Consider the following 56417-nt stretch of genomic DNA (forward strand, 5'->3'; position numbering starts at 1 on the left):
CCCAACCTCCCCAGGCCGCCCCTCCGGCCGCCCGGCGCACAGCTCCGCCCCGCCCGTCCCCACCGACCGGCCGTCCCGCGCTCCCACCGGCCGCGGGGCGCACAGCCCCCCCCCCACCCCCACCTCGTCCACCCCGTCCACGCCCACACCCACCGGGAAATCGACGCCCAACGTTCGCTGACCGGCCCTTGCCCCTCACATCTCCCCCTGCCCGAGAATCGTGTCCATGCCCTTCCGGCCCGCACCTCCGCCCCCGACCCCGCCCCGGTGCACCGCCGCCCGCCGCGCCCGGACCCTCGCCGCCGTCGCCCTGGCCGCCGCGACCGCCCTCCCGCTCGCCGCCTGCCACGACGGCACCGGCTACCGGGCCGACGCCGCCACCCGCGCCGTCCCCCCGGGCCCGCCCCCCTCGGCCGACCCCCGCGAGGAGGGCGGCTGCACGCCCGACATGCTGCGCTTCCACGCCGCCGCAGAGCCGCACCGGACCCGCCGCATGCTGCTCACCGTCACCAACATCTCCGACCGGACCTGCACCTTCACCACCCAGCCCTACCCCCTGCTGCACTTCGGCGACCACCACCCCGGCCCCCTCCCGCCCTTCCCGGACAGCCGCCCGCGCACCCCCGTCGCGCTGCCGCCCGACGGCACCGCCCACGCCGAAGTGATCACCGCCGCCACGCCCGGCGGATCGGGCGGCCGGAGCGCTCCGGGCAGCACGGCCGAAAAGGCGTCCCAATTCGGCGTCGCCCTGGCCGCGCGCACCACCCCCGCGCAGGTCGGTGTGGACGGCCCGGCTCCGGTCCGCGTGGACCCGGACACCGCCGCGGTCACGTACTGGCAGCCGGGCCCGGCGGCCATCGGGGCGTGGTGATCCGGCCAACCTCAGGGCGCCGTGCGTCCGCCGCGGCGGACGGGCGAGCGATAGCCCGTTCGTGCCGTATCAGCCAGCTCATCACCCACCAATGATCCAATTTTGCCGCTATTGATCGTGTTTGCTCCACCGCTTCCTGGCTGCGCCCGGTGCCCCCGGCCCGGTAGGCTTTCCGTGTGATCTTCAAGCGCATCGGAAATGGGCGGCCGTACCCCGACCACGGCCGGGAGAGCACCCGCCAGTGGGCGGACGTCGCCCCGCGCCCGGTACGCCTCGACCAGTTGGTGACCACCAAGCAGCAGCTCGACCTCGAAACGCTGCTCGCCGAGGACTCCACGTTCTACGGCGACCTGTTCGCCCACGTCGTCAAGTGGGAGGGCGACCTCTATCTGGAGGACGGCCTGCACCGCGCGGTCCGCGCGGCCCTCCAGCAGCGCCAGGTGCTCCACGCCCGCGTGCTCGAACTCGACGGCTGGCGCCCGGAAACCGCCTGAACCACCGGCGCGCCAGGACGCCACCGGATTGGCCCACTCGGGTTTCCCTCACACAACGCACTGATCATCTAGTAGGCACGGCACACGCCCGGCACTACGCTGCGGCCATGAGCATGCTGACGCCTCCAGGAATGGGCGGTAAGTACCGCGTCACAGGCGACAGGTACCCGCGGATGCGCCGCCCCCGCCACCGTCGCCGCATCCTCCTCGGCATCGTGGCCGGCGCCTGTGTCCTCGGGCTGGTCGGCTGGGGAACCCTGCAGCTCATCGACGTCTTCGGCGGCCGGGGCAGTACGGCCCAGGCCGCGCAGGACAAGAGACATTGCCCGGACGGCGCCGCGGCCGGCCATGCCAAGGCCACCCCGCCGGCCGCCAAGCCGCCCGCCCCGGCGGCCCTGACCGTCAACGTCTACAACGCCACCCCGCGCTCCGGCCTCGCCAAGCGCACCGCCGACGAACTCCAGAAGCGCGGCTTCAAGATCGGGAAGGTCGGCAACGCCCCGGCCGCCTACGACAAGAAGGTGCCCGGGGCCGGGATACTGCTCGGCCCCAAGGCCGCCACCGACGGCCCGCTGAAGGTCCTGGCCACCCAGCTCGCCGGCGCCCAGCTGAAGACCGACGACCGCACGGGCGCCGACCTCGACCTGATCATCGGCGGCGGCTTCCAGCAGCTCACCGCCCCGCAGGCCGCCGCCGAGGCCCTGGCCCTGCTGTCCCGCCCGGCCAAGGAGCCGGTCGCCGCGACCTGCTGAACACCGCGGGGCCCCGCACCACGCCGTGGTGCGGGGCCCCGCGGTGCACCGGGGCGCTCCCGCCCCGGCACCTCCGACTCAGCCGGCCGTGCCGTACATCCGGTCGCCCGCGTCGCCCAGGCCCGGCACGATGTACCGGTCCTCGTTCAGCCGCTCGTCGACGGCGGCGGTGACCACCGTCACCGGCGTACCGGCCAGCTCGCGCTCCATGACCTCGACGCCCTCGGGCGCGGCCAGCAGGCAGATCGCGGTGACGTCGTCCGCACCGCGCTTGATCAGTTCCCTGATCGCCGCGACCAGCGTGCCGCCGGTGGCCAGCATCGGGTCGACGACGTACACCTGCCGCCCCGAAAGGTCGTCGGGCATCCGCGTGGCGTACGTGTGCGCCTCGTACGTCTCCTCGTTGCGCACCATGCCCATGAAGCCGACCTCGGCGGTGGGCAGCAGCCGCACCATGCCGTCCAGCATGCCCAGCCCGGCCCGCAGGATCGGCACGACCATGGGACGGGGGTGCGACAGCCGCACGCCGGTGGTCGCCGTCACCGGCGTCTCGATGTCGACCTGCTCGGTGCGCACATCACGGGTGGCCTCGTAGGCGAGCAGGGTGACCAGCTCGTCGGCGAGCCGCCGGAAAGTCGGGGAGTCGGTGCGCTTGTCGCGCAGAGTGGTGAGTTTGTGCGCCACCAGCGGGTGGTCGACGACATGCAAGCGCACAATTTCCTCCAGGGGGTCTGATCTGCAACAACGGCCGCAGGAGCGACCCAACCACTCAAGGCTACCGGCGTCGGCGCAAGGTGGCTTCCGTGGTGGCCGCACATCGGGTCAGGCTGTCCGCCCCAGCGGGGGAGGTCCTTGCGGTCGTTCCCATCGAAGTCTGAGCGGCGCCAGGGTCCTCTACCGTGTCGCGTCATGACAGTACTGATCGTCGGCGGCAGCGGGTTCCTGGGCACTGAGCTGGTCCGCCAGGCTGGAGCAGCGGGGCACGCGACGGCCGCGACCTTCGCAACCAGGCCCGGCAAGGCTTCGCACGTCACCTGGCACGCCCTCGACCTGCGGGACCCTGATCACGTCGGAGCAGCCCTGGCTGAGGTGAAGCCGCGCGTCGTCGTCAACGCGACGAGCGGCAACGCCGATTGGGCGGTCACGGCTGAGGGCCCTGTCCGCCTGGCGATGGCTGCGGCACAGTACGGCAGCCGCTTGATCCATGTGTCCAGCGACGCGGTGTTCTCCGGCGCCCGCGTCCACTACGACGAATCCTGCCTTCCCGACCCGCTCACGCCCTACGGTGCGGCGAAGGCCGCAGCGGAGACAGGCATCCGCCTCGTGTATCCGGATGCCGTCATCGCCCGCACCTCGCTGATCATCGGCGACCAGCGGTCTGCGCATGTCCGCGCGGTGCACGACCTCGCGGCGGGCACTCGGAGCGGCGTCCTGTTCACCGACGACATCCGCTGCCCGGTGCATGTCGGCGACCTGGCTGCCGCGCTGCTGGAACTTGCGTTCTGCGACGCGCGTGGCGTTCACCATCTGGCAGGAGCCGACGCCGTGAGCCGCCATGAACTCGGCACCCTCATCGCCCAGCGCGACGGGCTGGACGCCTCCCGGCTGCCCGGGGGTCTGCGGGCCGGCAGCGCGCTTCCCGGGGCACTCGACGTTCGCCTCGACAGCCACGCGACGCAACAAAGGCTCCGCACCGTGTTGCGTGGTGCCCGCCAGTTCCTTGCTCTGGGAGCTTGAGCACACCACCCAAAGTCACCAAGGAGAGGGGGTAATGTCAGCGATCCGAGCCACGGGCCGCGTGATGGGGTGTACGTCTCGATGCTGCCGTGATCATCGTCCCAGGGTGCGGCCTCGAGGTTCCAGGGCCTCGCCCCCACTGCGATCAGAAGGGCAGCTCTGCGCCGTCCGGCATCGCTTCCTTGATCAAGCGCTGCGCTGCCTCCTCTTGCTGCTCCGTGACGTTCCACCGTCTGAAGCCCCACTCGGTGTCCGTCGCCGTGGAAGCGACCAGACCCATAGCCCGAGCCGCCTCCACGAAGTCACCGAGCCAGACGAACGCGGATCGGTCCTTATGGACGGCCCCCAACCGCCACGCCCCGATGACCACGTTGTGAGCAAGCAGGTACTCCCGCTGCTCCTCGATGGTCATGCCCTCCCACCTCTGTCTGAAGGTGCGTCCCGTGGGCTCATACGTCACGGTCGCCGGGATCACCGGCTTTGCCTCAAGCTCCTTGACACGGGCGAGGATGTTGCGCCGCTTCATCAGGTAGGACTCGCGGTCGTCGTCGTACCAGCCCTGCTCGTCCTCCTTCTCCACCCGGGCAAGCCGGCTCCGGTACTGCTCCAGCTCTGCCGTGTGGTCCTCCCCCTTGGTCCTGATCGTGCGGACCTCTTCCTTGTCTCCCAGCTCGGCCAAGAGGAAGTCGTCAACGATGTCGTCGAGGGTGCTCTTCTCGATGTACGCGGGCTCGGCGCACTGCCGTGCCGTAGTGGTCGATGCGCAGCGGTATCGCTCGTACGTGGTGGGGCCGCTCTTCAGGTTGTGCGTGACCCGGTTGATGGTCATGCGCTGTCCGCAGGGGCCGCACCTGGCGATGCCGCTGAGACGGGCCACGGAGCGGCGGGCGCGCTGAGGCTTGCTGGCGCGTTCATCGATCTTCCCCAATACGGCCTCACGCTCCGCGAGGGTCAGAATCGGCCCGTCGGTGAACATGACCGGATCTCCGTTGTCCAACTCCGCGACCCGCGTCTTCCCCGTCGCCTTGTCCACGTACTCGATCTGCCCGACGCACGACAGCTTCCGGAACTGTCGGCCAATCGTGGAGGGGTGCCACTTCAGGCCCTTGGCACCCTTGGGCTCTCGTCCTTCAGGACCCGGCAGCGTTCGCAAGTAGTCCTGCCACGTCATGACCTTCCGGTCATTCAGGTCTCGGGCGATGTTCGCCAGGCTCTCGCCGCCCTCGATCCGCTGCGCCACCTCTCGTAGGAGCTGCGCATACTCGCGGTCCTGCGTCAGCTTGTAGTGGACCTTGCCGTCAATGACGACCGAGAGGGGCTTGTACCCGAAGGGCAGGTTCCCGCCTGCCCACAGCCCCTTTCGGCGCAGGTAGTCACGAGAGTCCAGGGCACGCTTCCGGATGCGGGTCAGCTCCGCAGCGGCCTGCGTGGCCTTCGCGTAGGCGATCAGGCGGCCCGTCTCCGTGCTCACCTCGAACGACGGGTCGTCGTAGACGTAGATGCCCTTCTGCCAGTCGAGCAGGTCTTTGACGAACGCCATGAAGTGAAGGTCATCGCGGCCGAGGCGGTCTTGCGTGCTGACCCATACGACGTCCCACTCGTCGCGCTTGTCGTCGGCGAGCCACGGTCCAAGCTCCGGACGGTCCTTCAGGTCGATGGCACCGGACACCGAGCGATCCTCGGTCACGCGAACGAGGGTGCAGTGGGGGTTGGCGTGCAGCCAGTCCTTCAGCTTCTCGCGCTGCCGCTCGATCGATGAGCTGCTGTCGTCGTCATTCGAGATCCGGCACGCGGCCAGCACCCTGAGCGTGCGGCCCTCGTCGGCTGTCGCAGTGCGCTTCATATCACCACTCTAGCGCTTTGTGTCTTATAGAGTTATTGACCGGTCGACGACGTGGATCTGCATGCCACGGACATTAACCGAGCCGTCGGGCCCCGGCGCCCGCCGTGCGCCGCCCACGCTCCGGCACGTGAGCGACATCTCTCACAACGTCCTCACGACGCAGCGTCGAAGACGCCGCGCGGACGCGATGTTTCTGCCACGATTCCGGAGGGGCGGGAAGCAGCGGCGTGCAGCCCCGCCCCACCCGGCCCGGCACGCCCCTGACCAGTGGGAGAGTCACGGTGTACTTCGCCGCACTGCTCGCGCGCACCGAAGACGGGTGGGAAGCGAGCGATACGGAGCTCGACAATGTGGAAAGGCTGACCGATCTGGCCGACCTGGCCCGAGAGGCAGCGACCGACGACACGGTAGTGATCCTCATCGAGCAGGAGGACGCCTGGTTCGGCGTCGTCCGGATCGACGGTGAGGACGACCCGAGGATCTTCGTCTCCAACGCCGCGCTGGCCGCCAGGAGCTCGTACGGCGCGATGCTGACCGACGAACTCCTCGGGCGCGACGACAGCGACGAGGACGACCTCGACCTGCTCGACCTGGACGGCACCGAGGACGGCGAACCGGAAAGGGAGGACGAGGACCCCGAGAGCGCGGAGGCCGCCGAGACACCCGTGGCCCGCGGCCCGCTCGGCGACCCCAGGCTCCTGGAGGACGTCGGCGTCGGCGAGCGGGAACTGCTGAGCCTCGACGGCGACGCCCTCGGCGAGATCGCCGAGGCCCTGGGCTGCTCCGACCTCCTGGAAGCCGTCCGCTGACCCCGCCGGGCCCACACACCCCGGGCCCGGCCCCACCTCACCGCCCCGTCCCCGACACTGGGGGCATGACCGTCCCTCCGTCCGCCCCCCTCCCCTCCCCCACGCCCGACCCGCTGCGCGACCCCTGGACCGGGCCGATGCGCCGGGCACTGGCGGAGGCCGCCCGCGCCCCCGGGACCGGTGACGTCCCGGTGGGCGCCGTCGTGCTGTCCGCCGACGGCACGGTCCTGGGCACCGGCCACAACGAACGCGAGGCCACCGGCGACCCCACCGCACACGCCGAAGTCCTCGCCCTGCGCGCCGCGGCCCGCGCCGTCGGGGAATGGCGGCTCAGCGGCTGCACCCTGCTCGTCACCCTCGAACCCTGCACGATGTGCGCCGGCGCGATCGTCCTCTCCCGCGTCGACCGGGTCGTCTACGGCGCCCGCGACACCAAGGCCGGCGCCGTCGGCTCCCTCTGGGACGTGGTCCGCGACCGCCGCCTCAACCACCGCCCCGAGGTCGTCACCGGCGTCCTGGAAGCGGACTGCGCGGCCCTCCTCACCGCCTTCTTCCGCGACCGCTGACCGCCGCGCGCCCCGCACCCGGCAATCCGATTTCGACGCACGGGGCCTTTGGGCTAAGCTCTCTCTCGGTAGCGTGTCCGAGCGGCCGAAGGAGCTCGCCTCGAAAGCGAGTGTGGCGCAAGTCACCGAGGGTTCAAATCCCTCCGCTACCGCCAGAGACACCCCCCTGAACTGCGGAAACGCGGATCAGGGGGGTGTTTTGCATGGCACTGCGCGGTGTTCCCCGGTGTTCCCCGGTGTTCCCCGGCGCTGCGCGGTGCTGCGCGGTGCTGCGTGGTGACGCGTCGATGCGGTGGCCGTCCCGGCTCCCCCCATCTCCTTCGAAGCCCAACGAAGTTGGTGCCGCCCGTCGTCCGCGGGAATCTCCGTCGGCGGAGCCGGGTTAGCTGGCATGACAGCGATGACGGCGGGGGGCCGTGATCCGCGCAGGGAGGGGACCGGAGTCGATGAGCCTTCGTCAGTTCGAGTACGCCCTGGCCGTTGCCGAACAGGGCTCGGTGACGGCCGCGGCGGAGCTGCTGCGCGTCGCTCAGCCGTCGGTTTCCCAGCAGATCCGCGGCCTGGAGCGGGAGCTGGGCGTGGAGCTGTTCGCCCGTACGCCGACCGGGCTGGTGCCCACCGTGGTGGGCCGCGCGTTCCTTCAGGAGGCGGAGGCCGCGGTGAGCGCGGCGCGGCGGGCCCGGGCGACGGCGCGGGCCGGTGCCGAGGAGTTGGTGGGCGAGCTGGTCGTTGCGGTGCAGATGGGCTTCGGCACGCGGCAGCTGCCGGGCGCGCTGGGCGCGCTGCGCCGCCGCTTCCCGCGGCTTGAGGTCACCGTCTTCGAGGAGCCGAGCTCCGCCGAGCTGGACCGGCTGGCGCGCCGGGGCGCGCTGGACCTCGCGCTGATGGCGGCGTGCGAGCGGACCCCCGCCGACGCCCACCGCCTCGGCTACGAGGAGTTCGTCGTGGTGCTGGGCGCCGGGCACCGGCAGCTCGCCGCGGACCGGGTCGAGCTGGGCGAGCTGGCGGGGGAGCCGTGGGTGAGGTTCGACCGCGACAGCGCGCTGGACGGCGTGCTGCTGGACGTCCTGCGGAACAACGACCTGCCCCCGACCACGGCCGCCCGTGTGTCCCAGACGGCGACGGCCGTGCGCTGGGCCGCCCACGGGCTGGGGGTGACGCTCGTCCCGGCCTCCGCGGTGCCCCCCGGCTACGAGCACCTCGTGCGCCCGGTGTTCCCGGCCGTGTCCCAGCCCGTCATCGCCGTGGTCCGGCACAGCGCGGGCCCGGCGGAGACGGCCCTGCTCGAACTCCTGCGTCAGGAGAACTGGTCCGAGTCCGCTGCCCTCTCGCCGGTGACCTGAGGGCGGGAGGGGGCGGGCGCCGCTGAACTCCTGCTGCCGAAGGGGGCGTTCCGCGGGCCGTACGAGCCCGCGGCGGAGCGGCGGGGCACGCTCAGAGCTGGGTGGTGCCGCCGTCCACGACGAGCTCGGCGCCGGCGGTGTACGTGGCTTCGAAGGCAAGGAACGCGGCCGCCCCGGCGATCTCGTCGGGCGTGCCGAAACGCCGCATGGGATTGTCCGCGACCATCTGCGCCTTGAACTCCTCGGCGGCCTCCTTGGTCATCGCGTTCTCCAGTACTCCCGTGTCGATGGGGCCGGGGCTGACCGCGTTGACCCGGATCTCGCGCGAAAGCAGCTCGCGGGAGAAGCTGCGGGCCATCGAGCGCAGCGCCGCTTTCCCGGCCGCGTAGACACTGGTCTCCGGCAGGCCGACGACGTTCGCGACCGAGGTGGTGAGGACGACCCCGGCGCCCGTGCTCAGCAGCGGGGCGAGCTTCTGCACGGTGAAGTAGGCGCCCTTGACGTTGATCGCGAACAGCTCGTCGTACGCCTCCTCGGTCGTCGTCTCGAAGGGCGTGAGGGTGGCGATGCCGGCGTTGACGAACAGGGCGTCGACCGTGCCGAGTTCGCCCTTCACGCGGTCGGCCAGCGCGTCCAGGTCGGACAGTGCGGCCACATCGCCCCGGACGGCCACCGCGTTCTTGCCGAGCCGCTCCCGCGCGGCGTCGAGCGTGGTCTGGGAACGGCCGGTGATCATCACCCGGGCCCCGCCGTCCACCAGCAGTTCCGCGATCGCGAGCCCTATGCCGCTGCCGCCGCCGGTGATCACTGCGTTCTTGCCGCTGTACCTGCCCATGCCAGGACTCCTTCTTCTTTTCTTTCAAAAATCGGTGATGCGCCGCGACGCAAGTCGATTAATTCGTTGCGATGAGGTGTTTGTGAGAGGTCTTCGTGATGAGGTCCGTGTAAGAATTCTTTTCTTCGAAAGCGGTTTTCCGGAATGCGGTCGGCGTCAGCCCCTGGGGAATTCGCCGCCGTCCACGACGAGATTGCTCCCGGTCAGCCAGCCGGCCCGGCCGGAGACGAGGAACAGCACCGCGTCGGCGATGTCGTCGGGCCGGCCTTCGCGCCCCAGCGGTGGGGTGTCGGCGGCGTTGGTCTGGCCGGGTGCCGCGGCCAGGTCCGCCCACTGCTCCCGCGTCGCCTCGCCGCCGGGGGTGGCGGTCCGGCCGGGGGACACGGTGTTGACCCGGATCCCGAACGGGGCCAGTTCCAGGGACAGTCCCCGGCTGTAGTTCTCCAGTGCCGCCTTCGCCGTGGTGTAGTGCAGGAACGGCCCTACCGGGGTGAGGACCGCGGCCGAGGAGACGTGCACGACCGCCCCCGATCGCCGTTCCCGCATGCCCGGCACCAGCAGCGAGTCCAGCCGCACCGACGACAGGAAGTTCAGGTCCAGCGCCGCCTGCCACTCCTCGTCGGGAATGGCCGAGGCGCCCTTGTGCGGCCGCGCCCCGCCCACGTTGTGGACGACGATGTCCACCCCGCCGAGCGTCTCCTGCGCGGCGGCGGCGAGCGCCTCCGCACCGGCCCGCGTCCGCACGTCGGCCGCCACGAAGGCGGCCCCCTCCGGCACGGTGCCCGACGCCGACCTGGCGGTCGTGAGCACCTCGGCGCCCGCGTCCAGGAGTTGGCGCACGACGGCCGCGCCGATTCCGCGAGTGCCGCCCGTGACCAGCGCCCGCTTTCCCGCGAGTTCCCGCGCTGCCGTTCCGTTCTCGATTGCGGTCATGCCGCCGGCCCTTTCGATCGCGTGATTTTCCGCTCGACGGGAAAGGAATAGGTGTGCGCGGCGCGCGAATCTCCGGAGAAATTGCGGCGCCCGCCTCGTCGAGCTGTTTCACGGTAGATCCGGGAAAGGATGCGGGGCAAAGACGAAATTCCAGCAGGCGCCATAGGGGATTCCTATGGCGCCTGGCAGCTCACTGGGCGTCAGGGGGCGAGGGGCGTGACCTCCGGGGCCGCCAGAGGGCTCGTGGGGAGGCCGAGGGCCATGTTGCCCACGTGGCTGAGGTGGGCGCGGAGGGACGGGTGGAGGAAGGGGGCGGTGAGGGGCGCCTCCATGGAGCCGGTGAGGCAGGAGGCCAGGCCCAGGTCGGCGGCGGTCAGGGAGAGGGTCTGCATCAGGCAGCCGGTGTCGCGGTAGATGAGGCTGAGGGCCATGCCCTCGTACTTCCAGGTGGTGCGGGCCGCCACGGAGACCAGGCAGAGGCTGGCCGGGGGCGCGGAGTCCAGCAGCGCGGGGTCGGTGACGGTGCGCCGCTGGAAGGCGGCCAGTTCGTCGGTCCAGGGGGCGAGCCGGTGCAGGGTGTGGCCGAACGGGTCGTAGTGGTGGGCACCGGCGGTCAGGCCCTCGACGGACCGGGCCAGCAGGTAGATCTCCAGGCTGTGGCGGGCGCCGCCGGAGGGCGCCGGGCGCTGGGTCTGCTGGTACGCCCGTGGCGCCAGGTGGCCGCGGACCCGGGCGGCGCGGGCCAGCAGGGCGCCGAGCAGCGGCAGCGGCACGGGGCCGGGGGCGTAGCCGCGGACGCTGCGGCGCGCGGCCAGGACGTCGGCCAGCGGGCGGCTGGGGGTGTCGGCCCCGTCCGGGAGGGCGGTGACCGCGTCGGCCTCGGGGTGGCGGAGGCGGGCCGGCGGCGGGGTGCCCCGGCCGGCACCGGCGTCCGGGCCGAGGGCCGACCGGGCGTGCACGGCGCGCTCGTACGGGGTCCAGCCGGCGCCGGGGTCCCTCGTGTCGCCCTCCGCGGTGTCCGGCGGGTGCGGGCCGCAGCGCTGGACGATGCCGGCCGCGGCGAGCCGGGCAAGCAGCTTGCGGACGTCGCGGCCGGGGGCGGACTCCCGCCAGCGGTCCTGGAGTTGGTCCGTGGTGTGCGGGCGGTCGAGCTGGTTGAGGAGGTCGACGAGGACCGGCTTGGCGGCGAACTTCCGCCGGCTGCCGCAGTCGACGAGGACCGGGCCGCCGCCGTCCGCCCACTCCAGCAGCAGGTCGGGGTTGCGGCGGTAGTGGCAGGTGTCGCGGTCGGGGGCGCCGTTCGGCGGGCTCGGGGCGCCGCGGGCCGTGGTGCCGGTGTCGGTGCCGGTGCCGGTGTCGGTGTCGGTGTCGTCCATGGGGTGGTTCGCGCCCTCCGGCAGGTCGTCGGTGGTCGAGGGGTGGCGGTCGGCGGGCGTCACAGGAACGGCAGCGGCCACGGGTTGAGTTGGTCCTCCGTCAGGGCGGTGGCGCGGACGCCCATCGCGACCGGGGCGTGGCGGACCCGGGGGCCGCCGCGCCGGTGGAAGTCGCTGCGGAGGGTGAGCGGGCACAGGCCCGGGACCACCGTGCGGACCACGCTGACACCGCATTCGGCCACGTCGATGGGGGTGAGGTCGACGGCGATCGCCTCGTGGCCGCGGGCGGCGAGCCGGCGGACCGCCTCGGCGACGTCGTCCTGGAGGCTGCCGGCCGGCCGGGGCGCGGGCAGCGGGTGCCGTGGGCCGTCCGCCCAGAAGGCGAGGTGCTGCTGCCGCTCCGGCGCGCAGTAGTAGAGGCAGAACTCGCTGAGGCTGCTCAACGCGGCGTCGGCGGGCGGGACTTCACCTTCTTCGAGCCAGATGCCGGCGCCGGTCCGGCACAGGCACGCCTCCTCCAGCGCGCCCAGCAGCGCGGTGTGCGGGTCGAGGTCGGCGCGGGCGGCGTGGACCACGACCGGCCGTTCGGCGGTGCCCTCGGCGAAGCGCACGGCGACGGCCGGGATGCCCAGGTCGGTGGTGAGGTCCTTGCAGGTGACGGTCGCGCCCTCGGCGGTGATCCGGTCGACGATGCGCCGCGCGGGCCCGTCGGGGAGTCCGGTCAGGTCGAGGCTGGGCAGGGTGAGCCGGTTCTCCCAGAAGACCAGGGTGGCGTCGCGTTCGACGCTCTCCATCAGGCCGCCGAGGACGGCGTGGTGGTAGGAGCCGCCGGCCGCCAGCCCGGTGGAGATCGGGTCGAACCACGGCTTGTGGGCGGGCGGGAAGCGGTAGGGCAGGTGGACCGCGCAGGCGGGGACGTACCGCGGGCGGCCGGTGGTCAGGGAGGTCCCCGCGACCCAGTCGATCGCCACGTCGGGGTCGAAGGGCGCGTAACGGCGCTGTGCGGCGTACTCCCCGGCGGAGCCCAGCGGGAGGTCGCGCGGGTCGATCGCGGTGTCGCCGAGTTCGGCGAGGGTGGCGCGGACGAACCGGTCGGGGTCGTACACCCCGGCCGCGTACCGCTCCAGGGTCTCGCCCACCGCGCAGACCCGGGCGTTGACCGGGTCGCTCTTCACCGCCCCGCCGCGGGCCTCGGCCGCCACCGGGGAGAACCACGTGGTGGTGATCATCCCGGCGGTCCGCGCGTAGGTGGTGCCGCCCTCCGGGCCGGCCGCCGCGTCCACCCGCAGTTCGGGCACCAGCCCGGTCAGCGGGTCGACCGCGCCGCGCATCAGCCGCCAGCTCTCCCCGGCGTCCACGGCGGCCGTCTCGTCGCGTTCGGGCGGTACGGCGGCGGTGCCGCACGCGGGGCAGCCAGGGGTGTGGAACAGGGTGTGCCCGGTGCGTTCCCAGGTGGCGTGGTCGAGTTCGGTCAGTTCCGCGGGTCCGGTGGGCGCCTCGGGGGCGGCGAGTGCGGTGAGCACCGCGTGGGCCACCGCCCCGGCCGCGACGGCGGTGGTCGGCCACGCCTCGCTCTCCGCCGCGCCCAGCAGCCGGTCCAGCGGCAGCCCGGCCACCGGCTGCCAGGTGTGGTTGGCCCGGATCCGCCGCACGAGGCAGACCGGGCAGGGTGTGCGCGGCGGGGCGAGGGTGGCGAGCAGCAGCCGCGTCGGGGTGCTCAGGTACGTCACGAGGGGCGTCCCCCGGTCGAGGACCAGGCCGGTCCAGCGCCGGAGTTGGTCCTCGGGCAGGCTCAACGGTAGTACCGCGGCGCCGGGTTGGTCGGCGTCGTCGGCCGGTACGGTCCGCATCCCGGCCCGGGTGAGGAGGTCGGCCACCTCGGTGGCCAGCGGGCCGTCCCCGGCGACCGCGACCGGCCGGCGGCCGCGGTCCGCGCCGTCCCCGTAGAGCGGGTGCGGCAGCCGCCCGTCCCCGGGGTGGGCCAGGCCGCGGGCGCGCAGCCCCTCGGCCACCCGCTCGGGCACCGCGTCGAGGGCGACCGTTCCGTGGTCCGCGTCGTCGCCGGGCAGGCGGACGGGGACCCGGAGGGTGCCGGTGCTCGCGCAGACGTAGAGGTGCGCGTCGCGGGCGACGAGCCGGACGTCGCGGCGGAGGGTGAGCGGGGAGGGGGGCCGGGGAGCGGGCCGGGGGGTGTCCAATGCTGTCCGCCTTCGGGGAGCCGTGGGGTGGGGCGCGGACGTGCCTCCCGGCCGGTCGGTCGCACCGGCCGGGAGGCACGTTTTCTCGTTACTCCGCCGACTCCGAGTCGTCGTATTCGGTGACGAAACAAAGGCAGCTGTGGCCGGCGAAAGCCGTCTCCGACTCCGGAATGGCCATCTCCTCGAACAGTTCGTCTTCCTCGGCCATGCGGATTCCCCTTTCCGTGGATTTCTCAATTGCCCCATGAGTCACACCCGCCATCGCTCGGGGTGAGCACTCGACAACCATTGCCGCGGACCACGGCAATCCCCGTCAAGAAAAACCTATGAAATGACTCGATTCCCCATTAGTACGATGATGTGATGGATTTGATGACGCTTTATTTACGCCGCTGACCTGCACCTTCCTCAAACCTTCGGGGTGTGCACAGAAGCCCTCGCCGCCACAAGCGCGCGAACCGGCCGCGGGCCGCCGACAAGCCCTTTCCGGTCACCCGGGAATTCTCGAAAACGCCCGAACGGAAAACGAAAACGGGGGCGACCGGAGCCCGTTACGGACTCCGGCCGCCCCCGCGGTGCGCGGTCGGCGCGGAAGGACTGACGCGATCGTTCAGTCCCGGCGGCGGAAAGCCTTCCGGATGAAGTGCACGATCAGCCAGATCAGCAGGATCACGATGACGATGATGACCACGATGATCACGATCAGGAAGACGCCGAGCTTCTTGAAGAAGCCCATCTTCTTTTTCTTCGGCTTGTCGTGGGACGTGAAGGACGCCTGGTGCGCGACATGGTGGTAGCTGCTGTGCGTGCTGTGCCGCCACTTCATGGCGGCCGCGGGGGCCGCCTCGACGCGCTCGGCGGCGTCGGCCGTCCGCGCGCCCGGCCCGGCCTGCGGGGCGGCCACGGCGGCCGGGTGGGCCGCGGCGGCGTCGGCCGACCCGGCGGCGACCGCCGGACCGGCCGCGACGGCCAGCAGGCCGAACAGCAGCGCCAGCACGGCCATCGGGCGGCGCGCCGCGGTCCGGCGGGCGGGTGTGTGCGGCGAACCGGACTGCCGGCGCGCGGAGTTGGTGAGCTTGGGTCGCATGGGTTGCTTTCCCCCTCGTACGGTGCGTTCAGCCATTATGGGCAGGTGCGGGCATCCCGGCGGACGTCTCGACCTCCAGCAGGGAGGCGCTGTGCCGCTCCTCCTCGAAGGCCGCGCGGCCGCCCCGCAGGCCGAACAGCCGCTTGCCGAAGGCGATGTAGAGGACTGCGAGGATGTTGATGACCAGGGTGGCGATCTTGATCCAGCTGACCTTCTCGGTCAGTTCGTAGATCTCCAGCGGCAGGAACGCGGAGGTGGCCACCACCGCCAGGTACTCCGCCCAGCGCTTGCCCCACCACAGGCCAACGCCCTCGACGATCTCCACCAGGGCGTACGTCAGCAGGAGCCCGGCCACCAGCATCAGGGTGGAGTGCTTGTAGCCGAAGGTCTTCCTGATGGTGTCGACGACCGGGGAGTGGTCCAGGTCGTAGTGGAAGTGGACCGCGATCGGGCGGACCACGTCCAGGTTCTTGTCGAAGAACTGGCGGACCGCGTCCTGCTGGTTGCTGAACTGCCACACCGCGAGCGCCGCCAGCACGACGAACAGCCCGCGCAGCGCCCGTTCCACGGCCAGGAACCGCAGGATGAACACATCCCGCAGCGCCTTGCCGCGCGGCACCAGGGGGGCGTCGCAGGCCGGCCCGGAGCCGTGCGGCTCGCCCAGCACGAAGTCCCCGCAGCGCAGGCAGCGCCAGGCCGTGCCCAGGGCGGTGCCGGCGTGCAGTCTCGCCTGGAGGTGCTCCTCGTGCGGGAGATAGGTGATGTGCCCGCGCCGCGCGCAGGTGCGCCGGTCCCAGTCGATCTTCATCGTCGGAGCCCCGTTTTCCTCTCGTCGTCCCGCGCGGGCCCGTCCACGGCGGTGGGCCGCCGCGGGCGCCCCGCGCTCCGTACCGGCGATTGTCGCGTACATGACGGAATGGCCGGCGTACGGGGATGCCTTACGGGGAGAGGGACGAGAAGAACGGTCCTGAGGTTGCCGGAGGACGGCCCGGACCGGTGCGCGCGCCCGGCGCGCGGAGCGGGGCGAGGGGGGCGTTGGCCGGGGGAGGCGGGCCAGGGGGTTGAACCGCCTCCCCCGATGAGGACCGGGCCCCGATGTCCGCGCCGCGCCGTGAGGGACCGCGCGACCCGGACCCCGCAGTGGGGCACTGGTCCCGGGGCCCGCGGATTCCTGCCAGATCCGCCGCGGCCCGTGCCTCCATACTGCCGCCCGCGGACCGCCCCAACAGCCGGACAAAGGGCCCTCCTTGGCGGGCCTTTGGTCCATAAGGCCCGCGTGAAGGGCAGGGTCGGACGGCCCGGTCCGCCTGCCCCGGTCGAACACCTGTGGTTACACTCGCCCGACCGCACCGGCAACCGGGGCGGCCACGGGGACCAGGGGTCCGCGGGGGACGCCGCAGAGGCGTAGGGATCTGCCGTAGGGGAGCGGAACTGATGGCGACGGCGAAGAGAGTCGCGTTGTACCTGATCGCCATCTTCGTGCTCTGGACGATCATCGCCACCCCCAAGCGGGCAGCCGGGCTGGTCCAGATAGGCTTCGAGGGCATCTCGACCGCCGCTCAGAGCGTCGGCCAGTTCATGACCCAGCTGGTCAGCTAGGTCCCAGTCGGCCCGCCGGACCGGCTGCGCATCGTCCCGCCGCACGGAGGCCGCCGTGATCCGCCACCTGGTCCTGTTCAAGCTCAACGAGGGCGTCTCGCGCGACGAGGAGCGGGTACAGGAAGGCGCCCGCGCCTTCGCCGCGCTGGAGACGGAGATCCCGGAGCTGACGTTCTGGGAGTGCGCCTGGAACATCACCGACCGCCCGATCGCCTACGACTTCGCGATCAACTCGGCCGTCGCCGACACCGACGCCCTCAAGCGGTACATCGAGCACCCGGCCCACCAGGCGGCTGCCGCCCAGTGGCGCGAATTCGCCACCTGGGTGATCGCCGACTACGAGTTCTGACCCACCTCGGCGCCGTCCGCGCCGCCCCGCCCGCACCGGCCCCTCGCCCCCGTAGGCGAGGGGCTTCGCCGTGTACCCGGGCCGACCACCGCATCCCCCTCGCCCGCAACCCGCTCGCGACGCCAACTCTCTCTTCAACACGGCGTTATGGGGTGCTTGCACACAGTGCACATGTCTTGTGATGCTATGACCGCTTTTGCCGGATACATGCGATACGCGATACATGCTGCGATATATGCACTGTGAAGGGTGGCGTGACCGTGACGGCCCGTACTGTGCCCAAGGCTCCGGCCCGCGAGAGCCGTAGCGCGGACACCCGGGCGCTGACGCAGGTGCTCTTCGCCGAGCTGGTGGACCTGGAACCCGGCACCCCCGAGCACGCCCGCGTCCGTGCCGCACTGATCGAGGCCAACCTCCCGCTGGTCCGCTACGCAGCGGCCCGCTTCCGCAGCCGCAACGAGCCGATGGAGGACGTGATCCAGGTCGGCACCATCGGCCTGATCAACGCCATCGACCGGTTCGACCCGGACCGCGGCGTGCAGTTCCCCACCTTCGCGATGCCGACCGTGGTCGGCGAGATCAAGCGCTACTTCCGCGACAACGTCCGCACCGTCCACGTCCCGCGCCGCCTCCACGAGCTGTGGGTGCAGGTCAACGGCGCCACCGAGGACCTCACCGTGCTGCACGGCCGCTCCCCCACCACCGCGGAGATCGCCGAGCGGCTGAAGATCGGCGAGGACGAGGTGCTGGCCTGCCTGGAGGCGGGCCGTTCGTATCACGCCACATCCCTGGAGGCCGCCCAGGAGGGCGACGGCCTGCCGGGCCTGCTGGACCGCCTCGGCTACGAGGATCCCGAACTGGCCGGCGTCGAGCACCGGGACCTCGTACGGCACCTCCTCGTCCAGCTTCCGGAGCGTGAGCAGCGCATCCTTCTGCTGCGTTACTACAGCAATCTGACGCAGTCCCAGATCAGTGCGGAGCTCGGGGTTTCGCAGATGCACGTGTCCCGGCTACTGTCGCGGAGCTTCGCCCGCCTGCGATCCGCAAACAGGATCGACGCCTAACCGGCACGGGCGACCCGTTCCTGCACAGATATGTCGACAAGACGCTACAGCGTGTTGCCGACATGTGACATTCTGCAGGAACCGCGTTTGCCGTGGTGCTGCCTCCGGTATTCAGGTGGAGGCACAACTCCTCGGTCCGCCCTGGGCCGGGGATGCCGCAGCGACCCGTCCGCGACCTCAAGGGGGTGGCATGTCCGTAGAACTGGGCAGCTCAAAGGTGCTTTCCGCAGTTCCCGCGCCGGCACCACACGTGCATGACGACGTCGACGCCATCAACACCCGCTCGCTCTCCCGGTCCCTGTTCCTGCGGCTCGCCACGCTCGACAAGGACTCCGCCGAGCGCGCGTACGTGCGCGACACGCTCATCGAACTCAACCTCCCGCTCGTGCGTTACGCGGCCGCGCGCTTCCGCAGCCGCAACGAGCCGATGGAGGACATCGTCCAGGTCGGCACCATCGGCCTGATCAAGGCGATCGACCGTTTCGACTGCGAACGCGGGGTGGAATTCCCGACGTTCGCGATGCCGACCGTGGTCGGCGAGATCAAGCGCTTCTTCCGTGACACGTCCTGGTCCGTGCGCGTCCCGCGGCGCCTCCAGGAGCTCCGTCTCGCCCTCACCAAGGCCAGCGACGAGCTCTCCCAGAAGCTGGACCGCTCGCCGACCGTTCCCGAACTCGCCCTGTGCCTCGGGGTGTCGGAGGAGGACGTCGTCGACGGCCTGGCGGTGGGCAACGCCTACACCGCCTCCTCGCTCGACTCCCCCTCCCCGGAGGACGACGGCGGCGAGGGCTCCCTCGCGGACCGCCTCGGCTACGAGGACACCGCGCTGGAGGGCGTCGAGTACCGCGAGTCCCTCAAGCCGCTGCTGGCCAAACTCCCGCCCCGGGAGCGCCAGATCATCATGCTGCGGTTCTTCGCGAACATGACGCAGTCGCAGATCGGCGAAGAGGTCGGCATCTCCCAGATGCACGTCTCCCGGCTGCTCACCCGCACGCTGGCACAACTCCGGGAAGGGCTGATCTCGGACTGAGGAACGGTCCGCCGAGGGGCAACGGCGACAGCCCATCGGGGTCGCTCGGCGGACAGCAAGAGGAGACGGCACCGCACTTCCGCGCACCCCTCTCCCCTCTCTTCCCCCTTTCCCCTTCACACCTGACGCTTCGTCAGCGACACTGTCGCCCAGCCACCGCTGGGAGGTGTCCGCACGATGCGACGCACCACGTCTGCCGCCCACGTCGCCGCCGCCTCGGCGGCCGCACTCTGCCTGGGCGCCCTCCTCACCGGCTGCGGCACCGCGGCCGGCACGGGCTACGCCGCTGTAGGCGCGGCAGGCCCCTCCGATGGCACCGCACGGACGAAGCCCGCACCCCCACCGGGCGGCGTTCAACTGACGCCCCTGGACGGCGACGACACCGGCCCCACCGGCTCCCCTGGCCCCTTGCCGGGCACGACGGCCAACGCCCCGTCCGCCACCTCTGGCGCCCCTGGCGCCCCTGGCACCTCCGGCACCCCACCGTCCGCCCCGCCCGGGTCCCCCGCGGCACCACCCGCGGGCCACGGCAACGGCGACGCTCCCGGCTCCAACGCCCCGTCCCCGCCAAGCGGTTCCCCCGCCCCGCAGCCCAGCGGTTCTCCCGCGCCCGAGCCGCCCTCGCCCACCATCCCGCCCGGCCCGAACGCCCCGTCCGGTCTGGTGGTCGGCAAACCCGTCCTCGCGGACACCGACGTCCGCTGGTGCCAGCGCCTCACCATCGACTTCCTCAACACCGGCGACCACCCGGTCACCACCGGCACCGTCACCTTCGGCAGCCACGTCATCGGCGCCCTCGGCATCGACTGGGCCACCCTCGACTCCACCCACCCGCTCCCGCTCCCCCTCGCCCCCGGCAAACCGGCAACCGGCACCTGGCGGGTCTGCGTGGACGCCTGGCGGGTACCGCTGGGGATGCACCTGGACACCAAGGACGTGTCGTTCACGTGGAAATGACAGGGCGGTAGTCAACGGCGAATTCCGGCCGAATCGCGAGGGGGAGTCGGCACTGCGGGCGGCCGCGGGAAGTCCGCCACGGCACCTTGCGGATCACCGGATCCTCGGTCGGCCACTGTCTCCGTCATGCCTCGATGTCATATTCGAGTACGTACGCGGCCGAGTTCAGGATCATCTCGTTGACTTCGACAGGGCGGCCGCCGTCCGCGAAGGCGGTGCGGACGATGACGAACACGGGCGTGCCCATGGTGGGGCTGAGCCGGTTCGCCTCGTCCCGGGACGGCATCCGGCAGCGGACCTCCTCCCGGAAGTGGATGGGCCCGTAGCCCAGTTCCGTCAGGCGCGCGTATATGCCACCGGCACTGGTGTCTTCTCTGGTGACCGCCGATCCGGCCACCAGAGCGGCGGGAAGGAAACTCGTGGCCGGCAGCACCGGCTTGCCTTCGAGGACGAACCGGCGACTGCGCACGCAGGCCAGCGACAGAAGGATGACTCAGGAGGCGGACGGTTCGATCTCCCCCGCAAAGACGATGACCTGGTCGATGAGGCTCCGCCGCAGATGGACGACGTCCGTTCCCGCCAGGCGGGGACCTCCATCCGGCGTGGTGAAGACCCACTGGTACCGGGCCCACTCGCCAGGCATGTCCACCGCCGAGCAGCGCACCATCGTGCCGGTCCCCGCCGGGTGGCGCCGGATGTCCAGCACGAACCGCTCGACCGCCGCGATTCCTTCGCTGCGGCCCAACGGCCCCCAGAAGACCACGTCTGAGGTCAGAGCCTGGGAGAGCAGGGCAGTCACATAGCTGTCGCTCGAGGCATTGAACGCGGAGATGAACGTGTCGATCGCGGAGCGTGCAATCTCTTCCTGCATGCCCCAGTAATACCAGCCGTTTCGCGTGCGCTCGTCCCGCGAGCCGCCTTCCGATCACGGTGAACCATCCCGGTCGCAGCACCAGGCAGGATTCCCCACCCGAATGGCGATGAGTCCGGTGCCGCTCGGCGGTCGATACAGATGACGGCCCCCGGGCCACGGATCCACCGACCACGACCGTCCTACCACCCGGCCCCACCACCAGGAGCGCGTCATGCCGAAGATCATCCCCAACCTCTGGTTCGACACCCAGGGCTTGGAGGCCGCCGAGTTCTACTGCTCGGTCTTCCCGAACTCGAAGATCAAGAACGTCACGCACTACACGGAGGGCAGTCCGGGTACGCCCGGCACGGTGCTGACCGTCGAGTTCGAACTGGACGGCCGGGAGTTCACCGCGCTCAACGGCGGACCGCAGTTCACCTTCGACGAGGCCATCTCCTTCGCCGTCACCTGCGCCGACCAGGAGGAGATCGACCACTACTGGGCCAAGCTCTCCGAGGGCGGCGAGGAGGGCCCCTGCGGCTGGCTCAAGGACAAGTACGGGCTGTCCTGGCAGGTCGTTCCGGACGGGATGGCCGACATCCTGAACGACCCCGACCGGGCCCGCGCCGCCCGCGCGATGCAGGCCGTGATGGGCATGAAGAAGCTGGACATCGCGGCCATCAGGGCGGCCGCCGACGGCGAGGGGTGACGGGAGCGGCCCGCACGGCACGGGTACGACAACGGCCCCCGGTCGGGGGCCGTTCTGCTACTCACTCAACGCAACAGAGTCAGCGGGAAAGCGTGTTGCCTTTGACTGCCACGATGAAGGAGGAGAAGGAGGTAGCCGGAAAAGAGAGGACCGGACCCTCCACGGCCTTGCTGTCCCGGACCGGGACGACGCCGTGCGAGGGCGCGAGGTTGGTGGCGACCTCGATGCACTGGCCGCCATTGCTGCTGTAGCTGCTCTTGACCCAATGGGGGGATTCGGTCGTCACGGTGTGCCCCTTCGCAACTGTTTGATCAAGGCCACAGAGTCCACCTGCGAGCAGGCTTCGGCCTGCAGCTGATGGTAGGCCGTCAGGTGGGGCTGTACGAATCTCATATCGCGCTCCAATCGCCCTTGCTGCGACGACTCGGCATAGGCGATATGAGCCCGGTCGGGGAGGGTGAGCAGCGTAACGGGTAGGTCGAACGCCCGCCGCTCGCCAAGGTCGTACGGGGCCACCTGGAAGACCGTGGAAGGCGACTCGGCGAACGCAAGGAGCCGGTCCAGCTGCTCCGCCATGACCTGAGGTCCGCCGACCGGCCGCCTGACACAGCTCTCGTCCAGGACGACGAAGACCATCGGTGGCGGAGTCCGCTCCAGGGAAGCCCGCCGCTTCGCGAGGAGAGACAACCGTTCTTCTGCTTGCTGCTCCGTGATCGCACCACGGCGGACAGCGCCGGCCGTGATGGCGGCAGCGTAGTTGGGGACCTGCAGCAGTCCAGGGATGATGCCCAGCTCGAAGAGTCTGATCTCCGTCGCCTGTGCCTCAAGCGGCACGAAGTCGTCGAACCCTTCCAGTATCGCGCTGGCCCATACGGCACGCCCCTGGCGTTCCAGCCGATCACCCGTGCCGAACACCTTGTCGGCACTCGCCGCGAAACGAGGAGTTGGAGGGCGACGCCCAGTTTCTACGGCGGAAATGTGCGTCGGGGAAAATCCCATGCGCGCCGCCAACTCTTCCTGCGTCCACCCACGCTCGTCTCTCAGGCCGCGTAAACGCCGTGCGAAGCGGCCACCGGGCGAGTCGTCTGACTCCACGTTCTTCCGGTTCACCATCCGGGTCACCAACTCTCCACCCATGTCGCGCAAGTTGAGGACTCTCTGACTGTAGGCCACGCTGAATGCAGTTGGTAGCGGCTGCGCTACGGAGAGTTCAAGGAGGGTGGCCTTGCGGCTGACTCTGCGGCGAACGGCCCGGGCGCTCGCGGGAATGGTGACCGCTACTGACGGCCCGGGGCGTGGCCCTCAACCCTCAGGAGGTTGACGACAGTGCTGCACACTATCCGAACGATCTTCGAAATTCTGCTGGGCCTGTTACTGCCCGCCCACGGCTGTCACCGGGCGGCCGGCGCGCGGCCCACCGCACGGCGGGAACGACGCGTGCAGCGAGGTCGGCGGCGGGACTTGTGGCTGGCGGTGCACGGTGTCGACGTCGGACCGCGTCGGCTGCACGGGGTGGAGGTGGCGGCGCGGTGAACGCCATCGACGGTGCGCGGCTGTTGCCGTGGACCAGTTGGGACGGGAAGCCGTGCTATCTCCTGCGCGGCGACGGGACCGGTTACGTCTCCCGGCTCGCCGACCGGGTCGAGGCGGAGCAGATGACCTCGGCTGCCGAACTCATCGAGGACGCCTACCGCATTCTGGCCGACCGGACGTGGACACCGGGCGAAATCCATCTGCTGGCCGTCGAGTTGAACGACCGGCTGGCCAAAGTGCACCGGGTGTCGGAGAGTCGGGGCGCTCGCCTGCTGCTGATGGAGGAGGCGGAGGAAGAGGAAGACGGCAACGGGCTCGACTCCGATGACGCCGATGAAGGGGCGGAGACGGAAGGGGCGGCTCTCCGCCCGTCGCCCAGGTAGAGCAGGGTGGGCGGGTCGAGGTGTGGCGCGGCTTTCGGCCGCCCGGCTCGACCGCCTGCGGCTTCCCCCGACCGGGCACGCCCCTGAACGTAGGGGCAGCGGCCGTTCCGGCCGAGCCGACGGGCTCGGTTCGCGGCTCCGGTCCGTCCTGCGGGGAGCGTCCCGGGCGCTCCCCTGAAGGGTGCCGTGGCGGGTCCGCCCACACGGTGAGGGAGATCGGTCCCGCCCGGTGAGCTTGAGCACCGGGCGGGGCTGCGCCCGCGGCGGGGTGCCGGGCGGGGTCCGGCGGGTCGCCGGGCCTCGGCGGACGGTGGCCTTCGGGCGAACTCCCGCCGCCCGTCGGGTCGTCAGCCCAGCGCCAGCCAGGCCGCGCCGGCGATCACCACGAGGGCGACGATCACGCCGACGATCAGGCCGACGCGCGGACCGCCGGACGCCTGCTGGGGCATGGGGGCGCGGCCGCCGCCCTGCGGGGCACCGCCTTGCGGGGTGCCGCCCTCGTCGACGAAGGCTTTGAACATCTGCGTGCTGCCCGCCGGGTCGTAGTTGCCCTCGGCCTGGTTCTGCGGGTTGGTCGCCATGGGCAAGGACCCTAGCGAACCCCGGGCGTGGGGGCACCCTTGGGGCGCGTATCCTCCGCGGGCGTGCGCGAGCGCGGGCCGGAAGGGTGGGGCGGCCCCGCCTACGGAGCGCATATCCCCTGGTCACGGAGTGCAGGCGGGTCGTCTACGGGGCGGCGCGTGACGCGTACATGGCGTGAACTTCCGGGTGGGCACGAGGGGGCAGGGCGGCACAAAGGCCGCGCACACCTCGGCGGGCCGCCCGCTTATCGCATTGACCAGCACCTTTACACGCGGAAACAGCTTTCTTGGTGCAGTCATGGGTCAGACTTTGCTAGTCCCGTAGTCACATCTGCGCCAAATCGTTTGCCTTCAGCAACCAACTTTGCCTATGGTTGCCCCAAGCAACAAAACAACCGCGTAGGTTGCGCAGGTGAAGAGGCGTGGAGGAGCCGGTGGCCGCTCACAGTCAGTACGAAGAGCTGGCCCGGCAACTCAGCGCCATCGGGGCCGTCAAGCGGGAGATGGGGCGGATCCTGCCCCAGGACTGCCCGCCGGCGTCGGCCGGGGTGCTCACGCTCCTCGACCGGCACGGCGAGATGCGGATGAGCCAGCTGGCCGAGCTGCTCGCGATCGACATGTCGGTGACCAGCCGGCACGTCGCGCACATCGCTGAGCGCGGCTGGATCGAGCGCGAGCCCGATCCGGCGGACAAGCGGTCGCGGCTGCTGCGACTGACCCCGAGCGGCAGGGAGCTCCTGGCGGAGCTGGCCGAGCGCTACACCCAGACACTCGCCCGGTATTTGGACGACTGGACCGACACCGACGTCGGGCACCTCATCGAGCTGCTCGCCAGGCTCCGCACGAGCTTCGGCGACTGCCGTACCCGGGCGCATCACGACTCCCCCGCCACCACCCGTACCCCCGCAGCAGGATGAAAAGGAAGTAAAGGAACCACATGGCTACGACCTCACCAGCCGGTGTGCGGGGCGGGCATGCCAAGCATGGGGGCGGCCACGGCGCTTCCCATGACGGCCCCATGACGCACCGTCAGATCATGGAGGCGCTGTCCGGGCTGCTGCTCGGCATGTTCGTCGCCATCCTGTCCTCGACGATCGTCTCCAACGCGCTGCCGCACATCATCCACGACCTGCACGGCGGCCAGAGCTCGTACACCTGGGTCGTCACCGCGGCGCTGCTGGCGATGACCGCGACCACGCCGCTGTGGGGCAAGCTCTCCGACCTGTTCAGCAAGAAGGCGCTCGTCCAGATCGCGCTGGTCATCTACGTCGGCGGTTCGGTCGTCGCCGGTCTGTCGCAGAACACCGGCATGCTGATCGCCTGCCGCGTGGTGCAGGGCATCGGCGTGGGCGGTCTGTCCGCGCTGGCCCAGATCGTGATGGCCGCGATGATCTCCCCGCGGGAGCGCGGGCGTTACAGCGGCTACCTGGGCGCGACCTTCGCGGTCGCGACCGTCGGCGGTCCGCTCCTCGGCGGCGTCATCACCGACACCAGCTGGCTCGGCTGGCGCTGGTGCTTCTACGTCGGCGTGCCGTTCGCCGTCATCGCGCTGATCGTGCTCCAGAAGACCCTGAAGCTCCCGGTCGTCAAGCGCGAGGGTGTCAAGATCGACTGGGCCGGCTCGTTCTTCATCGCCGCCTCGGTCACCCTGCTGCTGGTGTGGGTCACCCTGGCCGGCAAGAACTACGACTGGATCTCCTGGCAGACCTTCGCCATGGTCGGCGGCGCGGTGGTGCTCGCGGTGATCTTCGTGATCATCGAGTCCAAGGCCAAGGAGCCGCTGATCCCGCTGCGGCTGTTCCGCAACAAGACGATCACGCTGGCCACCATCGCCTCGCTGTTCGTCGGCATCGGGATGTACAGCGGCACGGTCTTCTTCTCGCAGTACTTCCAGCTGGCCGAGGGCAAGACCCCGACGATGTCCGGCATCATGACCATTCCGATGGTCATGGGCCTGTTCCTCTCCTCGATGATCTCCGGCCAGATCATCACCCGTACCGGGCGCTGGAAGATCTTCCTCGTCAGCGGCGGTGTGCTGCTCACCGCGGGCCTCGGCCTGCTGGGCACGCTGCGCACGGACACCCCGTACTGGCACGCGGCCGTCTACATGGCGCTGATGGGCCTGGGCGTCGGCATGATGATGCAGAACCTGGTCCTGGCGACCCAGAACCAGGTCGCGCCGCAGGACATCGGATCCGCCAGTTCGCTGGTCACTTTCTTCCGTACCCTCGGTGGTGCGGTGGGCGTCTCGGCGCTCGGCGCGGCGCTCGCCAACCGCGTCACGCACTACGTGACCGACGGCCTGACGGCCCTCGGCCCCAAGGCCGCCGCGGCGGCGAGCCACGGCGGTGGCAGCAGCGACGGGATCCCCGACCTGTCGGCGCTGCCGGCCCCGATCCGGTCGATCATGGAGGACGCGTACGGGCACGGCGTCGGTGATGTCTTCCTCTACGCGGCTCCGTTCGCCCTACTCGCCCTGATCATCACCCTGTTCATCAAGGAGGTCGCCTTGCGCAGCAAGTCCGGTACGGAGCGCGCCCTCGCCGGAGACGGCGACGGCGACGCGTCCCAGGCCCCCGCGGCATCGGCCCCGTCGGCCGCGTCCGCCCCGGCGCCCGCCGCCGCGGTCGAGGAGCGGGAACCCGCCCTGGTGGGTGCTGTCCCCTCCCTGTCCGACTCCATATCCGACGACGACGGCCTGCACACCCCCTCCTGGGCCAAGCCGGCCGCGGCGGCCCAGCCCCTGGCGGCGTACGCGTCCGCCGGCGGCGGTGACGCCACCCCGACCGGTTCCTCGGTCCACGGCTTCGTCCGCAACGCCGAGGGCAACCCGGTGCCCCGCTCCGCCGTCACGCTGATCTCGCTCAGCGGCCGGCAGTTGGGCCGCTCGGTCGCCCAGGCCAACGGCTCCTACGCGCTCCAGGCGCCCGGCGCCGGCTCGTACGTCCTGATCGCGGCGGCCGACGGCCACCAGCCGCAGGCGTCCACGGTCGTCATCGGCGAGACGCCGCACGGCTACGACATCCTGCTCAGCGGCACCAGCGGCCTGACCGGCCAGGTCCGCAGCGCGATCACCGGCGAACCGGTGGGCGACGCGATGGTCGTCGTCACCGACGTCCGCGGCGAGGTGCTCGCCACCAGCCGGACCTCCGCCGAGGGCACCTTCTCCTTCGGCGAACTGGCCCCCGGCACCTACACCGTGGCGGTCAACGCGGCGAGCTTCCGGCCCGCCGCCCAGCCCGTCGAGATCGGCGGCCAGGGCACCACCCGCACCGAGATCGAGCTGCTGTCCGGCGCCCGGGTGCAGGGTGTCGTCCGGGCCGGGGCGGACCGTGCCCCGCTGGCCGACGCCCGGGTCACCCTGGTCGACGCGGCCGGCAACGTCGTGGCCACCTCCACCACCGGAGCGGACGGCGCCTACGCCTTCACCGACCTGAACGCCGGCGACTACACGGTCATCGCGAGCGGCTACCCGCCGGTCGCCACCGGCCTGGCCGTCAACGCCGGCGGGCTGGACGGCTACGACGTCCAGCTCTCCCACCCCGGGGACTGACCCCGGACCCGGGCCCCGCGACCGCGGCGGCCCGGCCGACACACCCCGGACCGGGGCGCGCATTGAGCGGAGACGCGCCCCGGCCCGGACCCCGGACTCCGGCGGCGGCGCTGCGCACAGGCAGGGGACGGCCTGCAGGCCGCCGCCGGAGTCCACCCCTCCACCGACCGGCCGGGGAACGGTACGCACCGGGGGCCGGACCGGGACCACCCAGGCCCGCAGGGCCCGACGGACCACACGCTCACACGGACACACGCACGGACAGGCACGGCACGTACCCGCACCACACGGCACGTACCGGCACTGAACGGGAGAGGCACGTAAATGACTTCGACGGGCGCGGGAGCTGCGGGAGTACGGGCACAGGTCCGCACGCGGGACGGCTGGGCGGTACAGCACGCCGTGCTGACCGTCACCGACATGACGGGCGCGCAGGTGCTGCGCGCGTCCGCCGACGAGGACGGTGCGGTGCGCAGCGCGGAGCCGCTGCCCGCCGGCCCCTACACGGTCATCGTGACCGCCGTCGGCTACGCACCGGTCGCCTCCAGCGCGATCGTCACGGCCAGCGGCCGGATGGACGTCGGCAGCGTCGTCCTGGCCCGCCAGGGCGGCGTGGAACTCCCGCCGCCGGGCCCCTGGACCATCGACCCCATGCACTCCACGGTGGCCGCGGTCGCCCAGCACCTGGGCATCTCCAGCGTGCACGGCCGCTTCACCGAGTTCAGCGGCCGGATCGACATCGCCGAGGACGTCGAGAAGTCCCGGGTGGAGGCGGTCATCAAGGCCGCGTCGATCGACACCGGCAACGGCATGCGCGACGGCCACCTGCGCAACGAGGACTTCCTCAACGTCGAGGTCTACCCGCAGATCACCTACCGCAGCAGCGGACTCGAACCGGCCGGTCCGGACCGCTGGACGGTGCACGGCGACCTCTCGCTGCACGGCGTGGTCCGCCCCGTCGACCTCGACCTCAGCTACCTCGGCACCGGCCCGGACCCGTGGGGCGGCGTCCGCGCCGCCTTCCGCGCCACCGCCGAACTGCGCCGCGAGGACTTCAAGATGAACTACAACCAGGTCGTGGCCGCCGGTATCGCGGCCATCGGCACCACCCTCAAGGTCGAGCTGGACATCCAGGCCGTCCAGGGCGAGAGCCTGCCCATGGGCTGAGCGGCGGCCGGACGCGAGTCCGTGCGCGTCCGCGCGAAGGGGCGGGCCCCGGCGAATCGTTCGCCGGGCCCGCCCCTTCGGCTACGTCCGGAGCGCCGCGTGCGGTTCCGGGGCGGTGGCCGCGGTCTCCCAGACCGTCAGGAAGGCCAGCCGCAGACAGGCCGCGAGCGCCGGGTGCTCGATGACCAGGGCGGTGGTGGAGTCCGCGCCGGCCACCGGGTCGGGCATGTCGCACAGGACCACCGAGGCATCGGCGATGACGAGTTTGAGCGGCAGGTCCGCGGTGAAGCGGGCCTCCTCGCCGGCTTCCGCGAAGCTGCGGACGTTGGCGAGCATGCCGGCGTCCTCCATGGCGCCGGAGGAGTAGATGGCGCGGATGACGCCGCCGGCCCGGTGCAGCCGGCGGGCGGCCGCCATGCCCTCGGCGTTCTCCGCCGGGGCGACGAACGGCGGTTTGCAGAAGCTCAACAGCTCGCGGCGGGCCTGCCGCTGGATGTCGGCGAACCGTTCGGAGATCGCCGTGGGGTCGCGCAGGATCTCCACGTAGTCGAGCGGGTCGCTGTGCCCGCGGCCGTCCGCCCACAGCGGCTGGAGGGACGCGGCCAGGGTGCCGGAGGCGCGCTCCAGCCGCTCCAGGGACTCGCGTTGCAGCGCCACCAGCCGGGCGACGGCGAGTTCGGGGGCGACGGCCGAATAGGTCGCCACCCGTCCGGGGTGCGTATTGGCCAGCCGCCGCCGGACCAGCGCGTCCAGCACGTCGTACACCCGCTGGCGCGGTACGTCGGCCTCGCGGGCGACCTCGGCCGCGGTGTACGACTCCCGCCGGATCAGGGCGAGATAGATCCGTGCTTCGTAGCGGGCCAGGCCCAGCGCGACGAGGTTCCCGACCGCGTCTTCTTCCAACTCCATGACGCACCAAGGTAGCGGGCCGCACCGCCGGGCGGGCGGGTGGCCGGGAGGCAGCCAAAAGCGGACCAGGAGAAGGCTTTGCCGTAACCCGGTGTCCCTTTGACAGTGTGTTCACTACTTTCCTAACAAGCCACCACTGACCGGGGTGGCACCCACCGAGTGCACGTGCGCGACGCACCACCGGAGCTGTACGGAGTCCACGGGGGGCCGGACGTCATGCCCGTGACGTGACGGGGCACCGTGCGGAGGTCTGCGCGTCACACCTCCGCACCGCCGACTGTCATGTTCGTGACATGCCGCCCGGACCACGCGACTCCGCGGATCCGCCCCCTGCACCACCGGAACCACCGCACCACCGGCACCACTGCGTTCCCGCACCGCACCCGCACCCCCCACCTGGCGTCCGCGGACCGTCGGCCGCCGGCCCCCCTCTCCCCCCACGGAGGTCACTCCCTTGCCTTCCCTGCGAAACAGCACGGCGGACAGCAGCAGAGCGGACCGCACCGGAGGGTCGGTGCGCCGCGGCGTCCCGGCCTTGCTGTCGGCGGCCACCCTCGTCATCGGCGGCCTGATCGCCGCCGCACCGGCGGGCGCAGCCCCGGCCCCGGCCGCCCCGCACGCGTCCCCCACCGCGTCGACGTCCGTCCCCACCCACCGCCTGTGCGCGGAGCCGGCCAAGCCCGGCTACATGGCCTGCAACGCGGTGGCCCGGACCGACGTGAAGCAGAGCCTCGCGCTCGGCCGCCACCTCACCCCGTCCGGCTTCGGCCCCAGCGACCTTCAGGGCGCCTACAACCTGCCGAAGACCGGCGGCTCCGGGCAGACCGTCGCGATCATCGACGCCAACGACGACCCCAACGCCGAGAAGGACCTGGCGACCTACCGCAAGCAGTACGGCCTGCCGGACTGCACCACGGCCAACGGCTGCTTCAAGAAGGTCGACCAGAACGGCGGCACCAAGTACCCGGCGCCGGACGCCGGTTGGGCCGGTGAGATATCCCTCGACGTCGACATGGTGAGCGCGTCCTGCCCCTCCTGCCACATCCTGCTGGTCGAGGCGAACAGCGCCAACATGGACGACCTGGGCGCGGCGGTGAACCGCGCGGTCACCATGGGCGCCAAGTTCGTCTCCAACAGCTACGGCGGCCCCGAGGACTCGACCGACACCACCTCGGACGAGAAGTACTTCAAGCACCCGGGCGTGGCGATCACCGTCAGCTCCGGTGACAGCGGCTACGGCGTCGAGTACCCGGCGGCCTCGCAGTACGTCACCGCGGTCGGCGGCACCTCGCTCAAGAAGGACAGCAGCACGCGCGGCTGGAGCGAGTCGGTCTGGGGCACCAAGGCGGGCGGCGAGGGCGCCGGCTCCGGCTGCTCCCAGTACGACGCCAAGCCGGCCTGGCAGAAGGACACCGGCTGCGCCAAGCGCACCGTCGCGGACGTCGCCTCGGTCGCCGACCCGGCCACCGGCCTCGCGGTCTACGACAGCTACCAGGCCACCGGCTGGAACGTGTACGGCGGCACCAGCGCCTCCGCCCCGTTCATCGCCGGCGTCTACGCCCTCGCGGGTGCCCCGGGCGCGTCCGACACCCCGGCCTCGTACCCGTACACCCACGCCACGTCGCTGAACGACGTCAGCAGCGGCGCCAACGGCTCCTGCTCGCCGGCGTACCTCTGCACCGCGGGCAAGGGCTACGACGGCCCGACCGGCCTCGGCACCCCGAACGGCGCCGCGGCCTTCACGAAGTGACCCACCCACCGGCGGCCTGACCCGGCCCCGCGCGGTCCCCGGACCGTGCGGGGCCGGTCGGACCGCCCCACCGACCGTCGCAGTCCGGCGCCCGCCCGACGAACCGGACTGCGACCCCCAACCCGTGGGCCCGGACCGTTCCCGACCGGTCCGGGCCCGCACCCGTACCGACCTGGTGGCGGTGTGAGATGACCCAGTCGTGCCCGGTCCGCCAGCCCCGGCTGTGCGGGGCGACCCGGCCGAAGGCCAGCAACAACCCCCGGCCCTGCGCGCGGACCGAACACCCCGAGGGACAGCACATCGACCGGCAGGGTGTCGCGTGGTCGGAACGGGCGGACGCGCCGTGGCGGGCGGACCTGCCGTAGCGGGCGGACGCCTCGTGGCGGGCGGCGCGGCACGCCCGGACGGCGCGGTCCAGGGGGCCGCTCAGCCCGCCTGGCCGGCCCGCATCGCGTCGATGCCCGCGATCTGCAGGTCCAGGGCGAAGGCGAAGTCGCGGTCGAGCATGTCGCGGGCGTTGCCGTCGCCCATGGCGTAGCCGGCGCGGCTGGAGAGCTCCCGCATCTCGGCGAACTCGGGGCGGTCCGAGACCGCGGCGACGACCTGGGTGAAGTAGTCGTCGAGGCTGATGCCGGCGGTCCGGCAGCGCGCCTCGTGCAGGGACCGGATGGTCGCGAAGCCGTAGACGAACTGGAAGACCGAGGCGAGCGCGCCGGAGGTGTGGTCCGGGCCCAGACCGCTGCGGGCCATCACCCGCAGGGTGGCGTTGGAGAGGGCCGTGGCGTGCGGCCCGATGTTGAGGACCTCGCCGAGCAGCCGGGGTGCCCAGGGGTGGCGCAGCAGGATGTCGCGGTAGGAGCGGGCCAGGCCGCGGAGCTGGTCGCGCCAGTCGGCGGTGTCGTCGGACGCGTCGGGCAGCTCCATCTCGCCGGCCACCGCGTCCACGGCCAGCTCCAGGAGGTCGTCCTTGGTGTCGACGTACCAGTAGAGGGACATCGCGGTGACGCCGAGTTCGGCGGCCAGGCGCCGCATGGAGAACTTGGCCAGCCCCTCGGCGTCGAGCAGCCGGACCGTCGCCCCGACGATCTTCTCCAGGTCGAGCCCGGCCGGCTGCTCCGCCTTCCTCCTGAGCGGGGGGCGTTCGGTCAGCCAGACGCTGTGCGGTCGCTGCTTGGCGCGCCCGTTCGTCGCTGCTGCCATGGCGCCCCTCCTCGGGTCGTACGGGTCGTACGGGTCGTGCGGATGTGCGGGCCGCCGGACCGGACGGGACGGGTGTGACGTCCCGTCCGGTGTCGATGCTATTCCGCCGGGGCCGGGGCGGGGCTCGGGCCGGCGCCCTGACCTGCGCCCTCCGCGCCGCCCTGGGCCTCGGGGCCGCCCGCCCCGCTCCCGGCGCGCTCCGCGCGGCGCAGCAGCACCGCGGCGAGCATCCCGCCGAGGAAGACGGCCGCCGCACCGACCAGCTGGCTGGTGCCGATACCGGACGCGAAGGCGTCGTGGACGGCGGTGCGCTCCTGCGCCGTATGGGTCCGGGCGAGGGCCGCGGGGAGCGAGCCGGCGCCCGCGGCGACCAGCGGAATCAGCGCGGCGAAGCGGGAGTTGAGGACCGCGCCGAGCACCGCGACGCCCAGGCCCTGGCCGAACTCCATCAGGGTGCCGTTGACCCCGGCGCCGACGCCGGCCTTGGCGGGCGGGATCGCGGACATCACGGCGTTGGCCATCGTCGGCATCGCGATCGCCACGCCGATGCCCATGACGACCAGGCCCAGCAGCATCCCGCCGTAGCTGTGGCCGCCGAGCAGCGAGATCGCGGCGAGGCCGACGGACAGCAGGGTCATACCGGAGACGATCATGCCCGGGGTGCCGATGCGGGGCGTCAGCCGGGCGCCCAGACCGGTGAAGTTGATCAGCACGACGGTGAGGGCGAGCGGCGCCATCCGCAGACCGGCGTCCAGCGGGCCGTAGCCGAGCACCAGTTGGAGGTGCTGGGTGAGCAGGAAGATCGAGCCGCCCATCCCGAAGGCCACCAGGATGCCGCCGGAGACCGCGCCGATGAACCGGCGGTTGCGGAAGAAGTGCATGTCCAGCATGGGGTGCGGGATGCGCAGCTCCCAGAAGGCGAAGAGGGCCAGGCCGGCGATGCCGACCGCGGCCGAGACCAGCACCCGGCCCGAGGTCCAGCCGGTCACCGGACCGGAGATGATCGCGAAGACCACGCCGACCATGCCGACCATCGACAGCAGGGCGCCCAGCACGTCCGGGCGCTCACCGCCGTGGCTCTTGGACTCCGGGACGAGGGCGAGGACGGCGACCAGCGCGATCCCCACGACCGGGAGGTTGACCAGGAACAGCGAGCCCCACCAGAAGTGGTCCAGCAGCGTGCCGCCGATCAGCGGCCCGGCGGCGAAGCTCAGGGAGTTCACCGAGCTCCAGATGCCGATGGCCTTCGGGCGCTCGGCGTCGTCGAAGATCTGCATGGTGACGGCGAGGGTGGTGGTGACCAGCAGCGCGCCGCCGATGCCCATCACGGCACGGGCGCCGATCAGCTGGCCGGGCGACTGGGCGAGGGTGGCGCCGAGCGACGCCAGGCCGAACAGCGCCAGGCCGGCGACGAGCATCTTCTTCCGGCCGTAGCGGTCGGCGGAGTTGCCGGCTATCAGCAGCAGGCCGGACTGGACCAGCGAGTAGGCGTTGAGCATCCACTGGACGTCGGCGGTGGTCGCGCCCAGTTCTTCGGTGAGGGACGGGACCGCGACGTTCAGCACGGTGTTGTCGAGGACGACCGTGAGTTGCGCGAGGCAGATGACGGCCAGGATCAGCCAGCGCGTGGCGGGCCTGCCCGGCGGCTGGAGGGTGGTGGCGTCGGGGGCCACGGCGGACATACGAGCTCCCTGTACGGTGCGAGCGGTTGACTTACACCGTACAGGGACTCTTATACGCCGTACATCTGTTTTCGACCGGGGGTGGCGGACCCCGCCGCTACGCCTTCCGCCGGGTCAGGTCGTAGAAGGTGGCGCCACCGGTGGTGACCTTCTTGAAGGTCTTCTCGACCCAGGCGCTGATCTGCGTCGCGGGACCCTGCTCGGCGCGGCCGCCACCGGGCATCCCCGGGCCGCCGGCCTGCTTGCCCTCACCGCCCGGGGCGCCGCGGAACAGGCCCCGCTCCCCCACGATGAAGTAGTGGATCTTCCCCTGCGCCACGTAGCGCTGGAACTGGGCGAGGGTCGGCGACGGGTCGCTCCCGTTGAAGCCGCCGATCGCCATCACGGGCTTCTGGGTGGCGAGTTGGTAGCTCGCGGCGTTCTGGGAGCCGACGGCCGCGGCGGCCCAGGTGTACCGGTCGGCGTTCCGCTCCACCAGGCGCTCGGCCTGGGCGCTCACCGAGGCGCCGTTGAGCAGGCCGCCCATACCGGCCGTCCCGCGCATCCGGCCGCCGTGCCCCGCGGCACCGCCGGGCCCGCCGGGGAAGCCGGGGAAGCCGCCCATCTGGCCGCCGCCGGGGAAGCCCTGGCCCCCCTTGTTCCCCTTGCTCCCCTTGCTGCGCCCGCCGGCGCCGCCCGGCAGAGCGATCCTGTTGCCGCCCTTCCAGAGCATCCGCCCCCGACCGCCGCCGGGGAAGTTCCCGCCGCCCTGGACCGCGGGACCGGCGGTGATGATCGAGCCGCCCTTGGGGGTGTTGACGGTGTCCAGGGTGTACGCGAGGGGGCCGGCCAGCGCCGTCGCCACCCCGAGCCCGGCCGCCACACCGGCCACGACCCCGGCCCGCCGCCGCGCCCGCCCCGGCACCCGGCCGTCCGGCCCGACCGCGCCCGCTCCGGCACCGCCGGCCGCATCACCGTCGGCCGGATCGCCGTCGGCCGGATCGCCGTCCGCGTGCTCGCCGTCCGCGGCCGGCCGCACGCCGTCCCGCGCACCCGTCCACGCCGTCAGCAGCAGCCCCAGCGCCGCCAGCAGACCGAGCACCAGCACCGCCCACCGCAACCACGGCAGCCATTGCGGCGACCGGCCCAGCAGGACGTACGACCAGACCGCCGTCACCCCGGCGACCACCGCCAGTACGCTCCGCGCCGGCCGTCCGCCGCGCCGCCACAGCAGCACCGACCCCATGCCGACCAGCGCCGCGATGTACGGGGCCAGCGCGATGTTGTAGTACTGGTGGAAGATCCCGGACATGAAGCTGAAGATGGTGAACGTCATCAGCAGCGCGCCGCCCCACACCAGGAACTCCGTGCGCTGGGCCGCCTGTTCGGCGTCGACCGCGCGCCGCGCCCGCCACAGCATGCCGACCGCGACGACCAGCAGGATCAGCGCGGCGGGCAGCAGCCAGGAGATCTGACCGCCCATGTCGGAGGAGAACAGCCGGGTGATCCCGGTCTGGCCCCAGCCGCCGCCCGGGCCGCCGGCGCGGTGGCCGCCCCCGACGCTGCCCCGCTCGTTCCCGTCGATCCGCCCCAGGCCGTTGTAGCCAAACGTCAGCTCCAGGAAGCTGTTGGTCTGCGAACCGCCCACGTAGGGGCGGGCCGACGCCGGCAGCAGCTCGACGATCGCCACCCACCAGCCGCCGGACACCACGAGCGCCAGCCCGGCCAGCAGCAGCTGCCCCAGCCGCCTGCGCACCCGGACCGGCGCGCAGCACGCGTAGACCACGGCCAGCGCCGGCAGGATCAGCCACGCCTGGAGGGTCTTGGTCAGGAAGCCCAGGCCGAAGCAGACCCCGGCCAGCACCAGCCACTTCGTCCGGCCCGCCTCAAGGGCGCGCAGCACACAGGCGACCGCGCACACCATCAGCAGGCACAGCATCGCGTCCGGGTTGTTGAAGCGGAACATCAGCGCGGCGACCGGTGTGAGCGCCAGCGACCCGGCCGACAGCAGGCCCGCCGCCGCCCCGAAGCGGCGCCGCACGGCCGCGTAGAGCACGCCGACCGCGGCGACGCCCATCAGCGCCTCCGGCACCAGGACCGCCCAGGAGTTCAGCCCGAAGAGCCGCACGGAGAGCTCCATCGGCCACAGCGAGGCCGGCGGCTTGTCCACCGTGATGGCGTTGGCCGCGTCCGAGGAGCCGAAGAAGAACGCCTTCCAGCTGACGCTGCCGGCCTGTACGGCGGCCGAGTAGAACTGGTTGGCGTACTTGGACGCCGACAGGTCCCAGAGGTAGAGCGCCGCGGTGACCGCCAACAGGGCCAGCAGCGCCGGCCGGGCCCAGCGCGGGTCCTCCGGCCACCCCCGCACGACCCGCTGGGCGAAGCCGCGCGCCGCGGCTCCCGAGGCGGAACCCGGGCCGTTCCCCGGCCCTCCCGCCGACACGTCGTCCGCTGCCGCCCGCTCCGGGGCCATCGCTCTCTCCTGCTCTGTACGGGGTGGACGGGGGCTCATCGCGTGCTCCTGCTGAAGTCGTTCCGGTCGTGCGCGTCCTGCGCGCCGAGCTTGCTGTCGGGCGTCCCGGGCCGGTCCTGCCCCTCCCCGGCCGTGCGGCCCGCCGCCTCCCGCCGCTCGCGCTCCGGGAACACCCAGGCGCGGAAGAGCAGGAAGCGCAGCACCGTGGCCGCGAGGTTGGCGGCCACCAGCACGGCCAGCTCGCTGCCGTGCGAGGGGTTGACGGTGGCGGAGTCGAGCGCCGCCAGCGACCCGCTGGTCAGCGCCAGTCCGATGGCGAAGACCACCAGGCCCTGCGCCTGGTGGCGGACCGCGCGCTCCCGGCCCCGCACCCCGAAGGTCAGCCGCCGGTTGGCGGCCGTGTTGCCCAGGGCCGACACCAACAGGGCGGCTGCGTTGGCCAGTTGGGGGCCCACCCCGAGCCGGAAGAGGGAGTAGAGGCCGAGGTAGAGCAGGGTGCTCAGGGCCCCGACGACGGCGAACCCGACGACCTGCCGGGCCAGCCCGCCCGGCACCCCGGCCAGTTCCCGGTCCCGGGGGTCCTCGCCGAACGGCCGGGCCAACCGGTCCAACGGCAGCGCACCGGTCGCCAGCGCCCGCCCCACCCGCCAGACGCCCTTGAGGTCGTCGGTCGCGGTCCGCACGAGGTGCACGGTGCTGTCCGGGTCGTCCACCCAGTCCACCGGCACCTCGTGGATCCGCAGCCCGGCCCGCTCGGCCAGCACCAGCATCTCGGTGTCGAAGAACCAGCCGGTGTCCTCGACCATCGGCAGCAGCCGCCCCGCGACATCGCCGCGGATCGCCTTGAAGCCGCACTGCGCGTCGGAGAACCGCGCGGCGAGCGAGCCCCGCAGGATCAGGTTGTAGGTGCGCGAGATGAACTCCCGCTTCGGCCCGCGGACCACCCGCGCGCTCCGGCTGAGCCGGGACCCGATCGCCAGGTCCGAATGCCCGGAGATCAGCGGCGCCACCAGCGGCAGCAGCGCGTTGAGGTCGGTGGACAGGTCGACGTCCATATAGGCCAGCACCGGCGCCTCGGACAGCGACCACACCGTGCGGAGCGCCCGGCCGCGGCCCTTCTGCTCCAGCCGCACGGCGGTGACGTAGTCCATCTCGTCGTCCAGCCGGGCGGCGATCCCGGGCGTGTCGTCGGTGCTCGCGTTGTCCGCGATGGTGATCCGGAACCCGTAGGGGAAGGTGCGGACCAGGTGGTCGTGCAGCCGACGCACACAGGGTTCGAGGTCCTTCTCCTCGTTGTAGACGGGGACCACGACATCGAGGACGGTCTCGATCTGGCCCGGGCGCAGATGCTCACGGGGCGGCAGGGAACCCAACGGCGTCGGGCTCGGCGGAGGCGTCGTCATGCTCACGACGGTCGCCAACCGCCCTGTCACGGCCGTGTGGTGAGCCTGTGCGCGGGCTGTGAGCCCGGCGGTCGCGCGCTACGCGGGCCCCCGCCCGCCCGCCGGCAGCGTCACCGTGAACACCGTCCGCCCCGGGACGCTCGCCACCTCCACCGTCCCGCCGTGCGCGGCCACCACCGCCTCCACGATGGCCAGCCCCAGCCCCGTACTGCCCCCGCTCCGGCCGCTCCCCGCGCTCCGCGAACGGGACGCGTCGCCCCGCGCGAACCGCTCGAAGACATGCGGCAGCAACGCGGCCGGAATCCCGGGCCCGTCGTCCTGCACCTCCAACTGCACCGCGTCCCCCACCACACCGAAAGGCCCGGACCCCGCCGGCCCCGCCCCACTCGGCCGCGGCCGCCGCACGGTCCGCACCCGGGCGGTCACCGTCGTCCCCTCCGGTGTGTGCGTCCGCGCGTTGGCCAGCAGATTGACCAGGACCTGGTGCAGCCGGTCGGCGTCCCCGCGCACCAGCGCGGGCGTGGACGCCGCCACGTCGGGCAGTTCCAGCCGCCAGCCGTGGTCGGGACCGGCCGCCCGCGCATCGCTGACCGCGTCCACCACCAGCGGCGAGAGATCCACCGTCCCGTACGAGAGCGGCCGCCCCGCATCGAGCCGGGCGAGCAGCAGCAGGTCCTCCACCAGGCCGGTCATCCGCTCGGCCTCGGACTCGATCCGCCCCAGCGCATGCCGGGTCTCCGGACCGGGCCGCTCCTTCCCGCGCCGGGTCAGCTCGGCATAGCCCCGGATCGACGCGAGCGGCGTGCGCAGCTCATGGCTGGCATCGGCGACGAACCGCCGCACCCTCGTCTCGCTCTCCTGCCGCGCCGACAGCGCCGAGCCCACGTGCCCCAGCATGCGGTTGAGCGCGGCCCCGACCTGCCCCACCTCCGTCCGGGCGTCCGCCTCGGCCGCCGGCACCCGCACATGCAGCGCCACCTCGCCCTGATGGAGCGGGAGTTCGGACACCCGGGTCGCGGTCGCGGCGACCCGCCGCAGCGGCCGCAGCGCGATCCCGACCATGGCCGAGCCCGCGATCCCCGCCGCGACCAGCCCGGCGAGCGTCACACAGCACTCGATCAGCACCAGCCGCCCGACCGTGTCGTTCACGCCGTTCAGCGGCATCCCCAGCACCAGCACGCCGTCCTTGGCGTACTGCATCCGGTACGAGCCGAGCCCGGGCAGATCCGAACTGTGCGGCTTGCCGTCCCGGGGCACCCCGTCCAGCACCGCGAGCTGGTCCCCGCTCAGCGAGGTGAGGCGCTCGGACGGCAACCGGCTCGTCGAACGGTTCATCCGCGCACCGACCTGGAGCCCCCCACCGGGCCCGACCCGCGCCCCCACCGACCCGAACGGCTGGCCGGGCATGGCCACGAACTCCAGCCCCTGGTCCCGCAGCGGATCGTGCGGCCGCGGCTCCTCCGCCCGCCGGATGCCTTCCCTCAGCTGACCGTCCAACTGCCCCTGCAGATACGAATGCAGCGCGACCGCCGTGACCGTGCTGATCACCGCCCCCACGACGGCGATCAGCGCCACCGCCGACACCACCAGCCGCGTCCGCAGCGTCCAGCGCCGCCGCCCTCCCGGCCCGAAACCCCCGAAACCGAATCGGGGACGGGGGCGGGAACGGGGACGGGAGTCGGAACGGGGGCCGGAAGTGGCCTCCGAAAGGGATCCGGCAGGTGGATGCGGACCAGAAACGGAACCAGAACCGGAACCGGGACGGGATGCGGACCCGGGCGTCGCCGCGGCCACGGAAGAGCCCACCGCCCGCTACCCGGCCGGCTTGATCAGATAGCCCGCGCCCCGCCGGGTGTGGATCATCGGCTCCCGCCCGGCGTCGATCTTCCGCCGCAGATACGAGATGTACAGCTCCACGACGTTGGCCTGCCCCCCGAAGTCGTAGCTCCACACCCGGTCCAGAATCTGGGTCTTGCTGAGCACCCGCCGCGGATTCCGCATCAGATAGCGCAGCAGCTCGAATTCCGTGGCGGTCAGATGGATGTCCTGACCGTCCCGCCACACCTCGTGGCTGTCCTCGTCCAGTACCAGGCCGCCCACGGTCAGCAGCGACTCGGTACGCACGGCCGCCGCACCCGCCCGCCGCAGCAGCCCGCGCAGCCGGGCCACCACCTCCTCCAGGCTGAACGGCTTGGTGACGTAGTCGTCGCCGCCCGCCGTCAGCCCGGCGATCCGGTCCTCGACCGCGTCCTTGGCGGTCAGGAACAGCACCGGCACGTCCGGCAGCTCGTTCCGCAGCCGGCCGAGGACGGTCAGCCCGTCCATGTCCGGCAGCATCACATCGAGCACCACCGCATCCGGCCGCCAACTCCTGGCGCACCGCAGCGCACCCGCGCCGTCGCCCTCCGCCCGGATGTCCCAGCCCTCGTAACGCAGCGCCAGCGACAGCAGATCCGCGAGCGAGGACTCGTCGTCCACGACCAGCACCCGCACCGGACTGCCGTCCGCCCGCAACAACTCCGGCTGCCTGCCGGTCGCCCTACCGACCGTCCTCCTGGAGGACGAGCCCGGGACCTGCGCACGGTTCGAAGCTGAGGACGTCGACGAAGTCAGGGTCATGCCAGGCAGCCTGACCTGGGCCTCTGAAAGCTCCCTTGCCGGTTTCTGTGAATCTCCTGAGAATCTCCCCTCCCTTCGGTCAAGCCCGCGGCCACCCGACGGGCGCGCCCTCCGCTCCCCTCACCACGCCCCACCGCCCCGCCCCCGCGCGCCCCCGTAACGTCACCCCCATGACCCGACTCCTGGCCGTTTCCGGCAGTCTCCGCGCCCGCTCCGCCAACGGCGCCGTTCTGCGCTCCGCCCTGGAACTCTTCGACGGTCCCACCGCCACCGCGGACATCGGCGCGCTCCCGCACTTCAACCCCGATCTGGACGGCGAGGGCGCCACCCCGCCCGCCCCCGTCGCCGCCCTGCGCACCGCCGTCGCCGGCGCCGACGCCCTGCTGATCGTCAGCCCCGAGTACGCCCACGGCGTCCCCGGCGTCCTCAAGAACGCCCTCGACTGGCTGGTCAGCAGCGGCGAGTGCGTCGGCAAGCCGGTCGCCGTGATCACCGCCTCGCCGTTCCCCACCGGCGGCGACCACGCCAACGCCCAACTCCGCGAAACCCTGCGCATGATGACCGGCAAGGTCGTCGCGGACGCCTGCCGGGAGATCCCCGCCATCGGCCCGAAGATCGACCCCGCCACCGAACGCGTCACCGACGGGCCCACCCTCGCCGACCTCCGCACCGCCCTGGCCCACCTGGCCACCGCGACCACCGAAGCCGCGGAAGCCGCCGAAGCCGCCACTGCGGACGTCCCCGCCACTCCTTAACCGGAACCGGAAGGGGAAGGCGAAGGCGAAGGCGAAGGGGAAGGCGAAGGGGAAGGAGAACGAGCCCCCTCCAGCCCCTGGAGCCCCTCCCGCCCCATCCCGTCCCACTCGCCGGCTACTCCACCCCGAACAGCCGCGCCCCGTTCCCGTAACAGACCGCCCGCAGCCACTCCTCCCCCAACTCCATCCGCTCCAGCACCTCCAGTGCATGCGCGTACCCGTACGGGATGTTGGGGAAGTCGCTCCCGAACAGCACCCGGTCGCCCGCGTCCAGCAGCCGCCCCCGCTCCGCCTTCGGGAACGGCGCGGCCTGCTCGACGAAATCCGTGAAGGCCATCGTGGTGTCCAGGCACACCCCGGGATAGCGGGCCGCCAGTTCCAGGAAGTCGACGTACTCCGGCATCCCCATATGGGCGACGACCAGCCGCAACCGGGGATGCCGGGCCAGCACCCGGGCGATCGGCTCCGGCCCGGTGTGCTTGCCCGGCACCGGCCCCGATCCGCAGTGGGCGACCACCGGAACCCCGGCCTCCGCCAGCAGGCCCCACACCGGGTCGAGCACCGGGTCCGCCGGGTCGTACCCGCCCACCTGCACATGCGCCTTGAAGACCCGTGCCCCGCCGGCCAGTTCGTCCGCCACGTACGCCGCGACCCCGTCCTCCGGGAAGAACGTCGCGGTCCGCAGGCAGTCCGGCGTACGGGCCGCGAAGTCCGCCGCCCAGCCGTTCAGCCAGCGCGCCATACCGGGCTTGTGCGGATAGATCATCGACGTGAACGCCCGCACCCCGAAGCCCCGCAGCACCGCCAGCCGCTCGTCCTCCTCGTAGCGGTACGCGATCGGCCAGTGGCGCCCCACCAGCGGCCCGGCGGCGTCGAAATACGCCCAGACCTTCGCCATCACCCGCTCGGGCATGAAGTGCGTGTGCACATCGATCAGCCCCGGCAGCCCCAGCCCCCGCCAGAACTCCCCGACCCGCCCGTCCCCGTCCACCGCAGCACGCCCTGCCATACGTCCTCCCACACACCGCTCACGCACCGAGTCGCACGCCCCACTCGGGCGCCGCCCCACCAGCGCCCCACACAACCCCCACCCGCCCCTCAAAACAACCCTTCCTGCTCCCCTCCCCGCTGCCCCCGCGGCCCGTCCGCCTCCGCGGCCCGCCGCACCGGCACCGTCGTCACCCGCCCCCGGGCCGCGCCCAGCACCCACCCGGACCACACCCGCGCGTCCATGACGGCGACCACCCCGGCCCCGCCGCCCGCGTCGGCCGCCCCCTCACCGGCCAACCGCAGATACACGTCCGCCCCCGCCCCGGCCACGACCTCGCCCACGACCTCCGCCCCGGCGGTCAGCCCGCCCAGCTCCGCGACCCCGCCCGCCGGCACCCGCGCCAGCCCGAACAGCTCCGAGTGATCCGCACACGCGAAATCCACCGGCTCCAGCGACTCCGGCCAGCCCGCCAACCCCCTGGCCCTACCGTGCAGTTCGCCCAGCTCCGCGGCCCGCTCCGGCACCGGGGGCAACGCCCCGCGCGCCGCCCGCTTCGCCTCCTTCGCGAACCGGTCCGGGACCCCCAGCGCGCTCCCCAGCAGCGCCTCCGCCCGCCGCGCCGCCATCAGCGGCCCACGCCCCAGCCAGGCGTACGCCACCGCCCCCTGCTCCACCAGCCGCGCCGCACCGCGCTCCGCCGCCGTGATCCCCACCTTGACCAGACCGGGCCCGAAGTACGCCAGATAGACGCCGTACGGACGGGGATCATCGGCCATGGTGTCCGCCGCCACCGACCGCGACCGGTCCAGCTGCGCACACCGCGCGCACTGGTCCTTCACCCCCTCGCCCTCCAGCACCGCGCCGTACGGGCAGACGAGCCACCGCCCGGCCCGCCGCACCCCCAGGCACCGCCGCTCCCCGACCGCCGCGAACGCCAGCGCCTTCCCCGGCGGCAGCAGGCTCACCCGCTCGGCGCCCCGCTCCGCGCAGTACCAACCGAGCCGCTGGCCGAATTGCCCCGCCGGCCCGGCCTCCGGCCCGCCGCCCGACCACCGCGGTCCCGTACAACGCCACACACCGTCAGCGTACGACCGCCCACCGACAACGCCCCGGCACCCGGCACCCGGCACCCGGACCAACCACCCGAGCCCACCAGGCCCACCAGGCCCACCAGGCCCACCAGCACCGCTACCCCACAGCCGACACAGCCACCACAGCCCCCACAGCCACCGCCCGCCCATCCCGCTCCCCCTGCACTCCCTGTACTCCCTGCACCCCTTCCTCCCCGTCTGCCCCTTCCTCCCCTTCCCCCGCCCCCCGGAACGTGCTCCGGTAGGCCCGCGGCGACACCCCCAGCGCCACCTGGAAGTGCTGCCGCAGCGACGCCGCCGTCCCGAACCCCGCGTCCGCCGCGACCCGGTCCACCGTCAGCACCGTCTCCTCCAGCAACTGCCGGGCCCGCTCGATCCGTTGCTGCGTCAGCCACTGCACCGGCGACAGCCCCACCTCCTCCCGGAACCGCCGGGTGAAGGTCCGTACGCTCATCGACTCCCGGGCCGCCAGCTCCCGCAGGCTCAGCGGCCGGTCCAGGTGCTCCAGCGCCCAGGCCCGCGCCGCGCCCGTCGACGACACCTGCGGCTCCGGCACCGGCCGCCGCACGTACTGCGCCTGCCCGCCCTCCCGGTGCGGCGGCACCACCGTCCGCCGCGCCACGTCGTTGGCCACCGCCGCCCCGTGGTCGCACCGCACCATGTGCAGGCAGAGATCGACACCGGAGGCGACCCCGGCCGCCGTCAGCACGTCCCCCTCGTCGGTGTACAGCACATCGGCGTCCAGCTCGATCTGCGGGAACAGCCGCCGGAAGTCGTCCACCGACCGCCAGTGCGTGGTGGCCCGCCGCCCGTCCAGCAGCCCGGCCGCGGCCAGCACGAACGCCCCGGTGCAGATCGACGCGATCCGGGTCCCCGGCCGGATCCGGGCCAGCGCGTCGGCCATCGGCGGGCTCAGCCGCCCCTCCCGCTGCTCCGTCCCCAGGTCGTAGTCGATCCCGGAGGCCGGCAGGACGACCGTGTCCGCGGTCTCCAACACCTCCGGTCCGTGCGCCACGTTGATCGTGAAGTCGGCGTCGGTGCGCACCTCCCCCGGCTCCAGCGCGCACGTCACCACCGTGTACAGCTCCTCGCCGGACGCCGACCTGGCCTCCCCGAAGATCCGGTGCACGATCCCCAACTCGATGGGCAGCATCCCCGGCCGCACCAGCACCGCCACCCGGTGCCGCCGCAGTCCGTTCCGGTCCGGCTCCCGCTCGTCCGCTCGACCCCAGTCCATGGCCGGATCCTTGCACAGCATGACCTTCGAGCCACTCGTCCGCCGTCCGCCCCACCGCGGAGGGTGGACGCCATGAAGGTCCTCTGGCTGTTCGCCCACCCCGACCACCGCTCCCTCAACGGCGCCCTCAAAACGGACGGGCTGCGCACCCTCGAAGCCCACGGCCACCAGCACCAGGTCTCCGACCTCTACGCCATGAAATGGAACCCGGTGGTCGACGCCGCCGACTACGCCGACCACGACCCGGCCGACCGCCTCCACGTGGGCGCCGCCTCCGAACGCGCCTACAACGGCGGCCGGTTGAGCCCCGACATCGCCGCCGAACAGCGGAAACTCGACTGGGCCGACACCCTCGTCGTCCAGTTCCCCCTCTGGTGGTACGGCATGCCCGCCATCCTCAAGGGCTGGTTCGACCGCGTCTTCGTCAAGGGCTTCGCGTTCGGCCGCACCGACCCCGCCACCGGCCGCCCGCAGCGCTACGGCGACGGCCCGCTGACCGGCAAACGCGCCCTGGTCGTCGTCACCTCCGGCGCCCGCGCCGCCACCCTCGGCCCCCGGGGCGTCAACGGCGACCTCAACGACCTCCTCTTCCCCCTCCAGCACGGCGCCCTCTGGTACACGGGCATGTCCGTCGTCCCGCCCCTCCTGATCCCCGGCGCGGACCGCACCACCCCGGACGCCTACGCCACCGCCGCCGACCGCCTACGCCACCGCCTGCTCACCCTCCCCACCACCGACCCGCTCCCCTTCCGCCACCAGAACACCGGCGACTACGACGACGACCTCCTCCTCCACCCCCACCTCACCCCCACCACCCCCACCGGCCCCTGGGCCCACTACACCGCCCCACCCCGACACCTCTGACCACCCCCTCCGCCCGACCGCCCTACAACTCACCCGACAGCTCACCGAACAACTCACCCACCGCCCCACCCACCGACTCACCCGACAACTCGCCCGACTCACCCAATTCCCCCGAAATACCGGGCCTGCCGCATCCCCCACCCACCCGTGGAAGGATCCGTACTCATGTCGGACCAGTCCTTCCCGCCGCAGCCGAATCCGCAGTACAACCAGCAGCCCCCACCACAACAGCCCTACCAGCAGCCCTATCAACAGCAGCCGTACCAGCAGCAGCCGTACCAACAGGCCCCGCCGCCCCAGTCCCCGTACGGCCAACAGCAGCCCCCCGCCCCGTACCCGCAGCAGCAGGCGTACCCCCAGACCCCACCGCCCCCGGCCCCGTACGGCCAGCAGCAGGCGTACCAGCAGCAGCCCGGCGCCTACCAGCAGCAGCCGGCCGCGCCTCAGGGGCCGCCCCCGGGCGTCCCCGCCCCCGCCGACTGGGTACGCCGCTACGGGGCGTCGGCCATCGACGGACTGCTGTTCGCCGGCGTCGCGGCCCTGGTCGCGCTCACCGCCCGCAACAACGTCCGGCAGGTCCTCCCCCTCATCCCCTGCGCGGCCTTCGGGCTCTCCTTCGTCAACCACGTCCTGCTGACCCGCATCGCCGGCGCGAGCATCGGCAAGCTCTTCACCCGCACCCGCGTGATCCGGGTGACGGACGGCAGCACCCCCCATCTGCCCCGGCTGTTCCGCCGCTGGCTGGTCGGATTCCTCCATCTGGCGATCTCGTGGATCGTCGAGTGGTGGCGCAACATGTACCGCGGCAACCGGGCCGTGTACCGGCACCCGGAGCTCTCCGCCGACTCCTGCGGCATCCGCCTCGTGCGCTACGTCGACCTCCAGGCGGCCGGCTCGCCGCAGACCCGATAAGGGGCCGCGCAAGGACCGGTCCGGTACCGGTCCTACGCCCCGGCCCCACCCGCCGGTCCGCCCCGGCGCCCCAGCCGCCGACCGGACCCCACCGCCCCCGCCCCGCGCCAGAGGCCCCGCCGATTCCCGACGGGGCCTCTCACCTGCCGCGACGCCCGGCCGACGGCGCTACCGGGCCGTTTCCGTCCAGGTCACCGGCAGCGCGTGGACACCGTAGATGTTCATGTCGGTCTTGAGCTTCACCTCGCCGGCGGGGACGGCGAGCTCCAGCGTCGGGAAGCGACGCAGCAGTCCTTCGAAACCGGCGCGCATCTCGATGCGGGCCAGCTGCTGGCCGAGGCACTGGTGGACGCCGTGGCCGAAGGCCAGGTGCCCGCGGGCCTTGCGGTGGACGTCCAGGGTGTCGGCGTCGTCGAAGCGGTCGGGGTCGTGGTCGGCGGCCAGCAGCGAGACGACGACGGTCGATCCCTCGGCGATCGTCTCACCGCAGAGTTCGATGTCCTCCGTGGCGTAGCGGTAGAAGGTGTCGACGACGGACAGGTAGCGCAGCAGCTCTTCGACGGCGTCGGGCAGCAGATCCGGGTCGGCGCGCAGTTCGGCCAGCTGCTCGGGGTGCTCCAGGAGCGCGAAGGTGCCCAGCGACAGCATGTTGGCGGTGGTCTCGTGGCCCGCGAGCAGCAGCAGGAAGGCGATGCCGACCAGTTCCTCGATACCGAGGTCGTCCTGGCGGGCCAGGTCGGACAGGATGTCCTCGCCGGGTTCGGCGCGCTTGCGCGTGACCAGCTCGGCCAGGTACGTGGTGATCGCGCCGTACGCGGCCATCTTCTCTTCGAGCGTCACCTCCTTCTCCATGAACTTGGCGGAGTTCTCCTGGAAGTTCCCCCGGTCCTCGTAGGGGACACCGAGCAGTTCGCAGATCACCAGCGAGGGCACCGGCAGCGCGAACTCCTTGACCAGGTCGACCGGCGGGGTCAGGCGCGCCAGTTCGTCCAGTTGCCGCTCGACGATGTCGCCGATGTGCGCTTCGAGCTGCTTCATGCGCTTGACGGTGAAGGCGCCGGTGAGCTTGCGCCGCAGCCGGGAGTGGTCCGGCGGGTCCATGGCGATGAACAGGCCCGGCACCTGCGGGGACGGTTCGGTGATTGCGGGCATGCCGGGGGTCTCGTACGGCAGGTGGAGAACGCCGATGTCCTGGCGGGAGCTGAACCGGGTGTCTGCCATGAGCCGGCGGACCGCGTCGTAGCCGGTGACGAGCCAGCCCTCGTGCCCGTCGGGGAAGACCAGGGGACTGACCGGGCGGGCCTCGCGCAGCCGGGTGATCCGGCGGGGCGGGTCGAAGGGACTCGCGTCGCGCTCCATCGGAAGGCCGTGCGGGACGGGAACCGTTTCACTCATCGGATGTCCTCTCGTGGCGGTCGGTGCGGCCGGACGGCGCCGGGCGACCGCGGACCGGTCACCCCGCCAAATTGGCCTGATCATGACAGGAGAAGCCTTGGAGCTCTCCGCCTGATACCTGAAGTAGCAAAAGAATGAGACGAGTTGCTGACGAGACAGACTGCGAGACCCGCGAGGGCGCTCAGGGCTTGGCGCGCAGGATGTCGATGTTGCCGTACCGGGTACGGGCGCGGACCTCGACGGTGTCCTCGGCCTCCCCCGGGGACTCGGACGCGGCGAGCCCGTTGCGCACCTGACCGGAGTCCGAGCTGACGTCGAGCCAGGCAGCCGTACCCTCACGGACACCGACCTCGATCGCGCCGTACGACGTCTCCAACTGGACGCTGCCGCGGGCCACTTCGGCCACCCGCAGGGTGCCGTGCGCGGTGGTCGCGGTGACCGAGTCCTCGGCGCGCAGGATGTCGATGTCGCCGTTGGCACCGCTCACCCGCAGCTCCCCGGTCGCGGCGCCGACGGTCGTGGTGCCGTGCGAGTTCTTCAGGACCGCGGGCCCGTCGACCAGCCCGACCCGCAGGCTGCCGGAGCTGGTGGTGATCTCGGCCGCGCCCTCGACGCGGTCCACGCTGATCGAGCCGTGCGACGCGGTCAGCTGCAGCGGCCCGGTCGCATCCAGGCGGACATCGCCCGAGGAGGTCTTCACCCGGACCTCGCCGAGCCGGCCCTCGCCGAGCACCTGGGTCCAGGCACCGACCATCTCGACGCGCGAGCCGGCGGGCAGCTGGACCGTCACGTCGACGACGCCGGTGCGCCCCAGCAGATAGCGCTGCTTGGGCGTCCGCACGGTCAGCGCACCGCCCGCGTACGTCACCTCGGTGCGCTCGGCGTCCCGCACGTCCGCGTCCCGCTGCGGGTCGCGGGGCCGCGCCTCGACGACCGTGTCGAGGCGGTCGCCCGCGCTGAACTGGATGGAACCGGCGTCCACGTGCGCCGTGACCGAGATCGGTTCGGGAGTGTCGAAAGAAGGCATGGCTGTCCCGTCCTCTTGGGTCTCATGGCCGTCCCCGCTGGTGAGGACGTGGTGTGGGTGAAGTGGGTCGAGCGCGGGCGCGGCTAGCGCACCCAGCCCTTGAAGTTCTGCCCGACGGTGTGGGACCGCTCCGTCGCACGCGGCCTGGCACCACCGTCGACCGCGGCCGACACGGCACGCACCAGCCACGCGTTGACCGACAGGCCCTCACGGTTCGCGGCCTCCTCGGCACGCGCCTTGAGGCGGGCCGGCAGCCGCAGATTGACGCGGGCGGTGCCGCCCTCCTCGCCGTCCTCGGGCAGCGGCGCCGCAAGCGGTTCGACGGCCGCGACCACGGCTTCCGCATGACCGCTGCCACCAGGCGGTGGCGTCACCACGAAGTCGGGTTCCAGCCCGCGCAGCCGCACGTCGACCGAACCGGGCGCGAGCTCCCGGGTGATCTCGTCCATCGCGGCGGAGAGCACATTGAGCATGGTCAGGCGGGTCGCCGACTCCAGAGGAGCAGTGAGCCGCTCGGCCAACTCGCGGGCATCGTCCCCGCCGGCTTCGGCGGCCACCGCCAGCTCCCGACGCAGACTGTCGACATACGGAGTGAGGTCCATGACGCCATAATGACACCACCATGGCACCACACGCAACCACCCCCACCCCTCCACCACACCCCACCCCCCAAAACACCCCCCTGACCTGCCCAAACACCCCCCCACCCCCCTGAGCCACCAAGACACCACCCCCACAAACCAACCCCCCGCTGACACCACCTGGCACCACTTGGCACCACACCGCGCCACCCCCACCCCACGAGGACAGCCCACCGCCCCCCTCACGCACCCCCGCGCACACCTACACATGACGGCCACCTAGGCAAGAACCACCCATGAACCTCCCAACGGAGCGCTGCCGACTCCGAAGCTTCCACGGCCGCGCGACACACCCGATCGAGCCCACCAGACCGGAGTTGAACACCCCCCAACCAGAACGCACGGCAAACTCAGCCCCGTTGACCACTCCCACGCTCCCCGCGCACGGCATCCACCCGGCTCACCCCCAGCCCTCCGCATCCGGTCAGGCCGAAGACCCACTGACGCGGACAGCAACACACCCGCCGAAACCGGCACCGCGACCGCCCCCCGTCGGCCACCCACCCCGCCCCTCCGACGCGGCCGCCGTCAACCACCGCCGTCAACACATACGCCAGAGGCCCCGTCGATTCCTCGACGGGGCCTCTGACCTGCTGTGCGCTCGGCAGGATTCGAACCTGCAACCTTCTGATCCGTAGGATCGGGCAGGCGGTTGGGCAGGGGCTCCGCCTTCCTCCCGGCTGATCGCTGATGGTCGTGATCAACGGTCTCTGTGTGCCGTCGTTGCCGTCAGGGTTGCCGTCAGCGCTGAACGGTGGCACCGACTAGCGTCGACTCGCAGCGCGCGCAGGACTTCAGGCCCAGCCCGGCTGAGAGTTACAACTTTCTCTACAGGTTCAAGGCGGCTCGCCTTGCTCGCCGCGCGCGGCCCGGCCCCCGGCCGGGCCTGCGCTCCTGTCTCCGCCCCGCTCCAGCCCGGCCGGCGCCCGTCCCGCGCGCTCAACGATCAGCCGCCTTGGGCCAGAGAAGGGGTACGTCGTGGCTGGGGCGGTCGGCTCCACGGCTTTAGGCAGCCACTTTGGGGCGAGCCTCTAAGATCATGGCCCCAACGTCGTGCTTTACCGGGCAGGTCCACAGACTGCCCGACGCGCCATCAGCTTATGGGGCCATGATCACTCGCCCCAAAGCAGCTCCAGCCCAAAGCCGCTCCGCCGACCTCACGCGCGCTCCCCGGAACCTCCTATATGTCGCCCTTCATTTGAAGAAATGAGCGCCCGGCAACCAGCATAGAGTGAACTCTCTCTGGACTCATAGTTGATTTATCGGAGCCAATTCTTTGGGGGATCGAGAAGTATGCGCCCGATACGCGGCCGGATACACTAGCCCCCCTTACCAAATAAGGTTGCATTTCCTTTGGTTGTGGCGGGATGAAGATTACCAGCAGATCCCCATCCCTGTAGGAGACTAATTCGACCCTGATCCCCTCAACCGGAGGAGTGATCCTATTCGCGATGACTTGCATGTACGTCTGAAGATTAAATGACCCCCGTCTGGGCGGGTGGATCATCGTTAAGATATCCCTCCCCGCTGGGTCTTTCTCGGTTGAAAAGCCGACAATTAGTAGACCCCCGTCGGTGGAATTGGCGAATGCCGCGACATCACAAGCGAGTTCATGCTTCTGCGACTGCTCTGCAATACCGTAACCCTTTCGCTTGACCTCAAGCCAGTCGGACTCGGGTTGCCCTAGGAGCGTCTCAGCTTTCCCGGCCATGAGTAATGTGTAAGCCCCTATAGGCGCACTCGGGTTCGCTTTGCGGTAGCGAAGCAGCATCCGGAGCCCCTCTGACACTTCGCTGCATCGGCCTACGGTCCAGTCATCGGGCGGTAATAGTCTGATCTCCCATGCCGGCGGATCTACGCGGTTATCAAAAAAGCGAATCGAGTCCACCTCTGCGGAGACACGGCTCAGATATAGGGATGCCCGCTCGCGAAAGTCAATTTCGGTACGACATACTGGAAAATCGACAGAGAACACGAAAAGCAGTTCCCCGTCCGAGTTGAGCGAGAAGTTTTCGAAATTCTTCTTTTCGATCTCCCAGACAAAAGACTTGAATGCGTTTTCCAACTGCCAGTCGCTAAGTCTACCGGCATCACTCACCTCCGAAACGACAGTAAAGTCGATAGGTAACCCTCTGGGGTTGTTTTTAGGTTCGCTTCGCGATGAATCTTTCAGGGTCTTGCGGATTGAGGGGACTTTCACCGCAGAGATGGAGTCGCGTTCAAATTCGCAGCCGCCCCCTCTTGAGTAAAAGACTTTCTGGTTTCCGAAAATGACAGCCTTGTCACCTTCGTCCCATTTCATGTCCATGTCGTATGGACCCCCAAGTTGGTTCAGGAGCTCGTAACGCTTCCTGCACAGAATGCCCGACATCGTCTGCGGTTGCCGCAGTCTCGGTAAACTCTCGCTGGACCTGGCCAAGACGCAGTGGTTGGTCATACCGGCCGAGAAGCCGAACCGCTCGTTGGGCCGAGAGTCTCGAAGTGTCGACGCTCGTAGACCTGGGCAACCGGCCCAGGGGAGGAAGCTCCGTCCCAGACAACGTATGAAGCGCCGCCACGGAGGGAAGCCAGCGCAGCGATGGACGCCTCATCGTCACCGGCAAGCAGCTGCACCAGCCGTTCTCGTTTCATGGCAACCTCCACCGCGACGCTGCTGTACAGCAGCGAAGTGCAGCAACCGCGGCAGTCACAAGCGACTGCCGCTGCCTCTGGAAGGCCACTTGGTCAGCCCCAACCACCCCAGCGACCCTGCCGCCCGAAGCTCGCAACGAGGGCACTAGTAGCCTGATCTGCATGCAGGCTTCGTTGCCACAGTGTCCGCGGTGCGAGCAGGATTGGGTCCACCCGTACCGCTTCAAAGACGACGGGGCGGCCTTCTCGCTGTGCACGGAGTGCGACTCCCTTTGGTGGCCACACGAGGCTCTGGAGGTTGCCACCGCACGCTTCCTTGATGATGTGGTGGCCGCCCGGCTCGGAGTGGGCGGCAATCCCTGGGAATCGCGTCTCTGGGCCGATGTCATCGAGCCTCTCAGCGAAGGCCGCTGACATCTACGGCTGACATCAACGTCGGCGAACAGCGGCAATCCTGGGCGATCTTGGGCGACCGCAACCGCCTCCGAGGCAGTGGCCGTTGCCACACCCGGATCGAACTCCTAAAGCGGGTGTCGCAGGTTCGATCAGCCGAGATAGGGCCGCTGGCGGTGCTCCAGGAAGTGACGGATCCGGAGCCGCTGCGTGTCCTGGCTGGGCGGCAGCCGATGCCTGCACCGCCGTTACGAGTGCAAGGCCGAGCACTTCCTCGCCTTCGTCGGCATCGCCGCAGCCCTCGTCAACTACCGTCGGCTCACCGGGTGAAGGACTTTGCACGGGTGCGAGACTGCCGCCATGACTATGCATCTCATCTCCGTCATCGGGAGTAGCCCTGGCGTCGGCAAGTCCACCCTGTGCCGTGCGGTGGCCCTGTGGCTTACCAGCGTCGGCGCATCGGTCGACCACTTCGAGGAGGCCGACATTCTCACACGGTCGGCCTTCCGGCCCGTGGCTGAAGAGTTCGCTGGTGGGGCTTCCGCCGTCCAGCCTGCGGCCTTAGTTGAGTGCACTCGCGCCTACATCGCGGAGTCACTCGCGGCGGGCAAGGACTACCTGGTGACGGATGCCCTTCTGCCCTTCATTCCGTCCCTTGTGGCGTGGGGCCACGACGAGGGGACTCTCGTCCACGTCATGGAAGAGCTGGCCCGGGCTGTGGAGCCAGCCCAGGTCACCGTCGTATACGTCCACGACAATCCGGAGACGGCGCTGCGACGCGCAGTCGAGCGAGAAGGCGATGCCTGGGAAGACTGGTACGTGCGGAAACTCTCTGGCTCCCCTGGCACTCGGGCTGTTCATGACCTCTCGTCGGCCGCCGCTCATCTCCGCTTCGAGGCTGACCTCACCTGTCGTCTCCTAGCACAGACCCCGTGGCATGTTCTGAGCCTGGATGTAGGAACACTCAATGCTCAGGAGGCACACGCCCAAGCCCAGCGACACCTGATGGACGTGCTGTCGGTGACAGGACGACCTTCCACATAGCAGTCGCCGCCTTGAGGCGCCCAACTGCGCGGCGTCCACACCTTTTCTGCCGTATGTTGCGGCTTGTCCCTGTTGCTGTTCGTGGGCCATAGACGCCATCACCAACGCCTGCCGCAGACCCAGGCTGCCCAGCCATCCAGAGCGTGCGGCCACATGACCCCTGTCTGAGATGCTGGGGAGCACCAGGCGAGAGGGGCGACGTTCATGCAGTGGAAGACCCATGGCGAGCGGCAGATCTACACGAATCCTTGGGTGAACCTGTGCCTGGTGGACGTCCAGCAGCCGGACGGCCGCCGATGGGAGCACCACGTCGTCCGGCTCCGACACCTAGCCGTGGCAGCTGTGGTCAACGATCGCCGCGAGGTCCTGATGATGTGGCGCCACCGCTTCATCACAGATGCGTGGGCATGGGAGTTGCCCATGGGCCTCATAGAGGAAGACGAGACGCCGGAGCAGGCCGCGTCGCGTGAGGTCCTGGAGGAAACGGGCTGGCGTCCGGGATCGATGAAGCCGCTGATCTACGCGGAGCCTGCGAATGGGATCACGGACTCGCAGCACTACGTCTTCCGTGCTGACAGCGCGACCTACGTCGGTCCCCCAACCGAGAAGAACGAATCCGACCGGATCGAGTGGATCCCGCTCGCCGACGTGCGCGCCATGATCGACCGTCGGGAGATCGTCAGTAGCGGGTCGCTCGTCGGCCTGCTGTACGTCCTCATGGATGAGGCGATCCGCTGAATCAGGCGGGCAGCACTTCCCTGAGGCGTGCTTCGAAGGCGGCGGTGGCGGGTTCTCCTCGGTATGGAGTCAGCTGCCCGTAGAACTCCCTCAGGTGGCCGGCTAGCCGTTCGGAGGCGACTGCTGACGCCGGCTCCAGGGCCTGCGTGGCGGTGTGGCATGCCTGGTCGAGCTTGCCGAGTTGGAGCTGAGTGCGGGCCAGCCAGAAGGCGTGGAAGGCTCGTCCGCGCTGGTTGGTCCCGTTCTCCCTGCGCATAGCATCCGCGATCAAGGGTTCAGCGGACGCCGCTTCACCCAACTGTCCGTGCGCAATTCCGGTGTCCACGATGAGCTTGGGCTCGTCGAAGTAGGTCACCCAGGCAGGGTCCGGGTCGTCGGTGCGGATCCGCTCGAACTGTAGATGCGCCTCGGCGAGCGCTTCGTGGGTGGCGGTCCGGCTGCCGAGTGAGGCATGCGCGAACGCCTCCCGCATGGCCAGCATCGAATGAACGCGTGCTGTCGCTCCGCCATCGGCGCGGGCCGCGTCCTGGGCGGCCTGGACGAATGCCAAGGCATCCGCGGGCTTGTCCTGGTAGGTCGCCTGCAAGCTCATGCAGGCCAGTACGTTGGCCATGAACGGCCGGTCGTCAACTTCCTTGGCCAGTTGCAGGGCTTGTGTGAAGTAGGCGCGGGCCTGGTTGTACTGGCGGGCGTCGAAGTGGGTCCATCCGGTGAGCCGCGCGAGTTCGGCCGCGACTCCGTACAAGTCGTTCTTGAGGGGCCTGGACTTGCTCTCACCCAAGAGCCCCACGACGTAACGAAGTTGCCCGACCACCGCTGGTCGCAGCGTTTCGCCGCCATGCTGGTCGTCGCGCCGCCAGTAGTCCTGGATCGATGCCCGTAGCGCCTTCAGGGTGGACGGGCTTGGATCGGGTGCTGAAGTCAGGGCAAGGATGTTGTCCACGTCGGAACCGGGGAGATCTACGGGATTGGGCTGTTCTGGCAGCAGCGACGGGGGTTCGGTTGCCGGCTCCCGATCGGTCACGGTGAGGGCTGGAGGTGTCTCCCACGTCCGGCGGGCCAGCCCCAGCATGTGGCCTGGGATGCGCAAGCCGTCCGCGATGCGTTCGACCACGTCCATGTGCTGCAAGCGGCGTTCCCCGGCGATCACTTCGCCGACGCGGCTCGGAGTGAGATCGCACAGGCGGGCGATCATCGACGGATAGATGCCGGCCTGCTTCTTCACCAGCCGGAACACCCTGCTGAAGTCGCGGACCCGGCAGGCGTCGATCATCTCGGGATCGGTGAGCAGCCTGGCGGGAAGTTCGCGTGGCTGGGCTGACTTCGGCATGCGGCTGGCTCCCGCCGTTGAAGCTACGCGATGTCGCTCATCATCTACGGCTGGTGATGTTACCCAAGTTGGGTAATCAGCTGGGCCTTTGGCGGGCGTGCTCGCGTCGCGATGCTGCTGTGCATCGGTACCGGGCGGCTGCGACGTCTCCCGGCCTCAACAGCCCCTTGCCCGGGAGGGCCAAGATGACAAGGACCAGCACCAGAACCCCGGCCGTCCTCTACGTCTGCGCAACCCGTAGCGGACAGCCCCATGGCTTGGCCGAGCAGCGGGCCGTCGAGGAAGGCCACAGCTTCGCCGAGAAGCACGGCTTGCAGATCAAGGCGGAGATCTCCGACCCGTACGGGGAGCCGAACCCCTGCCTGCGCTCGGGGTGGCGGCTGGTTAGGGAGATGGCGGAGCGGGGTGAGGTCGACGTCGTTCTGACGCGCTGGCCGACCGCGCTGTCCTCTAAGTCCGAGCTGCGGTATCCGGAGCTGGATCACCTGGGACGCTACGGTGCGCAGCTGCTCTTCACCTGGGCGCCGTTGAGTGCGATGGCTGGAAGTGGAGCAGTGCGGTGAGCGGCCGGCATGCGAGGGAGAAGCCGTCCCGTCCTGGGCTCGCCGTGGCTTTGTTGGGGGCCTTGGGCCTGATGCCACCTGCCCTCCTGATCGGCGGGGCAGCAAGGGCTGACAGCGCGCCGGTGCCGGTCTCCCGGGCCGATGCCGCCTTCCAGACGTCCTCTGCCG

54 protein-coding genes, 1 tRNA gene and 1 pseudogene are annotated in these 56417 nt (G+C 71.1%); 27 read left to right on the top strand and 29 right to left on the bottom strand.

The annotated features are described in order from the left end of the window. Positions 1–226 precede the first annotated feature (226 nt). The 3 genes from CG747_RS42705 (at position 227) to CG747_RS42715 (ending at position 2117) form a co-directional block, all read left to right on the top strand. Positions 227–871, top strand: a complete 645-nt coding sequence (locus CG747_RS42705) for a DUF4232 domain-containing protein (protein ID WP_100607280.1) — start codon at positions 227–229, stop codon at positions 869–871. Positions 872–1047: 176 nt separating this feature from the next. Continuing rightward, positions 1048–1365, top strand: coding sequence for a type II toxin-antitoxin system VapB family antitoxin (locus CG747_RS42710; protein WP_100607281.1), 318 nt, complete (start codon positions 1048–1050; stop codon positions 1363–1365). Positions 1366–1472: 107 nt separating this feature from the next. Next, a complete protein-coding gene (locus CG747_RS42715) occupies positions 1473–2117 on the top strand; it encodes a LytR C-terminal domain-containing protein (protein WP_100607282.1) in 645 nt (214 codons plus the stop codon). Between the two features lie 78 nt (positions 2118–2195). On the opposite strand, the gene upp is transcribed toward CG747_RS42715, so the two are convergent. Continuing rightward, positions 2196–2831 (bottom strand): uracil phosphoribosyltransferase, encoded by a 636-nt coding sequence (upp, locus tag CG747_RS42720; RefSeq protein ID WP_100607283.1) that lies wholly within the window; start codon positions 2829–2831, stop codon positions 2196–2198. Between the two features lie 195 nt (positions 2832–3026). Here upp and CG747_RS42725 point away from each other — a divergent pair, with 195 nt between their 5' ends. Then, positions 3027–3854: a sugar nucleotide-binding protein gene (locus CG747_RS42725; protein WP_100607284.1), complete on the top strand. Its 828-nt coding sequence runs from the start codon at positions 3027–3029 to the stop codon at positions 3852–3854. 145 nt (positions 3855–3999) lie between these two features. On the opposite strand, the gene CG747_RS42730 is transcribed toward CG747_RS42725, so the two are convergent. Continuing rightward, positions 4000–5697, bottom strand: a complete 1698-nt coding sequence (locus CG747_RS42730) for a recombinase family protein (RefSeq protein WP_100607285.1) — start codon at positions 5695–5697, stop codon at positions 4000–4002. A gap of 281 nt (positions 5698–5978) precedes the next feature. Here CG747_RS42730 and CG747_RS42735 point away from each other — a divergent pair, with 281 nt between their 5' ends. The 4 genes from CG747_RS42735 to CG747_RS42750 all read left to right on the top strand — a co-directional run bounded on the left by CG747_RS42735 (position 5979) and on the right by CG747_RS42750 (position 8415). After that, a complete protein-coding gene (locus CG747_RS42735) occupies positions 5979–6506 on the top strand; it encodes a hypothetical protein (protein ID WP_100607286.1) in 528 nt (175 codons plus the stop codon). Positions 6507–6571: 65 nt separating this feature from the next. Then, positions 6572–7072, top strand: a complete 501-nt coding sequence (gene tadA, locus CG747_RS42740; protein WP_100607287.1) for a tRNA adenosine(34) deaminase TadA — start codon at positions 6572–6574, stop codon at positions 7070–7072. Between the two features lie 67 nt (positions 7073–7139). Continuing rightward, positions 7140–7227: transfer RNA gene (locus CG747_RS42745), tRNA-Ser, on the top strand. Between the two features lie 291 nt (positions 7228–7518). After that, positions 7519–8415 (top strand): LysR family transcriptional regulator, encoded by an 897-nt coding sequence (locus CG747_RS42750; protein WP_100607288.1) that lies wholly within the window; start codon positions 7519–7521, stop codon positions 8413–8415. 91 nt (positions 8416–8506) lie between these two features. On the opposite strand, the gene CG747_RS42755 is transcribed toward CG747_RS42750, so the two are convergent. From CG747_RS42755 to CG747_RS42785, 7 genes are all read right to left on the bottom strand, one after another. After that, positions 8507–9250, bottom strand: coding sequence for an SDR family oxidoreductase (locus CG747_RS42755; RefSeq protein ID WP_100607289.1), 744 nt, complete (start codon positions 9248–9250; stop codon positions 8507–8509). Between the two features lie 156 nt (positions 9251–9406). Beyond that, on the bottom strand, positions 9407–10183 hold the full coding sequence (locus tag CG747_RS42760; RefSeq protein ID WP_100607290.1) for an SDR family oxidoreductase: 777 nt from the start codon (positions 10181–10183) through the stop codon (positions 9407–9409). A 200-nt stretch (positions 10184–10383) separates the two neighbouring features. Further along, positions 10384–11640: a SagB/ThcOx family dehydrogenase gene (locus CG747_RS42765; RefSeq protein ID WP_257981126.1), complete on the bottom strand. Its 1257-nt coding sequence runs from the start codon at positions 11638–11640 to the stop codon at positions 10384–10386. Continuing rightward, positions 11619–13757 (bottom strand): TOMM precursor leader peptide-binding protein, encoded by a 2139-nt coding sequence (locus CG747_RS42770; protein ID WP_100607291.1) that lies wholly within the window; start codon positions 13755–13757, stop codon positions 11619–11621. The genes CG747_RS42765 and CG747_RS42770 overlap by 22 nt, the downstream gene beginning before the upstream one ends. 88 nt (positions 13758–13845) lie before the next feature. Further along, complete coding sequence (locus CG747_RS42775; RefSeq protein WP_100607292.1) at positions 13846–13965, bottom strand: azolemycin family RiPP peptide; 120 nt, start codon at positions 13963–13965, stop codon at positions 13846–13848. Between the two features lie 402 nt (positions 13966–14367). Further along, entirely contained in the window at positions 14368–14844 is a 477-nt protein-coding gene (locus tag CG747_RS42780) for a hypothetical protein (protein ID WP_100607293.1), read from the bottom strand. A 28-nt stretch (positions 14845–14872) separates the two neighbouring features. Continuing rightward, positions 14873–15652 (bottom strand): DUF2127 domain-containing protein, encoded by a 780-nt coding sequence (locus tag CG747_RS42785; protein WP_100607294.1) that lies wholly within the window; start codon positions 15650–15652, stop codon positions 14873–14875. 626 nt (positions 15653–16278) lie between these two features. Here CG747_RS42785 and CG747_RS48595 point away from each other — a divergent pair. The 5 genes from CG747_RS48595 to CG747_RS42805 all read left to right on the top strand — a co-directional run bounded on the left by CG747_RS48595 (position 16279) and on the right by CG747_RS42805 (position 19843). Next, the gene (locus CG747_RS48595) at positions 16279–16443 is read left to right on the top strand and encodes a hypothetical protein (protein ID WP_180985968.1); all 165 of its coding nucleotides are present in this window, start codon (positions 16279–16281) and stop codon (positions 16441–16443) included. Between the two features lie 55 nt (positions 16444–16498). Beyond that, the gene (locus tag CG747_RS42790; protein ID WP_100607295.1) at positions 16499–16792 is read left to right on the top strand and encodes a Dabb family protein; all 294 of its coding nucleotides are present in this window, start codon (positions 16499–16501) and stop codon (positions 16790–16792) included. Positions 16793–17046: 254 nt separating this feature from the next. After that, a complete protein-coding gene (locus tag CG747_RS42795) occupies positions 17047–17856 on the top strand; it encodes an RNA polymerase sigma factor SigF (protein WP_100607296.1) in 810 nt (269 codons plus the stop codon). A 190-nt stretch (positions 17857–18046) separates the two neighbouring features. Then, positions 18047–18886: an RNA polymerase sigma factor SigF gene (locus CG747_RS42800; RefSeq protein ID WP_100607297.1), complete on the top strand. Its 840-nt coding sequence runs from the start codon at positions 18047–18049 to the stop codon at positions 18884–18886. Between the two features lie 177 nt (positions 18887–19063). Beyond that, positions 19064–19843, top strand: a complete 780-nt coding sequence (locus CG747_RS42805) for a hypothetical protein (protein WP_100607298.1) — start codon at positions 19064–19066, stop codon at positions 19841–19843. Between the two features lie 124 nt (positions 19844–19967). On the opposite strand, the pseudogene CG747_RS42810 reads toward CG747_RS42805, so the two are convergent. Together CG747_RS42810 and CG747_RS42815 are read right to left on the bottom strand one after the other, a co-directional pair. Then, positions 19968–20315: pseudogene (locus CG747_RS42810) on the bottom strand (UTRA domain-containing protein); the annotation flags it as partial. Between the two features lie 21 nt (positions 20316–20336). Continuing rightward, the gene (locus CG747_RS42815) at positions 20337–20714 is read right to left on the bottom strand and encodes a hypothetical protein (protein ID WP_100607300.1); all 378 of its coding nucleotides are present in this window, start codon (positions 20712–20714) and stop codon (positions 20337–20339) included. Positions 20715–20928: 214 nt separating this feature from the next. Here CG747_RS42815 and CG747_RS42820 point away from each other — a divergent pair, with 214 nt between their 5' ends. Next, complete coding sequence (locus CG747_RS42820) at positions 20929–21405, top strand: VOC family protein (protein ID WP_100607301.1); 477 nt, start codon at positions 20929–20931, stop codon at positions 21403–21405. A gap of 79 nt (positions 21406–21484) precedes the next feature. On the opposite strand, the gene CG747_RS42825 is transcribed toward CG747_RS42820, so the two are convergent. Beyond that, positions 21485–21691: a DUF397 domain-containing protein gene (locus CG747_RS42825; RefSeq protein WP_100607302.1), complete on the bottom strand. Its 207-nt coding sequence runs from the start codon at positions 21689–21691 to the stop codon at positions 21485–21487. Beyond that, the gene (locus tag CG747_RS42830) at positions 21688–22518 is read right to left on the bottom strand and encodes a helix-turn-helix transcriptional regulator (protein WP_100607336.1); all 831 of its coding nucleotides are present in this window, start codon (positions 22516–22518) and stop codon (positions 21688–21690) included. The genes CG747_RS42825 and CG747_RS42830 overlap by 4 nt, the downstream gene beginning before the upstream one ends. A 416-nt stretch (positions 22519–22934) precedes the next feature. Between CG747_RS42830 and CG747_RS42840 the strand changes: the two genes are divergently transcribed. Beyond that, positions 22935–23321: a hypothetical protein gene (locus tag CG747_RS42840; RefSeq protein WP_100607304.1), complete on the top strand. Its 387-nt coding sequence runs from the start codon at positions 22935–22937 to the stop codon at positions 23319–23321. A gap of 347 nt (positions 23322–23668) precedes the next feature. Here CG747_RS42840 and CG747_RS42845 read toward each other — a convergent pair whose 3' ends face one another. Beyond that, positions 23669–23902, bottom strand: coding sequence for a hypothetical protein (locus CG747_RS42845; protein WP_100607305.1), 234 nt, complete (start codon positions 23900–23902; stop codon positions 23669–23671). A gap of 434 nt (positions 23903–24336) precedes the next feature. Between CG747_RS42845 and CG747_RS42850 the strand changes: the two genes are divergently transcribed. The 3 genes from CG747_RS42850 to CG747_RS42860 all read left to right on the top strand — a co-directional run bounded on the left by CG747_RS42850 (position 24337) and on the right by CG747_RS42860 (position 28622). Continuing rightward, the gene (locus tag CG747_RS42850) at positions 24337–24819 is read left to right on the top strand and encodes a MarR family winged helix-turn-helix transcriptional regulator (RefSeq protein WP_100607337.1); all 483 of its coding nucleotides are present in this window, start codon (positions 24337–24339) and stop codon (positions 24817–24819) included. A gap of 20 nt (positions 24820–24839) precedes the next feature. Continuing rightward, positions 24840–27455 carry an MFS transporter gene (locus tag CG747_RS42855; RefSeq protein ID WP_100607306.1) on the top strand — a complete coding sequence of 872 codons (2616 nt, stop codon included), beginning with the start codon at positions 24840–24842 and terminating at the stop codon, positions 27453–27455. A 324-nt stretch (positions 27456–27779) separates the two neighbouring features. Further along, positions 27780–28622 (top strand): YceI family protein, encoded by an 843-nt coding sequence (locus CG747_RS42860; RefSeq protein ID WP_100607307.1) that lies wholly within the window; start codon positions 27780–27782, stop codon positions 28620–28622. An 81-nt stretch (positions 28623–28703) separates the two neighbouring features. On the opposite strand, the gene CG747_RS42865 is transcribed toward CG747_RS42860, so the two are convergent. Next, positions 28704–29531, bottom strand: coding sequence for a TrmB family transcriptional regulator (locus CG747_RS42865; protein WP_100607308.1), 828 nt, complete (start codon positions 29529–29531; stop codon positions 28704–28706). A 454-nt stretch (positions 29532–29985) separates the two neighbouring features. On the opposite strand from CG747_RS42865, the gene CG747_RS42870 reads away from it, so the two are divergent. Both CG747_RS42870 and CG747_RS48600 read left to right on the top strand, forming a co-directional pair. Then, on the top strand, positions 29986–31281 hold the full coding sequence (locus tag CG747_RS42870) for a peptidase S8 (protein ID WP_374701893.1): 1296 nt from the start codon (positions 29986–29988) through the stop codon (positions 31279–31281). Between the two features lie 188 nt (positions 31282–31469). Continuing rightward, positions 31470–31646 (top strand): hypothetical protein, encoded by a 177-nt coding sequence (locus CG747_RS48600; RefSeq protein WP_180985969.1) that lies wholly within the window; start codon positions 31470–31472, stop codon positions 31644–31646. Between the two features lie 61 nt (positions 31647–31707). Here CG747_RS48600 and CG747_RS42875 read toward each other — a convergent pair whose 3' ends face one another. The 6 genes from CG747_RS42875 to CG747_RS42900 all read right to left on the bottom strand — a co-directional run bounded on the left by CG747_RS42875 (position 31708) and on the right by CG747_RS42900 (position 40532). Beyond that, positions 31708–32481, bottom strand: coding sequence for a TetR/AcrR family transcriptional regulator (locus CG747_RS42875; protein ID WP_100607310.1), 774 nt, complete (start codon positions 32479–32481; stop codon positions 31708–31710). Positions 32482–32579: 98 nt separating this feature from the next. Next, a complete protein-coding gene (locus CG747_RS42880; RefSeq protein ID WP_100607311.1) occupies positions 32580–34163 on the bottom strand; it encodes an MFS transporter in 1584 nt (527 codons plus the stop codon). Positions 34164–34260: 97 nt separating this feature from the next. Continuing rightward, a complete protein-coding gene (locus CG747_RS42885; RefSeq protein ID WP_257981127.1) occupies positions 34261–36615 on the bottom strand; it encodes a glycosyltransferase family 39 protein in 2355 nt (784 codons plus the stop codon). A gap of 35 nt (positions 36616–36650) precedes the next feature. After that, positions 36651–38018 carry a bifunctional glycosyltransferase family 2/GtrA family protein gene (locus CG747_RS42890; RefSeq protein ID WP_257981128.1) on the bottom strand — a complete coding sequence of 456 codons (1368 nt, stop codon included), beginning with the start codon at positions 38016–38018 and terminating at the stop codon, positions 36651–36653. Between the two features lie 78 nt (positions 38019–38096). Further along, positions 38097–39593 carry a sensor histidine kinase gene (locus CG747_RS42895; RefSeq protein ID WP_374701894.1) on the bottom strand — a complete coding sequence of 499 codons (1497 nt, stop codon included), beginning with the start codon at positions 39591–39593 and terminating at the stop codon, positions 38097–38099. Positions 39594–39830: 237 nt separating this feature from the next. Continuing rightward, positions 39831–40532, bottom strand: coding sequence for a response regulator transcription factor (locus CG747_RS42900; protein ID WP_100607338.1), 702 nt, complete (start codon positions 40530–40532; stop codon positions 39831–39833). A 275-nt stretch (positions 40533–40807) separates the two neighbouring features. Here CG747_RS42900 and CG747_RS42905 point away from each other — a divergent pair, with 275 nt between their 5' ends. Next, on the top strand, positions 40808–41392 hold the full coding sequence (locus tag CG747_RS42905) for an NADPH-dependent FMN reductase (protein WP_100607315.1): 585 nt from the start codon (positions 40808–40810) through the stop codon (positions 41390–41392). 115 nt (positions 41393–41507) lie between these two features. On the opposite strand, the gene CG747_RS42910 is transcribed toward CG747_RS42905, so the two are convergent. The 3 genes from CG747_RS42910 to CG747_RS42920 all read right to left on the bottom strand — a co-directional run bounded on the left by CG747_RS42910 (position 41508) and on the right by CG747_RS42920 (position 44711). Continuing rightward, on the bottom strand, positions 41508–42401 hold the full coding sequence (locus CG747_RS42910) for an amidohydrolase family protein (RefSeq protein WP_100607316.1): 894 nt from the start codon (positions 42399–42401) through the stop codon (positions 41508–41510). Positions 42402–42490: 89 nt separating this feature from the next. Beyond that, positions 42491–43348: a DUF2797 domain-containing protein gene (locus CG747_RS42915; RefSeq protein WP_308303848.1), complete on the bottom strand. Its 858-nt coding sequence runs from the start codon at positions 43346–43348 to the stop codon at positions 42491–42493. 223 nt (positions 43349–43571) lie between these two features. Next, positions 43572–44711, bottom strand: a complete 1140-nt coding sequence (locus tag CG747_RS42920; protein ID WP_257981129.1) for a GlxA family transcriptional regulator — start codon at positions 44709–44711, stop codon at positions 43572–43574. Positions 44712–44783: 72 nt separating this feature from the next. On the opposite strand from CG747_RS42920, the gene CG747_RS42925 reads away from it, so the two are divergent. Beyond that, entirely contained in the window at positions 44784–45575 is a 792-nt protein-coding gene (locus CG747_RS42925) for an NAD(P)H-dependent oxidoreductase (RefSeq protein WP_100607318.1), read from the top strand. 165 nt (positions 45576–45740) lie between these two features. Then, on the top strand, positions 45741–46487 hold the full coding sequence (locus CG747_RS42930) for an RDD family protein (protein ID WP_100607319.1): 747 nt from the start codon (positions 45741–45743) through the stop codon (positions 46485–46487). A gap of 168 nt (positions 46488–46655) precedes the next feature. Here CG747_RS42930 and CG747_RS42935 read toward each other — a convergent pair whose 3' ends face one another. The 4 genes from CG747_RS42935 to CG747_RS42955 form a co-directional block, all read right to left on the bottom strand. After that, positions 46656–47882: a cytochrome P450 gene (locus tag CG747_RS42935; protein ID WP_100607320.1), complete on the bottom strand. Its 1227-nt coding sequence runs from the start codon at positions 47880–47882 to the stop codon at positions 46656–46658. 181 nt (positions 47883–48063) lie between these two features. After that, a complete protein-coding gene (locus tag CG747_RS42940) occupies positions 48064–48909 on the bottom strand; it encodes a DUF4097 family beta strand repeat-containing protein (protein WP_100607321.1) in 846 nt (281 codons plus the stop codon). An 83-nt stretch (positions 48910–48992) separates the two neighbouring features. Continuing rightward, positions 48993–49511, bottom strand: a complete 519-nt coding sequence (locus tag CG747_RS42945; protein WP_100607322.1) for a toxin-antitoxin system HicB family antitoxin — start codon at positions 49509–49511, stop codon at positions 48993–48995. A 1219-nt stretch (positions 49512–50730) separates the two neighbouring features. Beyond that, positions 50731–51852, bottom strand: coding sequence for a helix-turn-helix domain-containing protein (locus tag CG747_RS42955; protein WP_180985970.1), 1122 nt, complete (start codon positions 51850–51852; stop codon positions 50731–50733). 491 nt (positions 51853–52343) lie between these two features. Between CG747_RS42955 and CG747_RS42960 the strand changes: the two genes are divergently transcribed. The 3 genes from CG747_RS42960 to CG747_RS42975 all read left to right on the top strand — a co-directional run bounded on the left by CG747_RS42960 (position 52344) and on the right by CG747_RS42975 (position 54356). Further along, positions 52344–52595, top strand: coding sequence for a hypothetical protein (locus CG747_RS42960; protein WP_100607325.1), 252 nt, complete (start codon positions 52344–52346; stop codon positions 52593–52595). A gap of 339 nt (positions 52596–52934) precedes the next feature. Continuing rightward, positions 52935–53618 (top strand): hypothetical protein, encoded by a 684-nt coding sequence (locus tag CG747_RS42970; RefSeq protein ID WP_180985971.1) that lies wholly within the window; start codon positions 52935–52937, stop codon positions 53616–53618. 204 nt (positions 53619–53822) lie between these two features. Then, the gene (locus CG747_RS42975) at positions 53823–54356 is read left to right on the top strand and encodes an NUDIX hydrolase (RefSeq protein WP_100607326.1); all 534 of its coding nucleotides are present in this window, start codon (positions 53823–53825) and stop codon (positions 54354–54356) included. A 1-nt stretch (position 54357) separates the two neighbouring features. Here CG747_RS42975 and CG747_RS42980 read toward each other — a convergent pair whose 3' ends face one another. After that, positions 54358–55686, bottom strand: coding sequence for a hypothetical protein (locus CG747_RS42980; protein ID WP_100607327.1), 1329 nt, complete (start codon positions 55684–55686; stop codon positions 54358–54360). 185 nt (positions 55687–55871) lie between these two features. Between CG747_RS42980 and CG747_RS42985 the strand changes: the two genes are divergently transcribed. Beyond that, the gene (locus CG747_RS42985; RefSeq protein WP_100607328.1) at positions 55872–56249 is read left to right on the top strand and encodes a hypothetical protein; all 378 of its coding nucleotides are present in this window, start codon (positions 55872–55874) and stop codon (positions 56247–56249) included. Positions 56250–56417: the final 168 nt, after the last annotated feature.

Source organism: Streptomyces sp. CB02959 (assembly GCF_002803155.1).
Classification (GTDB): Bacteria; Actinomycetota; Actinomycetes; order Streptomycetales; family Streptomycetaceae; genus Streptomyces.

Coding starts and splice junctions, on each gene's coding strand:
- CG747_RS42760 (WP_100607290.1), bottom strand. CDS start 10,183: ATGACCGCAATCGAGAACGGAACGGCAGCGCGGGAACTCGCGGGAAAG.
- CG747_RS42805 (WP_100607298.1), top strand. CDS start 19,064: ATGCGACGCACCACGTCTGCCGCCCACGTCGCCGCCGCCTCGGCGGCC.
- CG747_RS42845 (WP_100607305.1), bottom strand. CDS start 23,902: ATGGCGACCAACCCGCAGAACCAGGCCGAGGGCAACTACGACCCGGCG.
- CG747_RS42910 (WP_100607316.1), bottom strand. CDS start 42,401: ATGGCAGGGCGTGCTGCGGTGGACGGGGACGGGCGGGTCGGGGAGTTC.
- CG747_RS42960 (WP_100607325.1), top strand. CDS start 52,344: ATGCAGGCTTCGTTGCCACAGTGTCCGCGGTGCGAGCAGGATTGGGTC.
- CG747_RS42970 (WP_180985971.1), top strand. CDS start 52,935: ATGACTATGCATCTCATCTCCGTCATCGGGAGTAGCCCTGGCGTCGGC.
- CG747_RS42820 (WP_100607301.1), top strand. CDS start 20,929: ATGCCGAAGATCATCCCCAACCTCTGGTTCGACACCCAGGGCTTGGAG.
- CG747_RS42980 (WP_100607327.1), bottom strand. CDS start 55,686: ATGCCGAAGTCAGCCCAGCCACGCGAACTTCCCGCCAGGCTGCTCACC.
- CG747_RS42705 (WP_100607280.1), top strand. CDS start 227: ATGCCCTTCCGGCCCGCACCTCCGCCCCCGACCCCGCCCCGGTGCACC.
- CG747_RS42875 (WP_100607310.1), bottom strand. CDS start 32,481: ATGGCAGCAGCGACGAACGGGCGCGCCAAGCAGCGACCGCACAGCGTC.
- CG747_RS42780 (WP_100607293.1), bottom strand. CDS start 14,844: ATGCGACCCAAGCTCACCAACTCCGCGCGCCGGCAGTCCGGTTCGCCG.
- CG747_RS42920 (WP_257981129.1), bottom strand. CDS start 44,711: ATGGACTGGGGTCGAGCGGACGAGCGGGAGCCGGACCGGAACGGACTG.
- CG747_RS42800 (WP_100607297.1), top strand. CDS start 18,047: ATGTCCGTAGAACTGGGCAGCTCAAAGGTGCTTTCCGCAGTTCCCGCG.
- CG747_RS42730 (WP_100607285.1), bottom strand. CDS start 5,697: ATGAAGCGCACTGCGACAGCCGACGAGGGCCGCACGCTCAGGGTGCTG.
- CG747_RS42880 (WP_100607311.1), bottom strand. CDS start 34,163: ATGTCCGCCGTGGCCCCCGACGCCACCACCCTCCAGCCGCCGGGCAGG.
- CG747_RS42955 (WP_180985970.1), bottom strand. CDS start 51,852: ATGAAATGGGACGAAGGTGACAAGGCTGTCATTTTCGGAAACCAGAAA.
- CG747_RS42885 (WP_257981127.1), bottom strand. CDS start 36,615: ATGGCCCCGGAGCGGGCGGCAGCGGACGACGTGTCGGCGGGAGGGCCG.
- CG747_RS48600 (WP_180985969.1), top strand. CDS start 31,470: ATGACCCAGTCGTGCCCGGTCCGCCAGCCCCGGCTGTGCGGGGCGACC.
- CG747_RS42945 (WP_100607322.1), bottom strand. CDS start 49,511: ATGGACCTCACTCCGTATGTCGACAGTCTGCGTCGGGAGCTGGCGGTG.
- CG747_RS42785 (WP_100607294.1), bottom strand. CDS start 15,652: ATGAAGATCGACTGGGACCGGCGCACCTGCGCGCGGCGCGGGCACATC.
- CG747_RS42905 (WP_100607315.1), top strand. CDS start 40,808: ATGACCCGACTCCTGGCCGTTTCCGGCAGTCTCCGCGCCCGCTCCGCC.
- CG747_RS42975 (WP_100607326.1), top strand. CDS start 53,823: ATGCAGTGGAAGACCCATGGCGAGCGGCAGATCTACACGAATCCTTGG.
- CG747_RS42940 (WP_100607321.1), bottom strand. CDS start 48,909: ATGCCTTCTTTCGACACTCCCGAACCGATCTCGGTCACGGCGCACGTG.
- CG747_RS42830 (WP_100607336.1), bottom strand. CDS start 22,518: ATGGTGAACCGGAAGAACGTGGAGTCAGACGACTCGCCCGGTGGCCGC.
- CG747_RS42775 (WP_100607292.1), bottom strand. CDS start 13,965: ATGGCCGAGGAAGACGAACTGTTCGAGGAGATGGCCATTCCGGAGTCG.
- CG747_RS42815 (WP_100607300.1), bottom strand. CDS start 20,714: ATGCAGGAAGAGATTGCACGCTCCGCGATCGACACGTTCATCTCCGCG.
- CG747_RS48595 (WP_180985968.1), top strand. CDS start 16,279: ATGGCGACGGCGAAGAGAGTCGCGTTGTACCTGATCGCCATCTTCGTG.
- tadA (WP_100607287.1), top strand. CDS start 6,572: ATGACCGTCCCTCCGTCCGCCCCCCTCCCCTCCCCCACGCCCGACCCG.
- CG747_RS42865 (WP_100607308.1), bottom strand. CDS start 29,531: ATGGAGTTGGAAGAAGACGCGGTCGGGAACCTCGTCGCGCTGGGCCTG.
- CG747_RS42890 (WP_257981128.1), bottom strand. CDS start 38,018: ATGACGACGCCTCCGCCGAGCCCGACGCCGTTGGGTTCCCTGCCGCCC.
- CG747_RS42935 (WP_100607320.1), bottom strand. CDS start 47,882: ATGAGTGAAACGGTTCCCGTCCCGCACGGCCTTCCGATGGAGCGCGAC.
- CG747_RS42750 (WP_100607288.1), top strand. CDS start 7,519: ATGAGCCTTCGTCAGTTCGAGTACGCCCTGGCCGTTGCCGAACAGGGC.
- CG747_RS42860 (WP_100607307.1), top strand. CDS start 27,780: ATGACTTCGACGGGCGCGGGAGCTGCGGGAGTACGGGCACAGGTCCGC.
- CG747_RS42755 (WP_100607289.1), bottom strand. CDS start 9,250: ATGGGCAGGTACAGCGGCAAGAACGCAGTGATCACCGGCGGCGGCAGC.
- CG747_RS42925 (WP_100607318.1), top strand. CDS start 44,784: ATGAAGGTCCTCTGGCTGTTCGCCCACCCCGACCACCGCTCCCTCAAC.
- CG747_RS42985 (WP_100607328.1), top strand. CDS start 55,872: ATGACAAGGACCAGCACCAGAACCCCGGCCGTCCTCTACGTCTGCGCA.
- CG747_RS42855 (WP_100607306.1), top strand. CDS start 24,840: ATGGCTACGACCTCACCAGCCGGTGTGCGGGGCGGGCATGCCAAGCAT.
- CG747_RS42715 (WP_100607282.1), top strand. CDS start 1,473: ATGAGCATGCTGACGCCTCCAGGAATGGGCGGTAAGTACCGCGTCACA.
- CG747_RS42930 (WP_100607319.1), top strand. CDS start 45,741: ATGTCGGACCAGTCCTTCCCGCCGCAGCCGAATCCGCAGTACAACCAG.
- CG747_RS42725 (WP_100607284.1), top strand. CDS start 3,027: ATGACAGTACTGATCGTCGGCGGCAGCGGGTTCCTGGGCACTGAGCTG.